This is a genomic window from Neobacillus sp. D3-1R, assembly GCF_052180215.1.
Taxonomy (GTDB): Bacteria; Bacillota; Bacilli; order Bacillales; family Cytobacillaceae; genus Pseudoneobacillus.
In genome coordinates this window covers 2,708,880-2,766,550 of sequence record NZ_CP197471.1, presented here as the reverse complement: position 1 = coordinate 2,766,550, position 57,671 = coordinate 2,708,880, and the positions used below count along the sequence as shown (strand labels likewise).

General features: G+C 32.5%; 59 protein-coding genes (2 of these 59 cut by a window edge). All 59 read left to right on the top strand.

From position 1 onward, the window contains the following. On the top strand, positions 1–665 hold the 3' portion of the coding sequence (gene tatC / locus ACSBPO_RS14155; RefSeq protein WP_442594331.1) for a twin-arginine translocase subunit TatC. Its footprint begins 88 nt before the window's first position; 665 of the gene's 753 nt are visible here — the last part of the coding sequence; the start codon falls outside the window, past its left edge; its stop codon occupies positions 663–665. Between the two features lie 709 nt (positions 666–1,374). Further along, entirely contained in the window at positions 1,375–2,262 is an 888-nt protein-coding gene (galU, locus tag ACSBPO_RS14150) for a UTP--glucose-1-phosphate uridylyltransferase GalU (protein WP_442594329.1), read from the top strand. Positions 2,263–2,305: 43 nt separating this feature from the next. Continuing rightward, entirely contained in the window at positions 2,306–3,460 is a 1,155-nt protein-coding gene (locus ACSBPO_RS14145; RefSeq protein WP_442594327.1) for a DegT/DnrJ/EryC1/StrS family aminotransferase, read from the top strand. Next, positions 3,421–4,065 carry a sugar transferase gene (locus tag ACSBPO_RS14140; protein WP_442594325.1) on the top strand — a complete coding sequence of 215 codons (645 nt, stop codon included), beginning with the start codon at positions 3,421–3,423 and terminating at the stop codon, positions 4,063–4,065. The genes ACSBPO_RS14145 and ACSBPO_RS14140 overlap by 40 nt, the downstream gene beginning before the upstream one ends. Continuing rightward, a complete protein-coding gene (locus ACSBPO_RS14135; protein ID WP_442594323.1) occupies positions 4,062–4,727 on the top strand; it encodes an acetyltransferase in 666 nt (221 codons plus the stop codon). The genes ACSBPO_RS14140 and ACSBPO_RS14135 overlap by 4 nt, the downstream gene beginning before the upstream one ends. Further along, complete coding sequence (locus ACSBPO_RS14130) at positions 4,684–5,799, top strand: glycosyltransferase family 4 protein (protein WP_442594321.1); 1,116 nt, start codon at positions 4,684–4,686, stop codon at positions 5,797–5,799. The genes ACSBPO_RS14135 and ACSBPO_RS14130 overlap by 44 nt, the downstream gene beginning before the upstream one ends. Then, on the top strand, positions 5,786–7,168 hold the full coding sequence (locus tag ACSBPO_RS14125) for a nucleotide sugar dehydrogenase (protein WP_442594319.1): 1,383 nt from the start codon (positions 5,786–5,788) through the stop codon (positions 7,166–7,168). Before ACSBPO_RS14130 ends, ACSBPO_RS14125 begins: the two co-directional genes overlap by 14 nt. A 1-nt stretch (position 7,169) precedes the next feature. Beyond that, the gene (locus tag ACSBPO_RS14120) at positions 7,170–8,159 is read left to right on the top strand and encodes an SDR family oxidoreductase (protein WP_442594317.1); all 990 of its coding nucleotides are present in this window, start codon (positions 7,170–7,172) and stop codon (positions 8,157–8,159) included. Next, on the top strand, positions 8,144–9,280 hold the full coding sequence (locus tag ACSBPO_RS14115) for a glycosyltransferase family 1 protein (protein WP_442594315.1): 1,137 nt from the start codon (positions 8,144–8,146) through the stop codon (positions 9,278–9,280). Before ACSBPO_RS14120 ends, ACSBPO_RS14115 begins: the two co-directional genes overlap by 16 nt. A gap of 33 nt (positions 9,281–9,313) precedes the next feature. Further along, positions 9,314–10,204: a glycosyltransferase family 2 protein gene (locus ACSBPO_RS14110; RefSeq protein WP_442594313.1), complete on the top strand. Its 891-nt coding sequence runs from the start codon at positions 9,314–9,316 to the stop codon at positions 10,202–10,204. Between the two features lie 17 nt (positions 10,205–10,221). Further along, on the top strand, positions 10,222–11,334 hold the full coding sequence (locus tag ACSBPO_RS14105; protein WP_442594311.1) for a glycosyltransferase: 1,113 nt from the start codon (positions 10,222–10,224) through the stop codon (positions 11,332–11,334). 4 nt (positions 11,335–11,338) lie between these two features. Further along, positions 11,339–12,607 carry a glycosyltransferase gene (locus ACSBPO_RS14100; RefSeq protein WP_442594309.1) on the top strand — a complete coding sequence of 423 codons (1,269 nt, stop codon included), beginning with the start codon at positions 11,339–11,341 and terminating at the stop codon, positions 12,605–12,607. Then, positions 12,600–14,393, top strand: coding sequence for an ABC transporter ATP-binding protein (locus tag ACSBPO_RS14095; RefSeq protein WP_442594307.1), 1,794 nt, complete (start codon positions 12,600–12,602; stop codon positions 14,391–14,393). Before ACSBPO_RS14100 ends, ACSBPO_RS14095 begins: the two co-directional genes overlap by 8 nt. A 58-nt stretch (positions 14,394–14,451) precedes the next feature. After that, a complete protein-coding gene (locus ACSBPO_RS14090) occupies positions 14,452–15,468 on the top strand; it encodes a glycosyltransferase family 2 protein (protein WP_442594306.1) in 1,017 nt (338 codons plus the stop codon). A gap of 22 nt (positions 15,469–15,490) precedes the next feature. Then, positions 15,491–16,666: a glycosyltransferase gene (locus tag ACSBPO_RS14085; RefSeq protein WP_442594305.1), complete on the top strand. Its 1,176-nt coding sequence runs from the start codon at positions 15,491–15,493 to the stop codon at positions 16,664–16,666. A gap of 71 nt (positions 16,667–16,737) precedes the next feature. Next, complete coding sequence (locus ACSBPO_RS14080; RefSeq protein WP_442594304.1) at positions 16,738–17,670, top strand: glucosamine inositolphosphorylceramide transferase family protein; 933 nt, start codon at positions 16,738–16,740, stop codon at positions 17,668–17,670. A gap of 36 nt (positions 17,671–17,706) precedes the next feature. Further along, positions 17,707–18,495 carry a 6-hydroxymethylpterin diphosphokinase MptE-like protein gene (locus ACSBPO_RS14075; protein WP_442594303.1) on the top strand — a complete coding sequence of 263 codons (789 nt, stop codon included), beginning with the start codon at positions 17,707–17,709 and terminating at the stop codon, positions 18,493–18,495. Positions 18,496–18,512: 17 nt separating this feature from the next. Continuing rightward, positions 18,513–19,253 carry a 3-deoxy-manno-octulosonate cytidylyltransferase gene (locus ACSBPO_RS14070; protein WP_442594302.1) on the top strand — a complete coding sequence of 247 codons (741 nt, stop codon included), beginning with the start codon at positions 18,513–18,515 and terminating at the stop codon, positions 19,251–19,253. Then, a complete protein-coding gene (locus ACSBPO_RS14065; protein WP_442594301.1) occupies positions 19,250–20,527 on the top strand; it encodes a phosphotransferase in 1,278 nt (425 codons plus the stop codon). Before ACSBPO_RS14070 ends, ACSBPO_RS14065 begins: the two co-directional genes overlap by 4 nt. Positions 20,528–20,572: 45 nt before the next feature. Next, positions 20,573–21,412 (top strand): 3-deoxy-8-phosphooctulonate synthase, encoded by an 840-nt coding sequence (gene kdsA, locus ACSBPO_RS14060; protein WP_442594299.1) that lies wholly within the window; start codon positions 20,573–20,575, stop codon positions 21,410–21,412. After that, positions 21,384–22,394 carry a KpsF/GutQ family sugar-phosphate isomerase gene (locus tag ACSBPO_RS14055; RefSeq protein WP_442594297.1) on the top strand — a complete coding sequence of 337 codons (1,011 nt, stop codon included), beginning with the start codon at positions 21,384–21,386 and terminating at the stop codon, positions 22,392–22,394. Before kdsA ends, ACSBPO_RS14055 begins: the two co-directional genes overlap by 29 nt. Beyond that, positions 22,391–22,909 carry a KdsC family phosphatase gene (locus tag ACSBPO_RS14050; RefSeq protein WP_442594295.1) on the top strand — a complete coding sequence of 173 codons (519 nt, stop codon included), beginning with the start codon at positions 22,391–22,393 and terminating at the stop codon, positions 22,907–22,909. The genes ACSBPO_RS14055 and ACSBPO_RS14050 overlap by 4 nt, the downstream gene beginning before the upstream one ends. Positions 22,910–22,925: 16 nt before the next feature. Beyond that, the gene (locus ACSBPO_RS14045) at positions 22,926–23,771 is read left to right on the top strand and encodes a 6-hydroxymethylpterin diphosphokinase MptE-like protein (RefSeq protein WP_442594293.1); all 846 of its coding nucleotides are present in this window, start codon (positions 22,926–22,928) and stop codon (positions 23,769–23,771) included. 76 nt (positions 23,772–23,847) lie between these two features. Further along, complete coding sequence (locus ACSBPO_RS14040) at positions 23,848–24,663, top strand: 6-hydroxymethylpterin diphosphokinase MptE-like protein (protein ID WP_442594291.1); 816 nt, start codon at positions 23,848–23,850, stop codon at positions 24,661–24,663. Positions 24,664–24,881: 218 nt separating this feature from the next. Continuing rightward, positions 24,882–25,889, top strand: a complete 1,008-nt coding sequence (locus ACSBPO_RS14035; protein ID WP_442594289.1) for an NAD-dependent 4,6-dehydratase LegB — start codon at positions 24,882–24,884, stop codon at positions 25,887–25,889. Continuing rightward, positions 25,886–27,073, top strand: a complete 1,188-nt coding sequence (locus tag ACSBPO_RS14030; protein WP_442594287.1) for a LegC family aminotransferase — start codon at positions 25,886–25,888, stop codon at positions 27,071–27,073. The genes ACSBPO_RS14035 and ACSBPO_RS14030 overlap by 4 nt, the downstream gene beginning before the upstream one ends. After that, positions 27,066–28,217, top strand: a complete 1,152-nt coding sequence (neuC, locus tag ACSBPO_RS14025; RefSeq protein ID WP_442594285.1) for a UDP-N-acetylglucosamine 2-epimerase — start codon at positions 27,066–27,068, stop codon at positions 28,215–28,217. The genes ACSBPO_RS14030 and neuC overlap by 8 nt, the downstream gene beginning before the upstream one ends. 1 nt (position 28,218) lies before the next feature. Then, entirely contained in the window at positions 28,219–29,295 is a 1,077-nt protein-coding gene (gene neuB / locus ACSBPO_RS14020) for an N-acetylneuraminate synthase (protein ID WP_442594283.1), read from the top strand. Beyond that, complete coding sequence (locus ACSBPO_RS14015) at positions 29,292–29,930, top strand: acetyltransferase (protein ID WP_442594281.1); 639 nt, start codon at positions 29,292–29,294, stop codon at positions 29,928–29,930. The genes neuB and ACSBPO_RS14015 overlap by 4 nt, the downstream gene beginning before the upstream one ends. Continuing rightward, complete coding sequence (locus ACSBPO_RS14010; protein ID WP_442594279.1) at positions 29,931–30,980, top strand: nucleotidyltransferase family protein; 1,050 nt, start codon at positions 29,931–29,933, stop codon at positions 30,978–30,980. It begins immediately after the preceding gene. Beyond that, a complete protein-coding gene (locus ACSBPO_RS14005; RefSeq protein ID WP_442594277.1) occupies positions 30,977–31,657 on the top strand; it encodes an acylneuraminate cytidylyltransferase family protein in 681 nt (226 codons plus the stop codon). Before ACSBPO_RS14010 ends, ACSBPO_RS14005 begins: the two co-directional genes overlap by 4 nt. A gap of 51 nt (positions 31,658–31,708) precedes the next feature. Further along, positions 31,709–32,806 (top strand): acyltransferase family protein, encoded by a 1,098-nt coding sequence (locus ACSBPO_RS14000; RefSeq protein ID WP_442594275.1) that lies wholly within the window; start codon positions 31,709–31,711, stop codon positions 32,804–32,806. A gap of 254 nt (positions 32,807–33,060) precedes the next feature. Further along, positions 33,061–34,227 carry a nucleotide sugar dehydrogenase gene (locus ACSBPO_RS13995; protein ID WP_442594273.1) on the top strand — a complete coding sequence of 389 codons (1,167 nt, stop codon included), beginning with the start codon at positions 33,061–33,063 and terminating at the stop codon, positions 34,225–34,227. Between the two features lie 169 nt (positions 34,228–34,396). Beyond that, positions 34,397–35,092 carry a YdcF family protein gene (locus ACSBPO_RS13990; RefSeq protein WP_442594271.1) on the top strand — a complete coding sequence of 232 codons (696 nt, stop codon included), beginning with the start codon at positions 34,397–34,399 and terminating at the stop codon, positions 35,090–35,092. 313 nt (positions 35,093–35,405) lie between these two features. Continuing rightward, positions 35,406–37,346, top strand: coding sequence for a lasso peptide isopeptide bond-forming cyclase (locus tag ACSBPO_RS13985; protein ID WP_442594269.1), 1,941 nt, complete (start codon positions 35,406–35,408; stop codon positions 37,344–37,346). 14 nt (positions 37,347–37,360) lie between these two features. Next, on the top strand, positions 37,361–37,513 hold the full coding sequence (locus ACSBPO_RS13980; RefSeq protein WP_442594267.1) for a paeninodin family lasso peptide: 153 nt from the start codon (positions 37,361–37,363) through the stop codon (positions 37,511–37,513). 171 nt (positions 37,514–37,684) lie between these two features. After that, complete coding sequence (locus tag ACSBPO_RS13975; protein ID WP_442594265.1) at positions 37,685–38,623, top strand: aldolase; 939 nt, start codon at positions 37,685–37,687, stop codon at positions 38,621–38,623. Then, on the top strand, positions 38,617–38,916 hold the full coding sequence (locus ACSBPO_RS13970; RefSeq protein ID WP_442600371.1) for a lasso peptide biosynthesis PqqD family chaperone: 300 nt from the start codon (positions 38,617–38,619) through the stop codon (positions 38,914–38,916). Before ACSBPO_RS13975 ends, ACSBPO_RS13970 begins: the two co-directional genes overlap by 7 nt. 45 nt (positions 38,917–38,961) lie before the next feature. Beyond that, positions 38,962–39,405 (top strand): lasso peptide biosynthesis B2 protein, encoded by a 444-nt coding sequence (locus ACSBPO_RS13965; RefSeq protein WP_442600370.1) that lies wholly within the window; start codon positions 38,962–38,964, stop codon positions 39,403–39,405. A gap of 23 nt (positions 39,406–39,428) precedes the next feature. Next, positions 39,429–40,610: a nucleotidyltransferase domain-containing protein gene (locus ACSBPO_RS13960; RefSeq protein ID WP_442600369.1), complete on the top strand. Its 1,182-nt coding sequence runs from the start codon at positions 39,429–39,431 to the stop codon at positions 40,608–40,610. Positions 40,611–40,627: 17 nt separating this feature from the next. Continuing rightward, the gene (locus ACSBPO_RS13955) at positions 40,628–42,430 is read left to right on the top strand and encodes an ABC transporter ATP-binding protein (protein WP_442594263.1); all 1,803 of its coding nucleotides are present in this window, start codon (positions 40,628–40,630) and stop codon (positions 42,428–42,430) included. Between the two features lie 197 nt (positions 42,431–42,627). Further along, positions 42,628–43,389: a YveK family protein gene (locus tag ACSBPO_RS13950; protein WP_442594261.1), complete on the top strand. Its 762-nt coding sequence runs from the start codon at positions 42,628–42,630 to the stop codon at positions 43,387–43,389. Further along, positions 43,343–44,014, top strand: a complete 672-nt coding sequence (locus ACSBPO_RS13945) for a CpsD/CapB family tyrosine-protein kinase (RefSeq protein WP_442594259.1) — start codon at positions 43,343–43,345, stop codon at positions 44,012–44,014. Before ACSBPO_RS13950 ends, ACSBPO_RS13945 begins: the two co-directional genes overlap by 47 nt. Before the next feature lie 453 nt (positions 44,015–44,467). After that, a complete protein-coding gene (gene istA / locus ACSBPO_RS13940; RefSeq protein WP_442594257.1) occupies positions 44,468–45,751 on the top strand; it encodes an IS21 family transposase in 1,284 nt (427 codons plus the stop codon). Then, positions 45,751–46,509: an IS21-like element helper ATPase IstB gene (istB, locus tag ACSBPO_RS13935; RefSeq protein WP_442594255.1), complete on the top strand. Its 759-nt coding sequence runs from the start codon at positions 45,751–45,753 to the stop codon at positions 46,507–46,509. Before istA ends, istB begins: the two co-directional genes overlap by 1 nt. A gap of 100 nt (positions 46,510–46,609) precedes the next feature. Next, complete coding sequence (locus ACSBPO_RS13930; protein ID WP_442594253.1) at positions 46,610–48,436, top strand: polysaccharide biosynthesis protein; 1,827 nt, start codon at positions 46,610–46,612, stop codon at positions 48,434–48,436. A gap of 315 nt (positions 48,437–48,751) precedes the next feature. Continuing rightward, on the top strand, positions 48,752–49,090 hold the full coding sequence (locus ACSBPO_RS13925; RefSeq protein ID WP_442594251.1) for a helix-turn-helix domain-containing protein: 339 nt from the start codon (positions 48,752–48,754) through the stop codon (positions 49,088–49,090). A 48-nt stretch (positions 49,091–49,138) separates the two neighbouring features. Then, positions 49,139–50,200 carry an EpsG family protein gene (locus tag ACSBPO_RS13920; protein ID WP_442594249.1) on the top strand — a complete coding sequence of 354 codons (1,062 nt, stop codon included), beginning with the start codon at positions 49,139–49,141 and terminating at the stop codon, positions 50,198–50,200. A 125-nt stretch (positions 50,201–50,325) separates the two neighbouring features. Continuing rightward, a complete protein-coding gene (locus ACSBPO_RS13915) occupies positions 50,326–50,817 on the top strand; it encodes a hypothetical protein (protein ID WP_442594246.1) in 492 nt (163 codons plus the stop codon). A 309-nt stretch (positions 50,818–51,126) separates the two neighbouring features. After that, positions 51,127–51,348: a hypothetical protein gene (locus ACSBPO_RS13910; protein ID WP_442594245.1), complete on the top strand. Its 222-nt coding sequence runs from the start codon at positions 51,127–51,129 to the stop codon at positions 51,346–51,348. Positions 51,349–51,414: 66 nt separating this feature from the next. After that, on the top strand, positions 51,415–52,197 hold the full coding sequence (locus ACSBPO_RS13905; protein WP_442594244.1) for a hypothetical protein: 783 nt from the start codon (positions 51,415–51,417) through the stop codon (positions 52,195–52,197). After that, the gene (locus ACSBPO_RS13900) at positions 52,197–52,463 is read left to right on the top strand and encodes a PqqD family protein (protein ID WP_442594242.1); all 267 of its coding nucleotides are present in this window, start codon (positions 52,197–52,199) and stop codon (positions 52,461–52,463) included. Before ACSBPO_RS13905 ends, ACSBPO_RS13900 begins: the two co-directional genes overlap by 1 nt. Continuing rightward, on the top strand, positions 52,453–52,908 hold the full coding sequence (locus ACSBPO_RS13895) for a S24/S26 family peptidase (protein ID WP_442594240.1): 456 nt from the start codon (positions 52,453–52,455) through the stop codon (positions 52,906–52,908). Before ACSBPO_RS13900 ends, ACSBPO_RS13895 begins: the two co-directional genes overlap by 11 nt. Positions 52,909–52,923: 15 nt before the next feature. Further along, the gene (locus ACSBPO_RS13890; protein WP_442594238.1) at positions 52,924–54,726 is read left to right on the top strand and encodes an ABC transporter ATP-binding protein; all 1,803 of its coding nucleotides are present in this window, start codon (positions 52,924–52,926) and stop codon (positions 54,724–54,726) included. Positions 54,727–54,754: 28 nt separating this feature from the next. Continuing rightward, positions 54,755–55,843: a nucleotidyltransferase family protein gene (locus ACSBPO_RS13885; RefSeq protein ID WP_442594237.1), complete on the top strand. Its 1,089-nt coding sequence runs from the start codon at positions 54,755–54,757 to the stop codon at positions 55,841–55,843. A gap of 18 nt (positions 55,844–55,861) precedes the next feature. Beyond that, a complete protein-coding gene (locus ACSBPO_RS13880; protein ID WP_442594235.1) occupies positions 55,862–56,035 on the top strand; it encodes a hypothetical protein in 174 nt (57 codons plus the stop codon). Between the two features lie 165 nt (positions 56,036–56,200). Further along, positions 56,201–56,452, top strand: coding sequence for a DUF2535 family protein (locus ACSBPO_RS13875; RefSeq protein WP_442594233.1), 252 nt, complete (start codon positions 56,201–56,203; stop codon positions 56,450–56,452). A 141-nt stretch (positions 56,453–56,593) separates the two neighbouring features. Further along, positions 56,594–57,436: a DegV family protein gene (locus ACSBPO_RS13870; RefSeq protein WP_442594231.1), complete on the top strand. Its 843-nt coding sequence runs from the start codon at positions 56,594–56,596 to the stop codon at positions 57,434–57,436. 150 nt (positions 57,437–57,586) lie between these two features. Then, positions 57,587–57,671 carry the beginning of an ATP-binding protein gene (locus tag ACSBPO_RS13865; RefSeq protein WP_442594229.1) on the top strand. It continues 1,541 nt past the right edge of the window, so the window shows 85 of its 1,626 coding nt (coding positions 1–85); the start codon lies at positions 57,587–57,589; its stop codon lies beyond the right edge, outside the window.

The window sequence follows — 57,671 nt, the reverse complement described above, 5'->3', positions numbered from 1 at the left end:
TTGTTTTCGGCTTTATTTATGTTAAAGACATTTATAACTGGTTTGTCCAAGACTTAGATGTTAAATTAATTGCATTAGGACCAAGTGATATTGTTTGGATTTATTTTATGCTGGCCACATTAGTGGCGATAGCAGGTACAATACCTGTACTCGCGCTTCAAATATGGTTGTTTGTCAAACCTGCTCTTAGATCAAATGAAAGAAAAGTAACATTATCCTATATTCCGGCATTATTTATTTTATTTATTGTAGGATTAGCTTTTGGTTACTTTATTATTATGCCAATGGTATTAAACTTTTTAATGAACCTAAGTGGAGATATGCTTGTCACCAACTTTACAGCTGATAAATACTTCCGTTTTGTGATGAATATGACTTTACCGTTTGGTGTACTTTTTGAGTTACCTGTAGTCGTCATGTTCCTTACATCATTAGGGATCATTAATCCTTACGTCTTATCGAAGATTCGTAAGTATGCTTATTTTGTTCTAATTGTTATTGCGGTTATCATAACCCCGCCAGATTTTATGTCAGACTTTTTAGTAACACTACCACTTTTACTTCTATATGAGATTAGTATAAACTTATCGAAGTTTGTGTACAGACGTAAATTGAAGAAAGAAAAAGAGTGGGAAGAGAATCAAGATCCAATTGAAATGGAATAGCACATTTGTACTAGACCTCTAGGGAAACCTAGGGGTTTTTCTAATTTTATTATAGTTCCAATTTCCTGGTAAAAAGAATTTTTTTATTTGGAAAATGGATTGACAGTATATAAAGATGATGATAATTTATAAGTATACATTTGTTCTTTATATGGAACAAACAACGAACGAATACTTTTAATCTGTATAAACGTAACATTCCTTTTGAAATTAAATCTTTGTCAACTTCAGTTGACTACTGCTCCAGTAAAGGTTTTGTAGATAAATTTTCAAAATGTTTCGTTCGTTATATAGAAATTACTAAACCTTATAAGGAACGTTAATTAATAAAAATAGAATAATCTTTAATAATGTCTATATTTTTTTGTGTGATTGTTCTTTTTATAGAACTGAAAGGTAAACGAAAATGAATCCAACTATTGAACTCCATCAGACAATATGAAGTCAGGTATTTATCTGACCGGCGATGTCTCCTAGTCGTTATCACTGGAGGCACTCGGCTATGCTGTGGGAATGTATTTAATAAAATCTTCCTTAGACGCTTGTTGTCAATAGTGTGGTGTGAGGGTGGGTTAGATGCCCAATTTTTAATTATACCTTTGTTTATAAATATCTAGTAAAAGAAATGGTTCGTAAAACCTATTTTTTTACTAGATATTTATTTTCGGATTTTAGTTTTCCGAATGGGAATTTTTGAGGAGGAAATAAATTGAAAAAAGTACGAAAAGCAATTATACCCGCAGCTGGGTTAGGAACTAGATTTTTACCAGCAACGAAAGCAATGCCAAAAGAAATGCTGCCGATCGTTGATAAACCAACGATCCAATACATTGTCGAAGAAGCAATCGCTTCGGGTATTGAAGATATTATTATTGTTACTGGAAAAGGAAAGAGAGCGATCGAGGATCATTTTGATTTTGCTCATGAACTTGAACAAAACCTACTTGATAAAGGAAAAACAGAGTTGCTAGATAAAGTTCGTTATTCCACTAATCTTGCAGATATCCATTATATAAGGCAAAAGGAGCCAAAAGGCTTAGGGCATGCTGTTTGGTGTGCAAGAAACTTTATTGGAAATGAGCCATTTGCAGTCCTGTTAGGTGATGACATAGTCCAGAGCGATACTCCATGTTTGAGGCAATTAATGAATATATATGAAGATACTCGGTCTTCGGTAATCGGCGTTCAAACCGTTCCTGATGGAGAAACTCACAGATACGGCATTATTGATCCTGCTGCACAAGATGGTCGAAGGTATCAAGTAAATTACTTTGTTGAAAAACCTAAGCAAGGAACTGCCCCTTCTAACTTAGCGATTATGGGTAGGTATATTCTTACTCCTGAAATCTTTATGTTTCTTGAAAAACAACAAACCGGCGCTGGAGGAGAGATTCAGCTTACTGATGCCATTCAGCAACTGAATCAAATTCAACGTGTGTTTGCTTATGATTTTGAAGGTAAACGGTTCGATGTTGGGGAGAAGTTGGGGTTTGTAAAGACAACGATTGAGTTTGCTTTGCAGAATGATGAGATAAATCACGAGTTGCTAGAGTATTTAACAGAGACTCTTAAAAATTATACATTGCAAAATTCTTAAGCAACTAAAAAATTTATTTTTAAAAGGAGGGAAGTGATAAGGAATGAGAGACCGAATTTTCCTCTCATCACCCCATTTAAGTGATGAAGGCTATGAGATGCATTATATAAAAGAAGCATTTGATACAAATTGGATTGCCCCACTTGGTAAAAATGTCAATGAGTTTGAAAATGAACTTGCAGAAAAAGTTGGTTCTAAAGCTGCTGCAGCCTTAAGTTCTGGCACTGCAGCCATACACATGGCCCTTAGAGCTGCAGGAGTAGGAGAAGGCGATATTGTATTTTGTCAATCGCTTACCTTCTCTGCAACAGCCAATCCAATCATTTATCAAAATGCCATTCCAGTATTTATAGACAGCGATAATGAAAGTTGGAATATGTGTCCTAATGCATTAGAAGAAGCCTTTCAAAAGTATCCGGAAGTAAAGGCGGTTATTGTAGTCCATTTATATGGTTTATCTTGCAATATGGACAAGATCGTTGAACTGTGTAATAGGTATAATACTGTGTTGATAGAAGATGCTGCTGAGTCTTTAGGTACTTATTACAAGGGGAAACATACAGGTACTTTTGGTGATTATGGCATTTTTTCTTTTAATGGAAATAAGATCATTACCACTTCTGGTGGAGGTATGTTGGTTTCCGATGATTCCGAAAGAATTACAAAGGTAAGATTTTGGGCAACACAAAGTAGAGACCAAGCAAGACACTATCAGCACAGTGAATTAGGATTTAATTATCGTATGAGTAATATAGTAGCTGGGATAGGCAGAGGGCAATTAAAGGTTCTAGAGAAAAGAGTAGAAAAAAAGAAAGCCATTTTTGAATTTTATAAGAAAGAGTTAAGCTCACTGGAAGGCATCAAATTTATGCCTACCAATGAATGGAATCAACCCAATTATTGGTTAAGTAGTTTGACTTTAACAGGTGGAGTAAGACCAATCGATATAATGGAAGCACTTGAAAAAGAAAATATCGAGTCAAGACCATTATGGAAGCCAATGCATTTGCAGCCATACTTTGAGAAATACGATTTTATAGGTACTGATGTTTCGGAGAAATTGTTTGAGAATGGTGTTTGTTTGCCATCAGATACAAAAATGACAGATGAAGATTTAAAGGAAGTTGTCGAAATAATTAAAAGTTTATGGAGAGAATCATGGAATCTTCAAAAGGAATTATCTATAGGAAGTATATAAAAAGACCGATGGATTTTATACTGTCACTGCTTGCCATAATGGTTCTTAGTTCCATTCTTCTTTTAATTGCAATTCTAGTAAGATTCAAGCTTGGTAGCCCGGTATTGTTTAAACAAGATAGACTGGGATTTAATGAAAAGATTTTTACGATGTATAAATTTAGAACGATGACAGATAAAAGAGATGCAAAAGGGGAATTACTTCCTGATAGTATTAGACTAACGAAATTTGGAAGATTTCTTCGTTCTACATCACTTGATGAGTTGCCGGAACTATTTAATATTTTAAAAGGTGATATGTCTATTATAGGTCCTAGACCATTATTAATAAGTTATTTGCCGCTGTATAATGACTATCAAAAACGACGACATGAAGTTAGACCCGGTTTATCAGGTCTTGCTCAAGTAAGTGGCAGAAATTTAATAAGTTGGGAAGATAAGCTAAATCTCGATATAAAATATGTTGATAATGTTAGTTTTACTGGAGATTGGAGCATCATATTTTCTACTCTGAAAAAGGTATTCATGAGAGAAGGGATTAATTCAGAGACTGCAGCAACCATGGAACCTTTTAAGGGAAACAAAAAGGAAAGAATGGAATTATGAAAAATAAACTTCTCATTATAGGTGCAAGTGGGCATGGAAAAGTTGTGGCTGATATTGCCAAAAAAATGAATAAGTGGCAGGACATTGCATTTCTAGATGACAATGAAAGTGTCAAAAAATCAATAGGGTTAGAAGTTGTAGGTAAATCGTATGATGCTTTTAACTTTATTGGAAATTCGGACATATTTGTCGGTATCGGAAATAATAGTATAAGAGAAAAGATTCAAACTCGTCTTAAAGAGGAAGGTGCAACTATCCCCGTATTAATTCACCCCCATTCAACTATTGGAGAACAAGTTTGGTTGGGAAATGGGACTGTCATAATGGCAGGTGTGGTGATTAATTCAAATACCAAAATTGGGGAAGGATGCATCATTAATACGGGTGCTACGATCGACCATGACAATATAATAGAAGATTTTGTTCACATCTCTCCAGGAGCGCATTTAGCAGGTACTGTGAACATCGGGCAAGGTTCTTGGCTAGGGATTGGAAGTGTCGTAAGTAATAATATCATGATTACAAACAGTTGCAGAATCGGCGCAGGTGCTGTTGTCGTAAAAGATATCACTGAACCTGGAACTTATGTAGGGGTACCGGTTAGGAGAGTAAAAAAGAATGAAGATTCTAGTGTTAGCAAATTTTGGGTTGGGCTTATATAACTTTAGAAAAGAACTTCTTAAAGAGTTGATGAATACTAATCATGAGGTTTTTATTTCCTTGCCCCATGATGAATATGTACCGAAATTAGAAAAGTTAGGCTGTAAGCATGTGGAAACTATGTTAAGTAGACGTGGAACGAATCCAATACAGGATTTTAGTCTGTTGCTTCAGTATATTAAGATCATAAATGAGATTAAACCAGATATTGTTTTAACTTATACCATTAAACCGAATGTCTATGGTGGTATGGCATGTAGAATGACAAGAACACCATATTTAACGAATGTAACTGGGTTAGGTACTTCTATTGAAAATAAAGGTCTTATTCAAAAAATAACGCTGATGCTATACAGGATTGCATTGAAAAATGCATCCTGTATTTTTTTTCAGAATGAAACGAATAGACAGTTTTTTATTACAAACTCCATTGTAAAAAACAATACCAAGCTAATCCCTGGCTCAGGTGTTAATTTAGAGAATCATAGTTTTGAAGAATATCCCTTGGACCTGAAAACAATAAAATTTCTCTTTATTGGACGAATCATGAAAGCAAAAGGAATTGATGAGTTACTTGAAGCAGCTATCAAGGTGAAAGAGAAAAACCCTCATATACACTTTGATTTAATTGGAGGTAGTGAAGAGGATTATGATCAGAAACTAGCTGAGTTAGAACGAGCAGGTATTATTAAATACCACGGTCAACAAGAGGATGTACATTCCTTTATTAAAAAATCTCATGCAACAATCCTGCCTTCTTATCATGAAGGTACAGCTAATGTGCTGCTTGAATCTGCTTCATCAGGGCGACCGGTTCTCGCTTCAAGAGTCCCTGGTTGTATGGAAACGTTTGATGAAGATGTTAGTGGTATTGGTTTTGAAGTGAAAAGTGTTGATAGTTTAGTAGAAGCTATTAGTAAATTTATGAACCTTTCTATTGAAGAGAGAAAAGCAATGGGTATCGCAGGACGTAGGAAAATGGAAAAAGAGTTTGATCGGAAAATTGTGATTCATTCATATCTTAATGAAATCAATAAGACAGTAGTTAGGGAGAACTCATATGAATTTATATGAAAAGATAATCAAAAGAGAGGAAAAGCTTTCTTTAATCGGACTTGGTTATGTTGGAATGCCAATTGCGGTAGCTTTTGCAAAGAAAATAAATGTTATAGGGTTTGATGTAAATAAGGAAAAGATTGAACTCTATAAAAATGGTATAGATCCTACAAAAGAAGTTGGCAATGAGGTAATTAGGGAAACCACAGTTGAATTTACTTCAAATGAAACGAAACTAAGAGAGGCTAAATTTCATATTGTTGCTGTTCCAACACCAGTGAAAGAAGATCGGACACCAGATTTAACTCCAGTCAAATCAGCAAGCCGAACACTAGGTAGAAACTTAACTAAGGGTTCGATTGTTGTTTTTGAATCTACGGTTTATCCAGGTGTCACTGAAGAAATATGTGTTCCCATTTTAGAAGTAGAATCTGGTCTTAAGTGTGGAAAAGATTTTAAGGTTGGTTATTCACCTGAAAGAATTAATCCAGGAGATCAAGAACATCGATTAGAAACGATTATAAAAGTTGTTTCAGGAATGGATAAAGAAACACTAGACATTATTGCTAAGGTGTATGAAATTGTTGTAAATGCGGGAGTCTACCGGGCAGAAAGTATAAAAGTAGCGGAGGCCGCAAAGGTCATTGAGAATGCACAGCGTGATATTAATATTGCCTTTATGAACGAGCTTTCTATTATCTTTAATAAAATGAACATCGATACAAAATCAGTCCTAGAAGCAGCAGGAACTAAATGGAATTTCCTTAAATTCTCCCCCGGACTTGTTGGTGGTCACTGTATAGGTGTGGACCCATATTATCTTACATATAAAGCAGAACAAATGGGCTACTACTCTCAAATCATCCTATCGGGCCGAAAGATAAATGATGATATGGGCAAGTATGTAGCAGAAAATACAGTTAAGAAAATGATAAAAGCAAATAAACAGATAAATGGAGCGAAAGTGGCCATCTTTGGTTTTACCTTTAAAGAGAATTGTCCGGATGTTAGAAATACAAAAGTAATCGATTTGGTAAAAGAATTAGAAGAATACGGAATGGAAGTAAAAGTTATTGACCCTGTAGCGGATAAAGAAGAGCTATGGCGAGAATACAGAATTAATCCTTGTGAAAAAGAGGATATAAAGGATATGGATGCAGTAATCTTTGCTGTTCCACATGAAGAGTTTAAATTAATTCAACTAGAAGATGTTAAGAAAATGTTTGCAACAAATTGGTACCTGGATTCAGACGCGATGAATGAGGTAGCCGCAACATTGGACTCTGAAATAGAGATGAATAGAAATCAATGTGTACTAATGGACATCAAAGGGATGTTTAATCGAATAGAAGCAGAAGATAAAGGATTTTTATATTGGAGGTTATAGAGTGGGCTACGAGAATATAAGGTTTCCAGAGGGAACAAAGTTCCTAGTTACAGGGTCTGCTGGTTTTATTGGAACAAACTTAGTTGAAGCAATATTGAAATTAGGCTACCAAGTTAGAGGACTAGATAATTTCTCAACCGGAAAAAGAGAAAATGTCCAAGAGTTTATCAATCATCCTAACTATGAATTTATGGAAGGCGATATTCGTGATTTTGAAACATGCCTAAAGGCTTGCGATGGAGTAGATCTTGTCCTCCATCAAGCTGCTTGGGGCAGTGTGCCAAGAAGCATTGAAATGCCAGTTTTATATGATGAGATAAATATAAGAGGCACACTAAATATGATGGAAGCTGCTAGGCAAAATGGTATCAAGAAATTTGTCTATGCTTCAAGCTCTGCTGTATATGGTGATGAACCAACGCTTCCGAAACAGGAAGGAAGGGAAGGAAATTTACTATCACCGTATGCGCTTACAAAAAAGGTTAATGAAGAATATGCTAGTCTCTATACAAAGTTTTATGGTTTAGATACATATGGTCTTCGTTACTTTAACGTATTTGGTAAAAGACAGGATCCTGAAGGAGCTTATGCTGCTGTTATTCCAAAATTTATTAAACAATTACTTGAAAATGAGAGTCCTACTATTAACGGTGACGGAAAACAAAGTAGAGATTTTACCTATATTGAAAATGTTATTGAAGCAAACTTAAAGGCATGTCTTGCACCGAGCGAGGTAGCTGGTCAGGCTTATAATGTTGCCTATGGTGGTAGGGAATATTTAATCGACATATACTTTGGTTTGGTGAAGGCTTTAAATAAGGATATTCAACCGATTTTTGGACCAGAGCGAAAAGGTGATATTAAGCATAGTAATGCTGATATCTCAAAGGCTAAGGAAATGTTGGGATATGAGCCGGATTGGAGCTTTGAAAGAGGGATTGAGGAAGCTATTGAGTGGTATAAGGAGTCCCTAAAATGTCTAGCCCAATAAGAGTATTGCGTGTTGTGGGACGATTAGATAGAGGTGGATTGGAAACCATTATTATGAATGCTTATAGAATTATAGATAGGGAAAAACTTCAGTTTGATTTTGTTGTTCATACAGAAGATGAGTGTATCTATAATGAGGAAATACGTTCTTTGGGTGGTAGAATTTATAGCGTACCTACTTATAACGGCAAGAACCACTTTCAGTATGTTAAGGCATGGAAAGAATTTTTTCAAACCCATCCAGAATATAAGGTTATACACGGTCATGTACGCTCTACTGCTAGTATCTATCTAAGGATAGCCAAGAATTTTGGTCTAACTACCATTGCACATAGTCATAACACTTCATCCGGTATGAATCTTCAAGCTATTGCAAAAAATGTGTTGCAGCTACCTATCCGTTATAGTGCAGATTATTTATTCGCTTGTTCCACACCAGCTGGAAAATGGCTATTTGGTGAAAATGTAGTGAATAAATCAAACTTTAAAGTAATACCAAATGGGATACAATCAAACAAGTACATTTTTAATAGTGATATAAGGGAAGAAGTTAAGAAGGAATTTAATATAACAAATGAAATTGTAGTCGGGCATATAGGTAGATTCCACCAACAGAAGAATCATAGTTTTCTAATATCTGTATTCAAAAAAATCCATGAACAAAATCCAAATACAATTCTAATGTTAGTAGGGGAAGGAAACTTACGGGAAAAGGTTACTAATCAAATTAAAGATTATGGATTAGAAGATAAAGTGATCATGACTGGATCTCGGAATGATGTTCATAGATTATTACAGGCTATGGACATTTTTGTGTTTCCATCCCATTTTGAGGGATTTGGTAATGTTATTATAGAGGCTCAAGCTTCTGGTTTACCGTGTGTCATATCAAATACAATCCCAAGCGAGGTTGAAGTCACTAATCTAGTAAAGTTTATTGACCTAGACAAATCCACAGATTATTGGGCCAAGGAAGTTCTTACTAAGATTAATGAAAGCTTATATAGAAGAGATACCTCGGAGGAAATCATCAAGGCAGGATTTGATGTATTCCCAATTGCAAAATGGTATGAGGAGTTTTATATAGAGAATACAGTGAAACATTTCGTTAATCATTATTAATAGATAATACGGGTTATTAAGAAGGGAAGAACAATGAAAACTCTTGGGATTATAACCACAACCTATAACAGAGGTTATTGTATCCATCAGGTCTATGAATCATTAAAAAAGCAAAAATCAAAGGATTTTATGTGGTTGGTAGTAGATGATGGATCCATAGATAATACAAAGGATATTATACAAAGTTTTATTAATGAAGATATTGTACAAATTGAGTATTTATATCAAGAAAATAAAGGAATGACAGGAGCAAGAAATACCGCCTACAAATATATTAAAACAGAAATAAACACCATTATTGATTCAGATGACTGGATGGCAGAAGATGCAGTAGATAAAATAATTAACTTTTGGAAGAAAAATAAAGCGGATGGGATTGCTGGTATTATAGCGCTAAACCAAAGTGTAAAGGGAGATATTATTGGAACAGAGCATCCGAATAACGTACATACTTGTACATACACGGAATTGTTCGATAAATATCATGGAAAAGGCGACAAAAAGTTAATTTATCGCAGTGACCTAACCCGACTATATCCGTATCCAGAATTCACTGGAGAAAAATTCTTTCCGGCATCTTATAAGTTTAGGTTAATTGATCTTAATTATAAAATGCTGCTCATGAATGAAGCTGTTTGTATTGTTGATTACAATGAAAACAGCATGTCCTTTGATAAAGTTAACCAATACCGGACTTGCGCAAAGGGCTTTTCGTTCTATAGAAATGAAATGATCCGAATTTCTACTGATAAGAAGTTCATCATTAAACAAACGTTACATTATATAGCAGAAAGTAAACTTGCCCGGAACAAATCCTATATTAGAGATTCAGCAAAGAAATCTTATACCATAGCATGTTGGCCATTAGGAATTTTACTCTATTTATTTATTAAAAATACAAAAATGAAAGTGATAAGAATTTAAAAATAGGAGGTGATTTTATGGAAGTTTTACATTGCTTTGGGCTTATGCATCGAGGTGGAGCAGAAACGATGTTAATGAACTTGTACAGAAATATTGATAAAAGCAAATATAAATTTAATTTTCTAGTTCATTCAAATGAAAAAGGAGATTATGATGATGAAATCAAAAAACTAGGGGGAGAAATTTTTTATACAAAAAGCCTGGGCGATGTGGGCTTAATAAAATATGTCCTTCAGTTTAGAGAAATTATTTCTAAGATGCCAAAGATTGATATTGTTCATATTCATATGGATTGGCAAAGTGGTTTTATTGCCTTGGCAGCCTACCTAGCGGGTATAAAAAATATTGTTGTCCATAGTCATACTCATGGATTAAATAAGCCCAGTAAAAAGAAACAGATTGCCGTGTTCTGTTCTAGAAAATTAATTTCTAGATATGCAAAGGAACGATTTGCTTGTTCCAAAGAAGCGGCAAACTATTTATATGAAAATGAACACTATCAAATTTTAAATAATGCCATCGATTTTTCTTGCTTTCAAGAGTGGAAAGAGAATAGTAGAGAAGAAACAAGAATTGAATTAGGACTATTAGACACTGATAAAGTTCTCTGTCATATCGGCAGACTATCAGATAATAAAAACCAGTTATTCTTATTAAAGTTACTTCAGGAATTACTAAAAGAAGATAAGAGCTATAAACTTATTTTAATTGGTCGAGGCGAGGAATATCATAGGAAAATCTCAAAATATGTAACAGAAAATAATTTAGCTAACCATGTTCAACTTTTAGGAGTAAAAGAGGACATACCGAAATTTTTACATGCTAGTAACCTGTTTCTATTCCCTTCCAAGCGTGAGGGATTTGGTATGGTGGCTGTTGAAGCACAGTTAGCTAGTCTCCCATGTATTATATCTGATAGTGTTCCCAAAAAAGTGGACCTGGGCTTAGAGTTGGTTCAGTTTTTGCCTTTAGATGAAAGTGACCAATGGATACTTGCTATAAAAAATGCTCAAAAGCAGTATATTGACAAGAGAGTTTTGGCATCTGCATTAGAGGCAAATCATTTTGATATTGCTACTCAGGTAAATATGTTAGAGGGTGCCTATAAAAATTTAATTATTAAGAGTTGATACAATGAATAATTCTGATAATCGAAAAAAATTACTTATTACAATGTATTCAATGAATATTGGTGGAGCAGAAAGAAGTTTAATTGGACTTCTAAATTCTTTTGATTATAAAAAATACTCTGTATCTCTTATGTTGTATCAACACCAGGGAGATTTTATGAAATACATACCTAAAGAAGTTAATTTACTGCCTTATGAACCAAGGTATGATGTTTTTGAAGTTCCGATTAGAAACCTGCTATTTAGCAAAAAATTCATTTATGGTCTTGCGAGAATACTATCTAGAATCGATTTAAATATTCGAAGTAAAGTATTCAATAAAAAGATAGGGGTTTGGAACAAATCACAATATGCACATAAGTATCTACTACCGTTATTGCCAAAAATTACAGGGGAATATGACTTAGCGTTGTCTTTTATCGGTATTCATAATATTGTCCTAAGCAAGGTCGATGCCAAAGTGAAAGCGGGTTGGATCCACACGGATTATAATCAATTAACTCCTGATCGGAAACTAGATATCGAAGTATATTCAAAATTAGATTATATCGTTAATGTATCCGCAGAATGTCATAACGTGTTCCTCAAACACTATCCACAATTTACAGATAAGGCTATTGTTGTGGAAAATATTCTCTCTTCTAAAGTGGTAAAGCAACAATCCTGTGAAACGGATGTTTCTAGTGAGATGCCAGACGAAAAAGAATATCTTAAATTGCTTTCCATTGGTCGGTTTGCATACGCCAAAAACTTTGATAATATTCCGGAAATATGCGCAGAGATCATTCAAAAGGGCTTTAAAGTAAAGTGGTACATTATTGGTTATGGAAGTGATGAACAGCTTATTCGTCAAAAAATCCATGAAATTGGTATGGAGAACCATGTTATTTTACTGGGAAAAAAGGAAAATCCATATCCATATATTCTATCATGTGATATATATATTCAGCCATCTCGGTATGAGGGGAAAGCTGTGACGGTAAGGGAAGCACAGATCCTCGGAAAACCAGTAATTATTACGGATTATGAAACTGCAAGAAGTCAGGTTCGAGATGGCATCGATGGGATGATTGTTCCAATGTCTAACGAGGGATGTGCGATAGATATTATGAAGGCAATAACAAAGGAAAATTTACTTCATAAAATAAGTAATTACTGCAAGACTAAGGATTTTGGAAATGATGGGGAAGTTCAGAAAATCTATACATTATTACAAAATGAAGGAACAGATGAAAAATTATTGTTCCAACCAGAATTAAAAAGGTGTGACTAAATTGAAGGATACAATAAAAAAGCTCTGGGTACTTTTCACCAAAAGGGATAAGAAGAAGTTCTTATTTCTTTTTTTTATGATGATCATTGCAGCCATTTTTGAAACAGTAGGAATCGGATTAATTGTTCCTTTTGTTGGGATTGTGACAAATCCTACTATAATACAAGAACAAGCTATTTTATCCAATGTATACAAATTGTTTAACTTTCAATCAACAAATGCTTTTATTTTATTTGGTGTTGTATTTTTACTTTCAATTTTTATTGTCAAAAATGCCTATCTATTATTATTTTACAATGTACAATATAGAGTTATTCTTTATCAAAAAAATACTCTAGCAAAAACTATGTTCAAAGCGTATTTAACAAAACCTTATACATTTTACTTGGGAAAGAATTCAGCAGAATTATTAAGAAATGTTAATGGGGAAGCGGGAAAAGTATTTGATGGTATTGTATTAGCGGGCTTTCAATTATTAACTGAATTGTTGGTCATGATTTTTATTCTTACTTTGCTTATATTTACAGCACCATTAGCTACACTTTCGTCCGTTATATTGTTGGGTGGAAGTGTTTTTGTGTTTTTTAAAATCTTCCGCAATAAAATTACTCATTTAGGTAAAGAAAATCAAAAATTAAGTCGTGAGGTCATTAAATGGTTAAATCAAGGATTTGGAGCAAGTAAGGAAATAAAAGTGTCCGGAAAAGAAGATTACTTTGTGAATTCGTATGCAAATAAAAGCAAAAATTTAGTGAAAAATATCGTTTATAAAAATACGCTAGATCAAGTACCAAAGCTTTTCATTGAAACATTATTAGTATCTGTTGTCCTTATTACAATGATTATTATTGTTTTTCAACGGACTGATACAGCTACATTAGTATCTACTATGTCATTATTTGCAATGGCGGCTTTTCGTCTTATGCCTTCTATTACAAGAATTGTTGCCATGCTAACATCCATTCGATATAGTCAGCCAGCATTGACGGTAGTTTATAATGATTTGATAAAAGATAATGGAGGAAAAAATCCAATACTTGATGATGTCACAATGGAATCCAAACCATTAAAGGTGAATAGTGAAGAAAAAACATTCCACCATTCCATTGAATTAGAAAATGTCTATTTCCGTTATCCCAATCAAGATAATTATTCCATCAAAAATATATCTTTAACGATTCCTATTGGAAGTTCCGTTGCTTTTGTGGGAACTTCAGGAGCTGGTAAAACAACAATTGTAGATATCATTCTAGGTCTATTCGGACCAGAAAAAGGTAGAATAATAGTCGATGGGAATGACCTAAAAGAATTCTTACCAGTGTGGCAAAATAAAATAGGTTATATTCCACAATCGATTTATTTATCGGATGATACAATTCGGAAAAATGTTGCATTTGGTATTACAGATAAAGATATTGACGAAGTTGCTGTTCAAAATGCAATTGAAGATGCATTGTTAAAGGAATTTATTGATTCTCTTCCTGAAGGATTAGATACAATTGTTGGAGAAAGAGGTGTTAGGCTTTCTGGTGGACAACGCCAACGTATTGGGATTGCTAGAGCATTGTATCACAATCCGGAAATTATCTTTTTGGATGAAGCGACATCAGCTTTAGATAACGATACAGAAAAAGAGATAATGAAAGCAATAGATGGGCTTAAAGGTGAAAAGACCATCATTATTATTGCTCATCGATTAAGTACAATTGAAAATTGCGACATTATTTTTAAAGTCGACCGAGGCAAACTCATATCCGTAGATCAAAAGCTTAGACAGACGATGTAATGAGGAAGAAACAGGAAATATCATAAGAAAACTAATTTTTAAAAGAAAGGAGGAAAAGATGCTGCCAAAAATAAGTGTGGTCGTACCCGTTTATAATGTTGAAAATTACCTGCGACGTTGTATTGATAGCATACTAAAACAGTCTTTTCAAGATTTTGAAATTATACTCATTAATGACGGTTCATTAGATAATTCTGGTAAAATCTGCGACGAATATTCACAAAAAGATACAAGGATAAAAGTAATACACAAGAAAAATGCTAGAGTTTCAGCTGCAAGAAATGATGGTATTAAACTTGCACGAGGTAAATACGTAAGTTTTATTGATTCTGATGATTGGATCGAGTCGGATATGTATAAGGAGATGATTAATAAAGCAGAAAAATTAGATCTAGACTTAATAATGTGTGATTTTAAAAAAAAGTCAACTGACTTTGAAGATAAACGCACTCAACCGATTCGTGCTGGTTATTATTCAAAGTCAGATATCAGGAATGAACTATTCAAATGTTTAATCATGTTTGAAGATATTCAACTTCCACCTACCATTTCAAATTGGGTTTGTTTATATAAGTTAGAATTACTTAAAACTCACCAGTTGTACTATGATGAAGAAATTCACTACTGCGAAGATTCATTATTTGGATCAAAGGTTATGTATCATGCAGGTAGTTTTTACTATTTAAAAAATCATCATTATTATAACTACTTTTATAACCCGAATTCTACAACCAATACTTATAATGAAAAAAAGTGGAATTCATACTTAAAAATTAATGAGAGGTTAATAAACTTCTTTGGAAAATCTACGGAATATGACTTCTCTAGACAGATAAAAATTAACATGTTGTTTTTTACATTAAATGCATTATCACAAATAAAATATTCTCATATCGATGCTGTAGAACGATTAAACATGACAAGAAAAATTATGTATCACCCAAAAGTTTCGGATTTATTTAAAGACTTTAAATTGCCAAATGTTTCTTGGAAGATGAAAGTTATTGTACTTCTAATTAAATTTAAATTGGTAAGAGTGTATAGTTTAATATTAAAAAATAATAAGTCTAACTGAAACATAATCGTGAGGTTTTATCTTGAAAAAGAAAATTTTATTTGTAAACGGTCATTTAAATGTAGGCGGGGTTGAGAAATCACTAATTGATGTACTTAAAAACTTTAATTATAACCTCTATGAAGTTGACCTTGTTTTATTTGAAGAGCTGGGAGATTATGCTAGTGAAGTTCCAAAAGAAGTAAATATTATCTTCTACGATCTTACAAAAACCTATGGACCAATTAAGCAATGTCTATTAAATAACTTAAAGACAAGAAATTGGTTCGCAATATTTCTCAAGTTAGTATTCCTACTTGAGAGTATCTTTGGAGTAAAATCATTATCTTTTGCTAAGCCACTCTTTAGGTTATATAAACATTATGACTGTGCCATAGCCTATCGTGTAGGCATTTGCACAGATTTTGTTGGATATATTATTAACAGCAAAAAGAAGATAACCTGGTGGCATCATGGATCATATGATTACCCAGAAAAGTTAACTAAACGTTGGCAGAATGTATACAAAAGGTTTGACAAAATTATTGCCGTATCAGATAGCACTAAAAGTATGTTATCAAGTCATATTCACGACATTCATCACAAAATTAATACCATTCCCAATATCATTAATGTTGAGGAAATCAAACAAAAAGCAAGGGAAGCAGCTATTTATAATATCAATCTTCATAAAGTGATTACTTTATTGAGTGTTGGTCGGTTATCACCAGAAAAAGGTATGATTAATTGTGTGTATGCTTGTAAGATGCTAGTTGACAATGGATATAACGTGAAATGGTATCTCATTGGTGATGGTGTACAGCGTTTAGAGATAGAAAACGCGATTAAAGAGAATAATTTAGAAAATAATATTATTCTTATGGGGGCCATTACCAATCCCTATCCTTATATCAAACATACCCAAATATACGTTCATCCGTCGCTTGTTGAGTCATTATCGATTACAGTCTTAGAAGCACTTGCCTTAAATACACCTGTTACGGTTGCGAAATCAATGGGACCTATGGAGTTTATCCGTCACAAAGAAAATGGTTTACTAGTGGAACCAACATCCGAAGGTCTATTTAAGGGAATCATATCTTTACTAAACGATGATAGATTATATGATCAATTGAAGAAAAATCAAAGTCAGGTATTAGAAAATTATAGTCAGGAGGGAATAATGAAAAAAATCTATGAAATAATTGAGGTCAGTTAGTATCTAAAGAAGTAATTTTTCGTGATGGGTACTAATGTACTTATCACGTTTTTTATTAGAAGGAGATTGTTATGTCGAAATTTTTCCAAAGGTTTTATAGTACTGATTTTATGATTGCCTATAGATTTATCAACCATGACAATGGGATTTTAAATAATAATAGAAAGAAATTTACTGCTTTTAAAAATAACTTTAAATATTGGTACGCAGACCCTATTCTATATAAATTTGACAATAATATCTTCATGTTTTATGAAGCATACAACAAAAGAACAAAGTGTGGAGAAATAGGGGTTGCTACAGTTATTAACAATAAGGTAGTGAATCAACAGATTATTCTAAATGAACCCTTTCACATGTCATATCCTTTTGTGTTTGATGTAAATAACAAAATATACATGATACCTGAAACTTCTTCTGTTAAAAAATTACTACTATATGAGGCGGTTAATTTTCCGTATGAATGGAAACTAAGTAAAGTGCTACTGGAAGATATCGAATTATCCGATGCAACGCTTTTAAAAATCAAAGATAAAAGGTATATATTTGCATCAAAATTATTTTCAACTAGTCCCTACAGCGACGAGTTAGTACTATACACATTTGATAATAATTTTAATTTAATTCCACATAAGAATAATCCTATTATTACTGATAACGAGTTTACTAGACCAGCTGGAAGGATATTGAAGTATAACAACAAATTGATAAGAGTATCTCAGGATTGTTCAAATGGTGGATATGGTAAAGCCCTTAAATTTAATGAAATAATTGAAATATCAGAGAGTTGCTATCAAGAAAAAAATATCTCTACAATTTTACCTGAAGATATTCCAATTAATTTTCATAAAAAATTGACTGGGACCCATTCATACGGTATATGTGATGACTTCGAGGTCATTGATGTAAGATATTCAGTTTTTGATATTAAAAAACTATTAACGTTCCTTTACAAACTACCTTACAAAATTATTAGAAAATCTATTAAAATGGCAATGAGTTGAATAGGGTGGCTGATATTTACATACCAGGAGTTTATTATGATTAAAAAATATAAAAATAAAATTAATTCAACCTTACACAGATTGAATAAACAAATCAAAATTATTAAGTTCTCTTCTTCACAAAATGCTATAAATTTAAAAATGTTTAAGAATAAACATTTAGGGAAGAGATGTTTTATTATTGGCAATGGCCCTAGTTTGACATCTGATGATCTTGACAAGCTACATAATGAAATTACCTTTGCCTTCAATCGAATTTACTATATGTTCGACAAAACAGATTGGCGACCTTCTTATTACTGTTCTGAAGATGATAAAACCATTTTTAAAAGTAAAGAAGAAATCAATAATTTAAAATTAGAAAACAAATTTTTTCCTGTTAACTTTCCATGGGATTATAAGATTCACTTTAATAATGCTAAGTATTATTTATTTAAGTTTGGTGATAGTACTATTGAACCAAAGTTTTCTAAAGATATTGTCAAGGGAATATACTGGGGAAATACCGTTGCATATACTGCTATTCAGATGGCGGTTTATATGGGGATTAAAGAGATTTATCTGTTAGGTGTTGACCATAATTTCAATAAAATGCAAAAAGATAATGGCGAAATTGTCATTGATGAAACTGCAAAGGACTATTTTAGTGAGGATTATAACAAAGACAAAGATGATTTGTACCTTCCCAATATTGAGATTTCTACAAGAGCATTTACGGCTGCTAAAAAATATGCAGAGGAACACAATATTAAAATATACAATGCGACTCGTGGAGGGAAATTAGAAGTCTTTGAAAGAGTAGATTTTGATAAAATACTATTTTAGAAAGTGTGGTAATAAGTATGAGGATAGTTGGAGTAATACCTGCAAGAGGCGGTTCAACTAGATTTTATAATAAACCTTTAGCGAAAATATTAGGTAAACCGATGGTATGGTGGGTGTACACCCATTCCAAGGAAGTAGAATGTTTTGAAGAGGTGTACATTGCAACAGACAGTGAAGAAATAAAATCAGTATGCGAAGACTTTGGAGCGAAAGTGATCATGACATCTAAGGAGCATGAAACAGCAACGGAACGTTTATATGAAGTATCAAAACACATTGATGCAGATCTTTTTGTCATGATAAATGGTGACGAGCCTGCTATTGAAGCTAAAGATATCGTAAAATGTATTCCAACAGATTTGAAGAAAGATGATTTCTATGTATCAAATCTAATGACTGATTTTTCCGATCCAGTTGAAGTGGTCGATACTTCTAACTTAAAAATCGTCACTAATAGAGATGGAATTTGCCTATTCATATCACGAAGCCCTATTCCATACCCTAAAGGTGGAATGAATTACACATACCAAAAATTTGTTGGGGTAGGAGCATTTACAAAAAAAGCTCTTCAATATTATCATCAAACACCACGAGGACCTATTGAAAAAATTGAAGAGAACGACTCTTTTCGATTTATTGAAAACAGGAAGGACATTTATTATATCAACGCACATTGTAAAACGATATCAGTTGACACACCTAAAGATATTGAAAAGGTTGAAGAGTATATGTTAGGTAAAGTTAAGGTATACAAATGAACATATTGAAAAGAGTAATAGCGAGTATATTTAAAGTTGGTTTAGTTATTACTATAAAAAAAGCAATTTTAATTAGAAAACAAAATAAATTTTCAAAATACTATTATGATAGAAATTACTTATTTAAAGCAATTAAACTAGGTGAAGAAATTATTAAAATGTTTCCAGAGGATTTTTATAATTATCAGAAGCTTGCCAGGGCTTATTGGAAAAACAAAAATCATGATAAAGCAGTAGATACATTAAGAAAAGGGATGAAAGTTAAATATAATATAAATTTAGAAGAAATAATAAATGAGTTAGAAAATACCATTCCAGGTTTTTTTATTTCAAGTAACTATATTTTTAAAGGTGGACACCAAAACTTTGGATTAATAGAGCATACATTAAAAGATAGAAAGCTGTTAACTAAGATCTTGACTATTAAGCAATCCTATGGAGAATGTTTTATTAAAGATTTTCAGGAGAAGAATATTATTTTTGAAAGTATTACTCCCAAAATTGTAAATATACTCAAGATTAAAGATTTATGTTTCATTACAATGGAAAAAATTGAGGGTGAAAATCCTAAAATATTTGAATCTAACTTTTTCGAGAAAGTTTATGAAATGAATAGCATCATAACTTCTGTAAAACATGGTGATCATATATTAACACTTTGTAATAATGAAATTAGAAAGCAGAAAATAATATTAAACAATGAACAATTAAATCTATATGAACTATTAAATGCTTTTTATTTTGTAAATGATATCGATGTTAATAAGGAGATATTTACTACGATCAATCAATATTTTAGAAAAAATAATTATTCTATAAAGTCATTAGACATAATCAATTTTCTTTACCATAATATTCTTGAAAATAGGTACTACGAAAATATAAATCCTGAAACACATTTTACATTATTACATGGGGATTTTTTTGTGGATAACATGCTAATTAATTCTCAATTAGGTGAATTAAAGGTTATTGATTGGGGAGGTATTAGGGTCGGCCCAAGATGGGTAGATTTAGCAGGTTTTTTGGCGAAAACAAAACAACCATTTAATGAAATTAAACAAAATTTTCTTGAACATGAGAGATGCAATTATGATCTTGTTGAAAAACTATTTTTCATCTACACATTAATTGTTATTTGGGCTGTTATTTTACATAAAGAAGAGTTTGAAGATAGTCAAGAATGTTTTTGTATACCTGCCATAAAATATGTTAAACAATTAATATTACAACTTGAAAATGAAGAAATTTACATTAGGGCAGCGAGCCACTAGTGTTTTTTTTATGCCTTAAACTTAAATTAAAGGAGATAGCACAATATGAAAACAATGAAGGTCGGTAATATTATAGTAGATAACTCCATTTTCACTCTGATCGCAGGTCCATGTGTCATCGAATCAGAAATGCAAGTATTAGATATTGCTTCAAAGATGAAGAACATTACAGATCGACTTGGTATTCCTTATATATTCAAAGCTTCCTTTGATAAAGCTAATCGAACTTCTATTTCATCTTTTAGAGGGCCTGGAATGGAAGAAGGGTTACGTATTCTAAAAAAAGTGAAAGATGAGTTAGGTTTACCTGTCGTAACCGATATTCATGAACCGTATCAAGCGAAAATAGTTGCTGAGGTTGTCGATATGCTTCAAATTCCAGCTTTCTTATGCAGACAAACTGATTTATTGGTAGCATCAGCTGAAACCGGACTGCCAGTTAACGTCAAGAAGGCGCAGTTTTTATCTGCGAAAGATATGAAAAATGTCATAACAAAGATTGAAGAATCAGGTAACGACAACATTCTTTTATGCGAAAGAGGCAACACATTCGGCTATAACAACTTAGTGGTTGATATGACCAACATCATTGAAATGAATAAGTTCGGATACCCTGTCGTTTTTGATGCCACACACAGTGTTCAAAAGCCAGGAGGAAATAATACGACAACCGGTGGTAATCGAGAATATGTGGAACATCTAGCTAAAGCAGCAATTGCAGTCGGTGCGGACTTATTATTTATGGAAGTCCATGAAGATCCAGACAATGCTAAGTCTGATGGCCCGAATATGGTTAAACTGGATGAAATCGAAGTAATGCTTAAAAAGCTAATGAAAACCTATAAGGCGGTGCGTGATGTTGAACAATACAGCCATTCTTTCTGAAGTTAAAAAGGTAACTCAAATAGATATTCTTTCAGAAGCAAAAAATGTTTTTGAGATGGAAGGAAAAGCACTTAACCTTGTAAAAGAAGCTCTAGATGAAAACTTTGTCAAAATTGTAGAGCTGATTTCAAGTTGCAAGGGTAAAGTGATTGTAACGGGAATGGGGAAATCAGGGCATGTTTCAAGAAAAATTGCCGCAACGATGTCTAGTCTTGGGACATCGTCCTTTTTCCTTCATCCGGCAGAAGCTCTACATGGAGACTTGGGGATGATTTCAGCTAACGATATTATCATCGCGATTAGCTATAGCGGGGAGAGTGAAGAGATTACTAGAATTCTACCAAATATCAAAATAATTGGAGCTACATTAATTGGTATCTCTGGAAATCCAAATTCATCCCTTATCAAATATAGTGATTACTCCTTTGTCTTTCCATTATTTAAGGAAGCTTGTGCGATGAATCTGGCACCTACATCAAGTACAACGGTTGCCATGGTTTGGGGAGATGCATTAGCTGTATGTTTATCGAAATCGTATGGCTTTCTTGAAAGTAATTACGCCTTGTTTCATCCAGCCGGTTCCCTAGGGAAAAAACTACTAATAAAAGTGAATGATATTATGCATTCCGGAGATAGAAACGCGGTAGTAATGGTAGGGACTACGTTAAAAGACGCTATTATTGAGATGAGTACGAAAGCGTTAGGGATTATTAATATTGTGAATGAACAAGATGAATTAATCGGAGTATTTACCGACGGTGATTTAAGAAGAACGTTATCACGAGAAGTGAATGTGTATGGTTTGTCGATTGATGATGTAATGGTCAGAACACCATTGTATATTGAATCAGAATTACTTGCAGTAGATGCACTAAAGATGATGAAGGAAAACAATATTTCTGCCCTGCCAATTATTAAAGAACATAACCTTATTGGGACAGTTAGAGTTAACGATATTCTTGGGGTAGGTATATTCGTATGATGAACGATAAAGATTTATCAAAAATAAAAATGCTCGTTATGGATGTAGATGGTACCTTAACTGATGGGAAAATTTATGTCGGTGATAATGGTGAAGTATTTAAAGCGTTTAATGTAAAAGATGGTTACCGTTTAATCAATATGAAAAAGTATCATATCATACCGGTTATCATAACTGGCAGAAAGTCAGAGATCCTAACTAAACGTGCTGCTGAGCTAAAAATAGAAGAAGTTCATCAAGGAGTAGACGATAAGCTTAAGGTATTGGACGGTATTCTTCATAAGTACCAATTAACATATGAAAATGTTGCGTATATTGGTGATGATGTTAACGATATTGATTGTATGAAGGTTTGCTATATTAACGCTTGTCCAGCAGATTCAGTAGATGAAGTTATAGAAGTAGTGGATTATGTATGTAAAGCTAACGGTGGGAATGGAGCTGTTAGAGAATTGATTGATTTGATCGTATTAAAACAATCTAATAGTGAAAAGACGGAAATGCAAGTTGTTTAGTATTAGGAGAATAAACATGATAAAAAAAATACCGTTTCTGAAAAAGAGTGTTAAGAAAGTCTATAATACTCTTGTTTTCATTTTATATATTATAGTTAATCTATTCTCGAAATGGAATATTCCCTTAACAAAAAACAACTCTAAAATACTAGCATTAAAGGACAAATATAAGGGAGAACGATGTTTTATTATCGGAAATGGACCGAGTTTGAAACCTGAAGATTTAGAAAGATTGAAAGGTGAATATACATTTGCTTCTAATAAAATCTATAAAATTTTTAATAAGACTAATTGGAGACCAACCTTTTATATGGTAGTGGATCCAATCGTATTAGAGGAAAATGTAAAAGATATAAATTTAGTTGAAGCAAAAATGAATTTCACTTTAAAATGCTATAAACATTTATTTCATGCAGATATCTACTTTAATAATAATCTATCTGAAAACAAACGCGGTACTTTTTCAACGACTATAATGGAATCTTTATATTCGTCCGGAACCGTATCCTATCATTTACTTCAAATCGCTCATTATATGGGTTTTTCAGAAGTCTATTTACTTGGACATGATTATAATTTCAAAGGGGCAATCTCCAGAACAAAAGATTTATCATTTCTTAAAAAAACAGATGATTCACCCATTTACTTTAGTGAGAATTACATTCGGTCAGATGAAAAGAAACCAGGTCAGGCCCCTGAAGAAATGTACAACGGAATGGAAAAAGCAAAATTAGTATATGAAAATTCAGGACGGAAGATATATAACGCAACACGGGTTACCTACTTGGATGTATTTGAATTAAGGAATTTTGATGAATTGTTTGGAGGTAAAAATGATTTACTTAATAAAAAAATCTACTAATAATTTGCTAAGTTTTTTTATCTGGAAATATAGATTAAAGTTAAAACCATTCTATATAAATATGAGGATAAGATTATTGTCCAGAAAAGTAAAAAAGCTTAAAGGCAGTCATCAGGGTGAAAGCTGCTTTATTATTGGAAACGGACCTAGCTTGACGGTTGAAGATTTAAATATGCTCAAAAATCAGGCGAATTTCTCATGTAATAGAATTAATTTACTTTTAGATAAAACGGATTGGATGCCTTATTATTATACTTTTACCGATTCATTAATGGCCAGTACATTTTTTGATGAAGTATATAAAATGGAAAAGAAGAAGATGTTCGTAGTAGTTTCAAATACAAGCTATAATTCCTTGAAAAAACAATTAGGTAAGGATTGTATTTTTTTAAGATCCTATTATGAAGTGGAGAATAATGGTTTACCAAAATTTAGTGATGATGTATCAAAAAAAATCTTCCAACATGGAACCGTGACGTTTGCAAATATTCAGCTTGCAGCTTATATGGGGTTTAAAAATATATATCTGTTAGGTGTTGATCATAATTTTGGAATTAGTAAGCAAAAAGACGGTAGTATAAATTACAATAAAGAGTTAATTGGTAGAGATCACTTTGATGAAAATTACTACAAATCTGTTGAACATAGTAAAGAAGCCGCAGTAAATGTATATGCTATGACAGAAGCATATTTGTCTGCAAAGGATTATTGCGATAAAAGAGGAGTGAAAATTTTTAATGCTACCAGGGGGGGGAAACTCGAGGTCTTTCAACGGGTAAATTTTGATGATTTATTCGATGATAATGGTGAATTAATACGTGAAGTAAAAACTCTAAATAGTATTGAATTTGAAAATGAAGGCCAACAAAGAAAATCAATCAATTTTTCCTAAACAAATCTTGCAATTATATTATTAATCGATATTTAAAGAGTTATTTAAACTAAAAAATTATAATAATTCAAGTTAAACACCTTCCTTATTGTAGGTGTTTTTTTTATGTTCATTAATGAAAATGGATCATGGGCTTTACCTTTTGTAGGTTTAACATCGAATCCATTATTCTAACTACAAATTAATTATGAATTGGAAAAATACGGGGGAACTTATTAATGAGATCTAAGAAAAAAATACTTATTACAGGGGCTGATGGTTTTATCGGCTCACATTTAACAGAAGAATTAATAAGAAGAGGATATGACGTTCGAGCTTTTGTAATGTATAACTCTTTTAATTCATGGGGATGGTTGGATCATTCTCCTAAAGAAATCAAGGATAACCTAGAAGTTTTTGCGGGTGATATTAGAGATCCTTATGGAGTCAAAATAGCTATGCAGGATTGTGATATCGTTCTTCATTTAGCTGCATTAATTGCCATCCCATATTCTTATCATTCTCCTGAAACATATGTTGATACGAATATTAAAGGAACACTTAACATTGTCCAAGCAGCTAGGGAATTAGGTATTCAAAAAGTAGTACACACTTCGACAAGTGAAGTTTACGGTACAGCTCGATTTGTTCCAATTACGGAAGAGCACCCTTTACAAGGTCAATCACCTTATTCTGCTTCTAAAATTGGTGCTGACCAAATCGCCATGTCTTTTTATGATTCTTTTGATACACCTGTAAGTATTATTAGACCTTTTAACACATATGGCCCAAGACAATCTGCTAGAGCAGTCATTCCAACAATTATTTCACAAATTGCTGGTGGTCAAAGAAAAATTAAACTGGGATCATTACATCCAACTCGAGATTTTAATTATGTAAAAGATACAGTAGAGGGATTTATCTCAGTTGCTGAATCAGATAAATCAGTTGGTGAGGTAATTAATATAGGAAGTAACTATGAAATATCAATTGGTGAAACAGTTGAACTAATTTCAGAAGTAATGAGTATTGATATTGAAATACAAACAGATGATATTCGTCTTCGACCTGAAAAAAGTGAGGTAGAGCGTTTATGGGCTGATAATCAAAAGGCCAAAAAATTGTTAGGCTGGGAACCTTCATTTGGTGGTCGAGATGGGTTAAAACGGGGACTTATCGAGACTGTAGAATGGTTTACAAATCCGATTAATTTAGCTGGGTACAAAGCGGAGAAATATAACATATGAGAAGGAATAGCTTAGATTTAACCGCCATTGTTGATGCTATAGAAGAAGTTTTACCCCGAGAACAAGAATTTATAGCTCTTCATGAACCATATTTAGTTGGTAATGAATGGACATATATAAAAGAATGTTTAGATACTGGTTGGGTTTCATCTGTTGGGAAGTTTGTGGATAAGTTTGAAAAAGATTTGGCAGAGTATACTGGGTCAAAACATGCTATTGCTGTTGTTAATGGAACTGCTGCTCTCCATATTTGTCTGAAATTAGTAGGCGTTGCAGAAAATGATGAAGTGTTAATTCCTTCATTAACATTTATTGCAACGGCTAATGCCGTTTCGTATTGTGGAGCTATTCCTCATTTTGTGGATTCTGCGATTAATACTTTAGGGCTTGATCCTAAAAAATTAGATTCCTATCTACAAGAAATCATTGTTATGAAAAATGGTTTTTCTTATAACAAAGAAACTGGAAATAGAATAAAAGCAGTTGTTCCAATGCATACATTTGGTCACCCAGTCGATCTGGACTTATTAGTAAATGTTTGTGAAAAATACAATATAGAATTAGTTGAAGATGCTGCTGAATCATTAGGTTCCTATTACAAGAATCAACATACAGGGACTTTTGGTAAGGTCTCTGCCTTAAGCTTTAATGGAAATAAGATCATTACCACTGGTGGTGGTGGTGCTATTTTAACGAATGATGAGAAGTTAGCGAAGCTTGCTAAACATTTGACTACAACTGCAAAAGTTCCTCATCGTTGGGAGTTTGTCCATGATCATATTGGCTACAATTACCGTTTACCGAATATAAATGCAGCTTTAGGATGTGCTCAGTTAGAGAAATTAGCTGATTATATAAATAAAAAAAGAGCTTTAGCAAAGCGTTATGATGAAATGTTAAAAGACATTGATGGGATAACATTTTTTAAAGAACCTGATTTTGCTAAAAGTAATTATTGGTTAAATGTTATTTTATTAGACGAAGCAAACTTAGAACTTCGAGACATGTTATTAAGGATACTAAATGATAAAGGAATCATGACAAGACCTGTATGGACATTGCTCCATAAGCTTCCAATGTTTAGGGAATGTCCAAAAATGGATTTGAGTACTTCTAAACTATTGGAAAAACAGATCATAAATATTCCTAGTAGTGTAGTGTTAGGAGATTCTTATAATGCGTAAGATTTGTGTGGTAACTGGTACTAGGGCTGAGTATGGATTGCTATATTGGCTAATGAAAGAGATTCAGATGGATAATGAGTTAGAACTGCAGATTATTGTAACGGGAATGCATCTATCTCCAGAATTTGGATTAACCTATCAATCTATTTTGCAAGATGGATTTCAAATAGATGAAAAAGTAGAAATGCTCCTATCAAGTGATTCAGCAGTAGGAATAACAAAATCTATTGGATTAGGAACTATTGGGTTTGCTGATGCTCTAGATAAACTAAAGCCTGACTTATTAGTCCTATTAGGCGACCGTTTTGAAATTTTAGCTGCTGCACAAGCGGCATTAGTTGCAAGAATCCCTATAGCCCATTTAGCTGGCGGTGATACAACAGAAGGTGCTATTGATGAATCAATCCGTCATAGTATCACAAAAATGTCGCATCTTCATTTTGTAACGAATGAAATTGCTGCTTATAGAGTTCGGCAAATGGGGGAAAACCCGAATCATGTTTATAATGTCGGAAGTCCAGGGATAGATCAAATTAAACGTCTAAGCTTACTCTCCAAAGAAGAATTTGAAAAATCAATTGAGTTTAACCTTAAGGAGAAGAATATATTAGTTACATTTCATCCAGTTACATTAGATTTTCAATCTGCCTCAGATCAGTTTAAAGAACTCCTATTTGCATTAGAAGATTTAGGTGAAGATACTGGAATTATTTTTACTAAACCCAATTCTGACACTGATGGTCGAGTTCTAATAGATATGATTGACCAATATGTAAGTAGTCACCCAAATGCAATTTCCCATACTTCGTTAGGTCAGTTGAGATACCTAAGTGCCATTAAACATGTTGATATGGTTGTCGGTAATTCTTCTAGTGGACTTTATGAGGTTCCCTCTTTTAAAAAACCAACCGTGAATATTGGTGATAGACAAAAAGGTCGCATTCAAGCCAGTTCGATTTTAAATTGTAACCCTATTAGTGAAGAAATTAAGCAAGCCATTTCTTTAGCTTACAAACTGGATTGTGATAATACTATTAACCCTTATGGAAATGGGGATAGCTCTTTAAAAATATTATCAACAATAAAAAGTATAAATAATTATAAAGCGCTACTAAAAAAACACTTTTTTAAGGTGGAAAATTAGAATGAAAAATCATACTTATATCATTGCCGAAGCCGGAGTTAATCATAATGGCTCATTAGAATTAGCAAAGAAGTTAATTGATGTAGCTTCGGATGCAGGAGTAGATGCTGTTAAGTTTCAAACATTTAAAGCTGAAAAATTAGTAAGTTATAAAGCGCCAAAAGCAGAATATCAGACTAAAACAACTGATAAAGAGGAAACTCAGTTTGAGATGATTAAAAAACTAGAGCTTGATGAAGCATCACATGAGCTTTTAGTTGAATATTGTAAGAAAAAAAATATTGAATTTCTTTCCACACCCTTTGACGAAGGTAGTGTGGATTTTTTAGTTAATAAATTAAACATTTCTAGAATTAAGGTTTCTTCTGGTGATCTTACAAATGCTCCTCTACTTCTAAAGATAGCTAGGACTAAACAATCTATCATTCTCTCAACCGGAATGAGTACATTAAGTGAGGTAGAACAGGCTCTTGGTGTACTTGCATTTGGATATTTGGATTTTGAGAAGCCATCCATTGAAAATTTCCAACAGGCATATTGTTCTTTAGAAGGGCAAGAAATGTTAAAGAAGAAGGTAACCTTATTACATTGCACCACTGAATATCCAACCCCTTTTAAAGATGTGAATCTTAGAGTAATAGATACTTTTAAACAAGCATTTGGACTATCTGTAGGATTTTCTGATCATACTAATGGGATTGCTATCCCTATAGCAGCAGTATCAAGAGGAGCAGTTTTAGTAGAAAAACATTTTACACTTGATAAGACTTTACCAGGTCCTGATCATCAAGCTTCCTTAGAACCTGAGGAATTAAAAATGATGGTTAGGTCTATTAGAGAGGTTGAAGAATCATTAGGTTCTCCTGTGAAAATGCCTGTTGAATCAGAACTTAAAAATCTAAATGTAGCAAGAAAAAGCATTCTTACATCAAAAGCAATAATGAAAGATGAGGAATTTACGGAAGAAAATATGGTGATTAAAAGACCGGGAACGGGCATTAGTCCAATTTACTATTGGGAACTTTTGGGTAGAAAATCAACTGGAAATTATGATTCTGAGGAACCGATAAAACTATGAAACTACCACTAATAATATTAGGTGATGGTGGTCACGCCCGTGTGTTAATAGAAACACTGGTGCAAAGGGATTTTAACATCATTGGGATAACCACTCCAGACAAAACTAATACAGAAAACATTTACGGAATTCCGATTGTTGGAAACGACGATATGGTTTTAAAATATTCAGCGAACGAAATAAGACTGGTAAATGGGATAGGATCTGTTAATACTCCAATTGCAAGGGCATCTTTATATCATTCTTTTAAAGAAAAAGGCTTTCAGTTTCAACAAGTGATACACCCAACTTCCATTATCTCTCCATCTGCATTAATAGCTGAAGGGGTACAAGTAATGGCAGGGGCCATTATTCAAACTGAAAGTCAAATAGGTGCAAACACAATCATTAATACTAAAGCATCAATAGACCATGATTGCAAGATTGGAATGAATGTACATGTAGCTCCAGGTGTTACTATTTCTGGTGGAGTTGAAATTGGCAATAATGTTCATATTGGGACTGGTGCAGTCATTATTCAGGGAATAAAGATTGGTGATAATTGCGTTATTGGAGCAGGATCTGTTGTGCTAAATAACGTTAACCGAGGTAACACAGTAATAGGAGTACCTGCAAAACCTAAAGGAGGAGTTTAATTGAAGGGCTGGGAAAAAGTTAAAGTATCTCCGCATGCTTCTATAAGGGAGACTCTTAAAGTTATTGATGATAGTTCCATTCAAATTGCTCTAGTTGTAAATCATAAAAATCAGTTATTAGGTACAGTTACTGATGGTGATATTAGAAGAGGTATGTTAAAAGGTATCCCACTTGATGATCTTGTCACTCAAGTAATGAATAGTAATCCTACTACTGCAGCTTATTTTGATAATAAAGAAAGTTTATTATTAAAATTAAAGTCTAAGAAGCTTCATCATTTACCTATTGTTAATGATCAAAATCAATTAGTAGGTTTACAAATGTTAGACGACTTAATTACTACTAGTCAAAAGGATAATATTGTCGTTTTAATGGCAGGTGGACTAGGCTCAAGACTTATGCCATTAACGAAAAATTGCCCTAAACCTTTATTAAAGGTTGGCAAAAAACCTATTTTAGAGACCATAATTGGAAATTTCATCGAAAGTGGATTCTCAAAGTTTTACATTTCAGTAAATTATAAATCTGAAATGATAAAAGATTATTTCGGAGATGGTTCGAATTTGGGTATAGATATTCAATATATTAATGAAGAAAAAAGAATGGGAACTGCTGGAGCATTAAGCCTTCTCCTAAATAGACCAGATAAGCCATTCTTCGTCATGAATGGGGACTTATTAACTAAAGTGAATTTTAGACTTTTATTAGACTTTCATAATGAAAACAAGTCCCACGCTACAATGTGTGTGAGAGAACATGATATTCAAATACCATATGGGGTTGTAAAGTTAGATAACCAAAGATTATTAGCTATTGATGAAAAACCCATTCATCGATCATTCGTAAGTGCAGGAATATATGTCTTAGATCCAGTAGCATTAGATTATATCCCAAAAGATAGTTTTTATGATATGCCAACTTTATTTGAAAGATTAATTGAAAATAATAAAAACTCATCTGTCTTCCCGATTAGGGAATATTGGTGCGACATTGGAAGAATAGATGATTACAATAAAGCTAATCAAGAATACGAAGAGGTTTTCAGATGATTAATGGCAAAAAAGTATTGGCAGTCATTCCTGCACGTGGTGGTTCTAAAGGTATCCCTAGAAAAAACATCATTACTATTGGAGGAAAGCCACTGATTGCATGGACAATTGAAGCTGCAAAAAATTCTAAATATATTGATAGAATCATACTTTCTTCTGAAGATGATGAAATAATAAAAGTTGCATCAGAGTGGGGCTGTGAAGTTCCATTCAAAAGACCCCTTGAACTTGCACTTGATGACACACCAGGTATTGCCCCAGTGCTTCATGCTGTAGAGAATATTCAAGGCTATGATTATTTGGTTCTACTTCAACCTACATCACCACTAAGGATAACAAAAGATATAGATGAATCCATAAAGTTATGTGTTGAAAGTAACTCTAATTCCACTGTCTCTTTAACTGAATCAGATAAAAGCCCATATTGGATGTATACGATGGATGAGAATTCTAATCTAAATAAAATATTAGAAGATGATAGGAGTGCTTATCAAAGACAAGTACTGCCCAAGACCTACAATTTAAATGGTGCAGTTTATGTAGCGAATATTCAGTGGGTATTAGAAAATAAAATATTGGTTAGCAGTAAGACAATTGGCTATGTAATGCCTAAAGAAAGGTCAATAGATATTGATACCTTGTTTGATTTACGTTTGGCTGAATTTTTAATTAATTAGATTTGAAATATCTGCATATGAAATTTAAATTAAATTATAGGGAGTATTTAATTGAATAACAGAGTTGAATCTTTGGATTATCTAAGAGGCTTAATGGCAGTATCTGTCATGATTTATCATTATACGATGTGGTTAGATATTAATTGGGTGTACCCGATTGGAAATTTATTTTTTAGATTAGGGATTTATGCTGTATCCTGCTTTTATGTTTTAAGTGGAATCAGTTTAGCTCTTGTATATTCGAACAAAGTTGTGAATATTGGATTTATTAAAGATTTTAGTATAAAAAGGCTTTGTAGAATTGCTCCTCTTTTTTATATAGTAACTACTCTAACAATTATAGTGAAATTTTTAATAAACTATATTGGAGGATGGGCACCATTACCTTCAATTAATGAAATACTTTTAAATTATTCGTTATTATTTTCGTGGTTTTCTCCAGGTAGTTATATCGCTGGAGGCGCTTGGTCTATAGGAAATGAGCTTGTTTATTATTCAATTTTTCCTATTATGATTCTTTTCCTTCATAAAGGTAAGAAATATTTAATTGCTTTTTGGGGTATTAGTATAGTTCTAACTATACTATTTTCTATTTTTAGTTTAGATAGAAATATTGATTTAGCAAACCAATGGGATTTTTACATTAATCCACTTAATCAACTTTATTTTTTTGTAGGTGGAGTAGTTATTGGTGCCTATTCAAAATTTCACAAGGGGTATAATAAGATATATCTTACATCTTATATCATGTCTTTCTTACTTATTTTTATTTTTTTACCAATTGGTGGTTCCAACCAAATTTTCATGGTTACGGGAATAGAAAAATTAGTATTATCAATATGCATTTTTGGTTTATGTTTATCAATAGCTTATTGGAGAAATACAAAAGGTAGAAAAGTTAATAAAGTCTTAAAATACTTTGGGGATATATCATATTCCTTGTACCTTTTACATCCAATTGTATATAATATCATTAAAATGATATTTAATAAAATACATTTAAATGATACAGTAGTCCTTTTGGGAACTTGGGTATTATTTACTTTAGTCTTATCAAGTATTGCATACTATTTAATTGAAAAACCATTTACTAAGTTGGCTAGAAACAAAGTTATTTCAAAAGAACAATATATATCTAAAGTAAGCTAAGCGCTCATGAAGGTGCTTAGCTTATTTTAGTTTAGAAAAGATACAAAAAATAATCATTAAAACGGAGTTTGTTAGTGATACATTTTGCGTTAAAGTGAGTAGATTAATAAGTTTTATTTTGATAGGAGTGAAATTTCAATAGAACACACACTACTCACCTTGATGTTGAGCACTTTGTATAATTGCCAAAAGATCTAATTCTTATTTCCAAATCATCGTAATTAGTTTTATAAGTAATGGAGGTGTATTGATTTATGAAAATAACCATAGCAGGAACAGGCTATGTAGGACTTTCAAATGCCATACTACTTGCCCAACATAATGAAGTAGTAGCTCTAGATATTATTCAAGAAAAGGTTGATATGATTAACAATAAAAGGTCTCCAATTATTGATAATGAGGTTGAAGAATTTTTAGCTACAAAAGAATTAAATTTAACTGCAACAACAGATAATTATAAGGCATTCAAAGATGCAGAATATGTCATAATATCAACACCAACAAATTATGATTCGGAAAAGAACTATTTTAATACAAGATCTGTAGAAGCTGTTATTGCAAACGTTCTATCTATTAATCCGGATGCGGTAATGGTAATTAAATCAACAGTACCAGTAGGTTACACAGAGAAAGTTAGGGAGAAGTTTGAAACGGATAATATTATTTTCTCACCAGAGTTTTTAAGAGAGGGAAAGGCTCTATATGATAACCTTTATCCTTCACGTATCATCGTCGGTGAACAGTCCGAGAGAGCCAAAAAGTTTGCTGAATTACTTGTTCAAGGTGCAATAAAAGAGAATATTCCTGTATTATTTACAAATTCAACGGAAGCAGAAGCAATTAAACTATTTGCTAACACATACTTAGCCATGAGAGTGGCTTTTTTTAATGAACTTGATTCTTATGCAGAAGTGAGAGAGCTAAATTCAAAACATATTATTGAAGGTGTGGGATTAGATCCGAGAATAGGTCAGCATTATAACAACCCTTCCTTTGGCTATGGAGGTTACTGTCTACCAAAAGATACAAAGCAGTTATTAGCGAATTATGTGGATGTTCCTAATAATATAATGACAGCCATTGTAGATGCAAATCGAACAAGAAAAGATCATATTGCTGAAATGATATTAAAAAGGAAGCCGAAAGTTGTAGGTATTTATAGACTAACAATGAAAGTTAATTCAGATAACTTTAGACAATCTGCCATTCAAGGAATTATGAAACGCATTAAGTCTAAAGGAATTGAGGTTGTTGTTTACGAACCAGCTCTTCAGGAGGGGAAATTCTTTAATTCAAGAGTAATTAATAACTTCGAAGAGTTTAAAAATCTTTCAGATATTATAGTAGCAAATCGATTGTCAGATGAGTTACAAGATGTAGAGGAAAAGGTGTATACAAGGGATTTATTCAGTCGTGATTAGATAAAGGGTTATTCAATCCATTGTTATTTGAAAATGTGAAAATTATAACGGATAAGGTTACTCTCAATAATAGTAGTAGGTATGTTGAACCAATTGAAGAAAGAAAAGTAATTTGGCTGCTTAGAGTGGGATAGGTTAGGTTAGGTTAGATCTGTCGGAGACCTGGGAGTTGGTAGAAAAACATGTGGTTAAAAATAATATGGGAAAGTTAGTAATGCTAAAGTATGCTTGGGTGTTATGCATTTTGTTTTTTTTGATTATTGCTTTTCAATTAGCTGGAAACTTTTTGATTATTGATCAAAAACCAAAGAAATCTGATGTGATTATTGTTTTAAGTGGTGGAAGAATTGACAGATTAGAAAGAGGTGTTGACCTATATAAGCGAGGATTTGCACCTTATATCATTATATCGAATGGGGATGAGGAAAGTTTATATGAAGCTGCATTGAAAATGGGTGTACCTTCAAAGAACATATTAATAGAAAATAAAGCCAGAAGCACTAAAGATAATGCAGTTTTTTCAATTGAATTGATGAGAATTTATAAACTAGAATCAGCCATTATTGTTTCATCGAATTATCATATGAGGAGAGTTAAAAATAATTTTGAATGTGAGAATAAAAACATTAAATTAGACTTCATTTATAGTTCAAGTCGAAATAATAGTTATAATCCTAATAGTTGGTGGTCAAGAAGAGATGATCTAGAAATTACCATAAATGAATATTTGAAAATCTTGGGTAATTATGTTGGTATTCATGGAGAAAAAGCAAAGAAAGCATTGAAAACTATATTATCAGTGATTATGTTACAACAAGATAATGATTCCAAACACTGTTCTCAAAGGGTTGAAAATTCCTTCTAATAGAGTATTAATATTTAATTGTTGAAGAATAATTTCTAATGAAAATTATATACTTAGTTATGTGAAAAATATTGACGCATGAGTTTATTGGTGTTATTGTAATGATAAGTTGTTCATTATAAAGAACAAAACGTCTGTTGTAATGAAGAAAGATTTAAACCTCTATTATGTAGTAAATATAATTTCTATTGCTGTTTAATAATGAAATTGTATAAAATTATTTTTTTTGCTCTACTTGTTCTTTAAAACGAATTTAAATGACAGTGGATTTATTAATAAACGATTTATAGGTGGACTGAGATCGGGAGGACTAATGAGCGCAATTGCAGGAATTTATCATTTAAATGGAGACCCTATTTCTCCAGAGCACAGTTTAGGTTTAATGAAAGTATTGGAGGTATTCCCTGCTAATGACATTCAAATATTGGAGAGGGATAATATCTTCTTTGGATGTCATGCACAATGGATCACGCCAGAATCAGTTGGAGAAATATTACCCTACTATGATGAAAATAGAAAACTAGCTATAACTGCTGATGCTATTATTGATAATCGCGAAGAGTTATTTGAGAAACTCCAAATAGAAAAATCAGAGCAAATCACAATTTCTGATAGTGAACTTATACTTCTTTCCTATTATAAATGGGGTGAGGAATCACCCAAGCATTTAGTAGGCGATTTTGCTTTTATGATTTGGGATGAAAAACACCAAAAATTATTTGGAGCAAGAGATCCTTCCGGATATAGAACTCTTTATTATTACAAAGATCAATATCGATTTGCTTTTTGTACAACTATAGAACCTTTATTGTCATTACCCTATATAAAAAGACAATTAAATGAACAATATCTTGCTGAATTCTTAGTGATTACTGGAATGATTGATACGGTTGATGCAAGGATGACTCCTTTTAAAACTGTTGATCAAGTTCCTCCTTTTCATAGTATCACAATTGCTAAAGATAAAGTAAAGCTAACAAAATATGGGACATTTATTCCAGAAAAACAATTAAAGTTAAAGTCGAATGATGAATACGTTGAAGCATTTCAGGAAATTTTTCAGGAGGCTGTTACCTCCAAGTTACGTACATACAAAAATGTAGGATCACAGCTAAGTGGTGGATTAGATTCTGGGGCAGTTGTTGGTTTTGCAGCACGAGCCCTTAAGAAAACGAATAAGAAGCTACACACTTTTAGTTATATTCCCCCAAGTGATTTTAAGGACTTTACACAAAAAAGGATCATGCCCAATGAAAGTCCGTTCATTAAGAAAACTGTTCAATATGTTGGTGGGATATTAGACAATTACTATGATTTTGAAGGAAAGAACTCCTACTCTGAAATTGATAGTCTTTTAGAAACGATGGAAATGCCTTATAAATTTATTGAGAATTCATTTTGGCTAAAAGGAATGTTTGAAAAGGCCAGTGAAAAGGACATCGGAGTATTACTTAATGGAGATAAAGGTAATTCAACCATATCATGGGGCTCAGCTTTGGATTTTTATGCGATCCTTTTAAAAAAGCTAAAATGGACTCGTTTATATCGTGAGTTAGACCAATACAGCAAAAATATGAGTGGTCCAAGATTGCGGTTGCTCCCAAATATTGCAAGAATTGCATTCCCTTTCATAAATTTATTTTCTCATAAAGAAGATCCATACAAACTCCCATTACTAATTAAATCAGAATTTGCAGAAAGAACAGCTGTTTTTTCAAAATTGAGGGACTATGGAATTGATAAATCAGGGTGGATAACAAATACAAATTTATATGATCAAAGAAGAATCATTTTTGAAGACATTTACGCCTGGAATTCCGGTAGTACCCTGAATACAAAGTTGTCCCTTCGTTATTCTTTATGGAAAAGAGATCCAACAAATGATATTAGAGTAGTTCGTTTTTGTTTTTCAGTACCAGAAGAACAGTGTGTTCAGAATGGTTTAGACCGTGCTCTTATTAGAAGAGCAACAGAAAATATATTACCTGATCAAATCAGGTTAAATCAACGTATATGGGGAATACAAGGTGCTGATTGGATACATCGATTAATTCCTTATTGGAATACACTAATTGAAGAGGCCAAACTTCTTAAATCAAATAGCAGAATAATGGAATTCATTGACGTGAACGTTATAAACTCTGCAATAACCAAACTTGAACAAGGGCCAAAACCTGAGCATATGTCTGACCCAGTCTATAGAAACATTATGCGAAGTTTAGTCGTATATAGGTTTATCAAACAATTCAATTGAAAGGGGGTGATTAAATGAAAAAGCAATGGCAACAACCAGTTTTAGAGGTTCTTGATGTAAAGATGACAATGCATAATGTCGATGGATCTAAGTATGATGCAGATTGGTCCAATAGCACACAAATTCCAACAAATTCTGATGGTCAGCACTTAGATTCAAAATGCTAAGAATTTAGCATTGATAGATCTCTTATAAATAAATATATTTATTTGAATCTACACTAGTATCTACATAGGATTCATGTAGATATATAGTATTAAGTACTAGATATAAAAGCCCTTATACATTTGAAATGATATAAGGGCTTTTAATATAACCAGATTATTGGAGTGAAATTCATGGTTCAAATTGCTGATAAAATAGTTTATGAGGCATTTGGTTTCACGATGATTAGTGAAATACATCTTCCTGAGTTAACTAGGTGTACTAATAATAGTAAGTTGAAAGATATTGAGATTAGAAGACAAGATTTGTCAAAAGAGTGGAAGGAGCTGCCAAAGTTACATAATAAATTTGTCATTACAGATGATGTAATTATGTTCCAAATTGAAAACCTTGCCATTTTCTCCATTCGAAACGGTAACAGTATAACAGTCTCTCCGTTAAATGAATACGATGAAGATTTAGTACGATTGTATATTCTAGGAAGTTGCATGGGTGTTATTTTGATTCAAAGGAAAATATTACCTTTACATGGTAGTACAGTAGCGATAGACGGGAAAGCTTATGCGATTGTCGGTGATTCTGGTGCGGGGAAGTCAACATTAGCTTCGGCATTTATAGAAAGAGGTTTTCAACTACTAACTGACGATGTGATAGCAGTAACTCTTAATAGTGATCAAGTACCGTTTGTCACACCTTCTTATCCACAACAAAAGCTTTGGCAGGAAAGTTTAGATCATTTTGGGATGGACAGTAATAATTATTGTCCTATTTCCAATCGGGAAACAAAGTACACTGTTCCTGTAATCGAAGGATATTCCAATGAACCACTCCAATTAGCAGGTATTTTTGAATTAGTAAAATCTGAGTCTGAAAACATTGAACTTCTAAAATTTAATAAGCTTGAAAGTTTAAATACTCTTTATAGACATACTTTTAGATACCCATTGATTGCCGATTTGAATTTATTTGGTTGGCATTTTGATTTCTCAACTAAAATAAGTGTCTATTCGAATATGTATCAATTAAGGAGACCCTATAAGGGCAAGGGCTTCACGGCACCTCAATTGGTAAATCTAATATTAGAAACTATCGAAAAGGAGCATAAATTATGATTAAAACTGAAAAATTATCTGAGGAAACTATTATTAAGCAATCCAAAGGGAACATAGTAAGTGATATGAATGGGGAAAAAGTAATGTTGAGTGTTGAAAAAGGAAAATACTATAATTTAGGCTCAGTTGGAGGAGATATATGGGCATTAGCAAAAAAATCTATATCAATCGATAAGTTAATTTTAGAATTAGTAGATGATTATGCAATTGCTTACAATGAATGTAGAAATCAAGTTCTTCCTTTTCTTGAACACTTATTAAAGGAAGGTTTGATTGAGATTAGTAAAGACTAGATTTGAAGAAACCTATTTACTAAATGGATATGGAAGGACTAGTGAATAGTGAATAAAATAAAATTGTTCTTTTTATTTGATAAAAAAACTAGAAATATATTTATTGAAGCTTTCTTATTACTAGCATGGGCTCGAATTTTGAAGAGCATACCTTTTAAGAAGATTCACACTACATTAGGTGTTCAAATGGAGGAAACTTCATTTGACATCACACCTGCCAACATAAGAATACTAAGTCAAGTTTCTCGAGCAATTAATATTATGAGTTCTTATACTATTTGGGAAAGTAAGTGTCTAGTACAGGCAATAGCTGCCATGAAGATGCTAGAAAGACGAAGTATAGAGAGTACTCTTTATTTGGGAACTTCACTAAATGAAAAAGGAAAACTGATTGCTCATGCATGGCTACGAAGTGGTCCTTACTATTTAACTGGTGATAAGGGTAAAGAAGATTTTGTTGTTGTCTATAAGTTTGCCAAAAAGATATAGGCACTAGAACTGATAAGGAGTAAATCATGAAAGATATCAGTCTTAATTTAGATAATCTATATAATGAATTAAAACTTATTCTTAGTATCATAGAAAATGATGATATAGAATACCTAAACCAACTAGTTAGGAAAAATATGAATAAGATTAGTTGGGACCTGTTCCTAGAGTTGGTTTTTCATCATAGAGTATATCCACTACTAGTTCACAAGTTAAATAAATTAGATCGAGAATTAGTTCCCCAGAACGTAATTCAATCTATCAATATAACATTTAAGAAAAACACATACAGAATGCTACAATTTAGCGGTAAAATGGAAAAAATATCCAAGTTGTTTTATGAAAATAATATAAAATTGATCTTTCTGAAGGGCCCTATACTTGGAAACGAACTCTATGGTGATATATCATTAAGAGCATGTAGTGATTTAGATATACTAATACCTATTGATGATTTACATAGTGCAAACATTCTTCTAGAAGGAATTGGTTTTATAAAAGATGATTATATAAAAACCATATTAAATGATTGGAAATGGCGTCACCATCACGTTACATATAAACACCCTCTAAAAAATATAAAGGTTGAAATACACTGGAGATTACATCCCGGACCAGGTACTGAACCAGATTTTAATGAAATTTGGGAAAGAAAAAGGGTTAGCAATCTAACAAATTACCCGGTTTATTATTTAGGGAAAGAAGACCTCTTTTTATTTCTAGTTAATCATGGTGCAAGACATGGGTGGTCTCGATTACGATGGTTGATGGATATTCAGCAAATGATAAATAAAGAGGTTAACTGGTTACAAGTAGAAAAACTCATGAAGAAACAAGGGAGTATTGATGCTATTGGTCAAAGTCTAATTTTAACATCACAGTTACTAAAAACGAAAATTACAAATGAAATGGCCACCTATATTAGTAGAAAAAAGTCAAAACTATTGGCTTACGATGCAATCTTCTATCTCGAGCAAATGGTGAATTTACATACTGACCCTGTACCTGAGGTAGTATCTAAATTCCATAGGCGTTATTTATTTTCATTAATGACCTTACAACAAAAGTTTTTATATTTTTTAAATTTTTTATACCCTTATCCAGCTGATGCTGAAACATTACCTTTGCCCAAAAAATTCCACTTTCTTTATTTTCCATTAAGACCATTTATATGGATTTTGAGAAAGGCTAGAAACTTTGCATAATCCTAGGAGGATTTTCAATGAAAGAATTAATGTATTTTGTGAAAAATATACATTCCTACTCTGGGAAAATACTTTATTTTAATCTTATAGCAATGATTTTAATTAGCCTTTTTGAGGGCGTGGGTATATTTTTATTATTGCCTTTAGTAAGCCTTACAGGTGTGTTCAATTTGAACATTAAAGAAGATTTTTTATTTTCAGGTTTCTTTGGTTTCTTTCAAGAGTTACCCCAGGCAATAAGCTTACCGATAATCCTTGTAACATATGTCCTGATTCTGGTATGCCATAGTTATTTTCAAAGAAATCAAAGGATATTAAATTCAAAGATCCAACAAAGTTATTCTAGATTTCTACGTGAGGAAACATACAAAGCAATATTATTAGCTAATTGGAGATTTTTTCTCACAAAAAGAAAATCTGATTTAATTAATGCACTAGTCAATGAAACCGCCCGGGTTAACGCTGGGACTAATCTATTTTTAAATTTAATTTCCACTTTAATTTTTACTTTTATTCAAATTGGAGTTGCTTGTTTATTATCTTTAAAAATGACATTGTGCGTGCTGTTCTTTGGAGCTATTCTCACACTTTTTTCTAAGAAATTCGTAAAAAGGTCGAATGTTCTAGGTAGTGAAAATGTTGAGTTAGCACATACTTATATGGCAGGTGTAACGGAACATTTTAATGGTATTAAAGACATAAAAAGCAATAACCTAGAAAAGCATCATATTGAGTGGTTTGAAAATTTGAATGAAAAAGTGGAATCCAATATTTTAGAAATGATGAAACTAAAAACAAATTCTCAATTCATTTATAAAGTAGTGTCGGCATTTTTAATTGTATTTTTTGTTTATACTTCAATCCAATTATTTGATGGTCAGTCTGCTCAACTATTGTTAATCCTCGTGATATTTACAAGATTATGGCCAAGAATTACAGGTATTCAATCCATTCTTGAACAAATGGGCTCAGTAATACCATCTTTTAAGTATATTATTAACATTCAGAACCAATGTAATTCTGAAAAGGAATCTAGTGAGTTTGGTCTTCAAAATGTAAAGCCTATTAATATTCAATATGGCCTAGAATGTCGAGGTGTTGATTTTAGATATTCTAGAGATACACAAACTTATGCATTGAAAAATATTAATATTAAAATCCCTTCAAATCGTATGACGGCTATTGTTGGGAGATCCGGTGCAGGGAAGAGTACTTTGATTGATATTTTAATGGGGTTAAATGAACCGGAAAAAGGTAATGTTTTAATAGACGGGAAAATCTTGAATAATGAAAATCTATTATCACTTAGATGTTCAACAAGTTATGTACCACAGGATCCATACCTATTTAATATGACTATCAAAGAGAATTTATTATTAACGAATCCACAAGCATCAAATGAGGAAATTTGGGAAGCACTTGAACTTGCATCTGCTGCCTCGTTTGTAATGAAATTATCCCATGGGATAGATACCTATATTGGAGATAGAGGGATAAGGTTGTCGGGTGGAGAAAGACAGAGAATTGTATTGGCAAGGGCAATATTAAGAAAACCTAAGATTCTTATCTTGGACGAAGCAACAAGTGCTTTAGATACTGAAAATGAAAGCCTAATACAGGGATCACTAGAAAAGCTAAAAGGAAAAATGACCATAATTTGTATTGCTCACCGACTTTCAACGATTAAGAATGCTGACCAGGTGATTGTCTTAGATCATGGCACAGTTATTCAAGTTGGTGGATATAATCAAGTAGCTAATGAAAAAGGTGGAGTTTTTAACTTACTATTAGAAAAACAACTTAAGGTAGCTTCTAGGTAACAATAAATAGAGAACATACTGTTGACATGTTCTTTATATAGAACTAGAATATAAGTAAAACTATCCTGTGTTCTAAACAAACATATAAAAATATTAACTTTTAATTGTATGGTTAAAACATTTTATTAATTTTGTTGTTCTTTTTTTAGAACGATAGGAGATGCAAAGAATAAAGACTTTCGAAATAAGGTGATTTAATGAGCGACCAAACAAATTCTAGCTTTTCGGAATTTAATTACTCAAAAGAAATAAATTTAAAGGATCATTTTAGATTAATCAAAAAGTATCTGTGGATTATAATCCTTATTACATTTATCACCACTTCAATTGGAATAATCAAAAATACTTTCTTTACAAGTGCACCACTCTATCAATCTTCAACAAGGATGATTATTGGAGCAGACCCAAAATCAATGCCAACTCTTCTAGTTCTTTTAAGGGATTCAACTATTTTGCAAAAAGTATCGAATGAACTTGGTGGAAAAAAATCCCCAGAAGGTTTGGCACAACAAATTAGTGCAAGAAGTATTGATGGGTCGCAGGTTGTTAGTTTAAATGTGATAGATTCAGATCCGGCCATGGCCGCAAAAATTGCTAATATTACAGCAAAAGTATTTAAAAATGAAATACCCAATATTGTGGGTTTTAATGACATTAAGCTTCTAACAGAGGCGAAAATAAACACTTATCCAATAAACCCCCCTCAAAACAGTAATATTGTAATTGCTTTTATAATCGGTGTTGTTTTAGGAGTTGGAATTATTTATTTCATCGATACATTAGATGATTCTGTTAGATCAAAGGATGAAATAGAAAAAACATTAGGTATTACGGTATTAGGTACAGTAGCCAAAATGAATAAAAAGAATATGAAAAAGAAGAATGAAAAGCAAAATACTATGGAATTAAGAGGTGATACAGTTGGGTTTAAGACTAAAATCGAATCAAAAGATTGTTGATAGAAAAAAGAGTTTAATAGCCTATTTTACTCCTGATTCAGTTGTATCAGAACAATACCGTTCAGTTAAAGCAAATATTTACTTTACTTGCCGTAATCAAAATATCCGAACTATATTGATAACCTCTCCGAGTGGAGGAGAAGGAAAATCAACAACAGCTGCTAATCTAGCCGTTTCTATGGCACAACAAAGTGAGAGAGTTTTATTAATTGATGCTAATTTAAGAAATCCTTCCGCACATTTAACCTTTAAGATTCAAAATACCATAGGATTAACGTCAATATTAAACGGAGTAGCATCTATAGCTGATGCTATACATAAATCAGAGATTGGTCGACTAGATGTTTTGCCAAGTGGTCCTGTGCCTATTTTTCCTTCAGAACTATTGGCATCGAAAGGTTTTATCGAGTTACAAGCAAAATTACTTGGAACATATGATTATGTTCTTATTGATTCACCTTCATTATTAGAAGTAGCAGATACAAAAATTCTGGCTAGTCACAGTGAAGGAGTAATTCTCGTTCTTAATCCAGCTAAATCTAAACTTGATAGAGTTAGAGAAGCAAGGAGAGTCCTAGAAATTGTTAATGCTCATATTGTTGGTGTTATTTTAAATGAAAAGTAGAATTTTTTATTTTTTTGTTCGTTATAATGAATTATTGTGAATTGAATTAAGAATTTTTCTGTAAAGGTGATGTCTCCTAACCGTTATCAATGGAGGCACTCGATCATACTGTGGGTAAAAATTACCTTAGACGCGAGTCGTCAGAAGTAGGATGTGAGGAGGAGTTAGATGCTCCAAATTTTAATTAAAGGTTTTAATTATGTGTTTTTTAGAGAACCCATAATTAAAGCCTTTACTATTTATTAGGGATTGGATTCTCTATGGAAGTAATAGACCTCATTCCTTTCCTTAAAATTATATTTAATATGTTCCCTTAAATGGTATACGTAATTGATCAAGGGTATTTGACAGTGATACAAGGGTAGAAATGCTAATTTAAATATGTACATTCTTGCTTGAATAAAAATGTACAAAATCGATTGCTCATTTCATACTAATCTTGGGGGGATTAGTATGTATATAACGCTAAATGTTGAAACTAATTTTGAGATTAAGAGTCTTTCAGACTTGCCAAAATTTAAACAACTAATGGAGCATTTAAAAATGAAAATTAATAAAAGTAAATTAGCAGAAGAATTAGGTGTGGATCGAAGAACGATTGATAAGTATCTGGGGGGATTTGTCCCGAAACGCAAACGAGAAAAGCCTTCTAAAATTGATGAATACTATGAAGTTATTGCAGCCCTTCTTAGCGAAGATTCAAAGCAGGTTTTTTATTATCGGCGAGTGCTTTGGCAATATCTTAAGGATAACCACGGTTTAAATTGTTCTGATTCTGCATTCCGTGCCTATATTGCACGAACACCAGAATTTAAAGCCTATTTTGAGGATGAGAAGCGTATTTCTTCCCCTACGGGGACGGTTCGTTTTGAAACACCTCCAGGCAAACAAGCTCAACTAGATTGGAAGGAAAGTATTCAGTTTGAAACAAAAGATGGGGAAAAAGTAGAAGTCAATGTTGCGGTGTTACTTCTATCGTATTCTAGATTCCGTGCTTTCTATTTAAGTATCTCTAAGTCTCAAAGTGTACTGCTCTCTTTTTTAACGGAGGCATTTGAAGCATTTGGAGGCGTACCCACTGAAATTGTAACGGATAATATGAAAACCGTAATGGACGAGGCAAGAACAGAATTTTCTGGCGGGAAAGTAAATTCAAAGTTTGAGCAGTTTGCGAAGGATTTTGGTTTTAAAGTAAAACCTTGTATTGCAGGCCGCCCAAGGACCAAAGGAAAAGTAGAATCAACGATGAAGTTATTAGATGAAATTCATGCTTACCAAGGGCAATTAACTTTAGAAGAGCTACATCAGTTTATACAAGATTTATGTAATCGAATTAATCACGAGTTGCATCAAGGAACAGGTAAAATACCGGTTTTTGAATTTAAAAAAGAAAGGAATCACTTACTCCAGCTACCAACTGAAAAAGTAAGAGATTCCTATCGCATCAAACATACACAAGTAAAAGTCAATGCGTCTAACATGATTTCCTACAAATCCAATCAATATTCGGTACCAGCCGAATACCGAGGAAAAAAAGTAGGCTTACAAGTGTACGATGAACAACTATGGATTTATTATAACACGAAACTCATCGCTCAACACTCAATCAGTAACGCAAAACTCAATTATCAGGAAGAACATTATAGAGAAAGTCTACTTGTTTCAGCCCCGTATTATCCTGAGATTGATGAATTAGCCAAACAAAATCTAGCAGCGATTGGAAAGGTGTATAAATAATGAATCCCGGTACAAATTATCAACATTTACTAAATAATTTAGAGTATTTAAAACTCAAACAAATGATGGTGCATCTAAATCAAGTTATAGATTTCAGCGTACAAAACCAATTATCATTTGTGGACACCCTTATTAAATTAACAAATTACGAAATTGATGTGCGTGAACAAAATATGATTCATTCTATGGTGAAGGTTGGAGCTTTTCCACATTTAAAAGAAGTGAAGGATTTTGACTTTGATTTTCAACCGTCCATCAATCAACAGCAAATTTTCGATTTTTTAACGTTACGATTTATTGAGAAAAATGAAAATATCGTCTTTTTAGGACCGAGTGGTGTTGGTAAAACCCACTTGGCCACATCAATTGGGATTCACGCAGCTAAGAAGAGAACAAGTACGTATTTTATCAAGTGCCATGATTTGATACAGAATCTGAAAAGAGCGAGGTTGGAAAATCACTTAGAAAATCGATTGAAACACTATGCAAAATATAAGCTTTTGATTATTGACGAAATTGGATATTTACCGATTGATCAAGAGGATGCGAAAATGTTTTTTCAACTTATTGATATGCGTTATGAAAAGCGCAGTACGATATTTACAACGAATATAAACTTTAAAGCATGGGATGAAGTCTTCCAGGAGCCAAAGCTAGCTAATGCGATATTAGATCGAATTTTACACCATGCGACTGTGGTGACAATGGTAGGCAATTCATATCGTTTAAAAGATCATTTAGCTAAAGAAAACGAGTAATTTTGTACATCCTTATACAAGCGAAATTGTACATATTTGTGTTGACATTTATACAAGGGTAGTATTTTAGTTCTAACTTTGGTATAAGAGGAGGAAAAGCATGACTTATCGACAGAGGTTATCCTTATTTTTTATTATTGATTCATTAATTGTTTTGACTGCTATTTTTTATAGCCGTTTTTTAGTTAATGCTACTTTCGATGTTTTAACACTTCAAATTGTTATTTCCGCCCTTACCATTCTATTAGGTCATCATTTATTTGCAGTAAAGTTAAAGTTTTATAGAAAATTATGGGAATATGCAAGTATTGGAGAACTAATTACTATTTTTAAAATTGTTACTTTTTCAATCTTATTAACTGCAATCGTTCAATTAGTATTATTTAATGAGATATCTTTTAGACTTTTGTCGGTAACTTGGTTAATGCATATCTTATTGATAGGTGGTTCCCGCTTTTGTTGGAGAATGTTAAGAGATACCTATTTCTATAAAGATATAAATAAAAAAAGAACCCTCATTATTGGAGCTGGCTCTGCAGGAACGATGGTTGCTCGACAATTATTAAAAAATAATGAAGCTGACTTAGTCCCTGTTGGATTTATTGATGATGATTATCGAAAGCATAAGCTTGAAATTCTCGGAATACCTGTTATAAGTGGAGTTAGAGAAATTGAAAAAGTGGTTCATGAATTAAATGTTGAAAATATAGTAATTGCTATTCCATCTTTAAGTAAAAGAGATTTAAATATTATTTTCAAAGAATGTGCAAAAACCAAAGCCAAAACTCAAATTTTACCTCTGCTTGAAGATTTGGTTACAGGTAAGGTATTGGTTAACCAATTTCGTGACATACAGATGGAGGATTTATTAGGTAGAGAAGAAGTAGTTTTAGATATTGATATTATTTCAGAAAAGCTTACAAATAAAGTGGTACTTGTAACAGGTGCTGGAGGATCAATTGGATCGGAAATATGCCGTCAAGTTTCTTTGTTCCATCCAAAGAGATTAATCCTACTCGGCCATGGTGAAAATAGTATTTATTCAATTGAAATGGAATTAAGAGAAAAATTTCAGAATACAAAAATTGAATTTATTCCTGAGATTGCTGACATACAAGATGAGAAGAAGATGATGAACGTTATGGGAGCTTACCAACCGGATGTTGTTTATCATGCAGCTGCCCATAAACATGTTCCATTAATGGAAAGAAATCCGGAAGAAGCTGTGAAAAACAATATTGTTGGTACAACAAATGTTGCCAAGGCAGCTAGTTGGCACGGAGTGAATACCTTTGTCATGATTTCATCAGACAAGGCTGTTAATCCGACTAGTGTAATGGGTTCTACGAAGCGATTGGCTGAAATGATGATTCAGAAATTAAACAGAGAAAGTAAAACTAAATTCGTAGCAGTTAGATTCGGAAATGTTCTAGGTAGTAGGGGAAGTGTAATTCCGTTATTTAAAAAGCAAATTGAAAAAGGTGGCCCTGTTAAGGTAACTCATCCTGATATGGTTCGTTATTTTATGACCATTCCAGAAGCCTCAAGATTAGTTATTCAAGCGGGTGTTTTAGCAAAGGGTGGGGAAATTTTCGTACTTGATATGGGAGAACCAGTAAAAATAGTAGACCTTGCTAAAAATCTTATTAAATTATCAGGTTATTCAATAGATGAGATTGGTGTTGAGTTTACAGGAATGAGACCTGGAGAAAAATTATTTGAAGAATTACTAAAAGATGACGAGGTTCATGAAGAACAGATTTATCCAAAAATATATGTTGGAAAAACATCCGAATTACTTATTGAAGAAATTGAAGAAATTTTATCAAACTTTGAGGGATTAGAAAAGGAAGAATTAAAACAGCGTTTATTAAATCTAGCAAATAATAGAATAACTAAACAAACTTTATTGTCTGTTTCTATTTAAATTATAGGTTATTAGATTTTTTGTTAGCTAGGAAATTATGTATTATAATATAAAATTTGATCCATCCCCGTTAAAGCTACGGGGATTTTTACTTACAGAGAGGGAAATTAAAGATGTTAAAAACTAATATCTTATTACAATCAAAATTAAAAGAAATACTAAAAGATATTTACATAATAGGGCAGGAATCTGAAACGATTAAAACAAGCGACTTTATAAAATTAATCGAAAATGAACTACTTTCTTTAATAATGATGGAGAAAGGGAATTCAATTTTAAAAAGATGAAACTAAAAATGTAAAAGAGGTATAACTAATGATAGGTACAAACATATTTAAGTTAAGAAAAAAAAGGGGTTTGTCATTATCAGAGTTATCTGAAAGGGCAAAAATCTCAAAATCTTATTTAAGTAATATTGAGAGAAATCTAAATAAAAATCCTTCCATCCATATACTAGAAAAAGTTGCTAAGGGCCTGAATGTAGAAATAAAAGAAATTATTAAAATTGATGAAAGGCATAGCATAAATACACAATTAGATCCAGAATGGATTGATTTTATCCAAGAATTAATGAATTCTGGCATTCATAAGGAACAAATACACGAGTACAGAACTTTAATTGAATTTATCAACTGGCAAAAGAAAAAATATTGATAATAATTTTCAGACCAAATATTAAAAAAATAGAAAGGGAAACGAAAAATGACTGTACTATATATTAATCTTGCTATTGTTTCTTTTCTATCTTTTTTTTCAAGATATTACTCAAAGTTTGACCAGTTTACCTCTCATACTGTTAAACCAAATAAACTTCTTGCTTTATTAGTTACCGCATGTTTAGTGATCGTTTCGGGTCTTCGCTCTAATATAGGAGATACATTTTTTTATAAATACACCTATGTCAATAATAATTTTTATTGGTCCGATGTTAGTTTAAAGGAAGACTATGGATTTACTATTTTACAAATTTTATTAAAGAAGATAACGAATGATCCACAATTATTAATCTTTATTACAGCTTTATTAACAAATGTATTAATTGTAATTGTTTTATATAAATACGCAAGGATATTTGAATTAGCTATCTTTTTATATATTACTACAGGTGCATATATGGTTTCGATGAATGGTATAAGACAATATTTAGCTGCCTCTATTCTTTTTATTGGCACCATTTTTATCGTAAAAGGTGATTGGAAAAAATATATCGGAATTGTCATTCTTGCTTCATCCTTTCACCAAACTGCTCTTATACTTATACCACTCTATTTTATTGTTAGAAAAAAGGCATGGACATCCTCAACTACGATCGTTATGACTATTGGAATTGTTTTTACCGCATTTTTTGGTCAAATTTCCACTGTACTATTCACTATGATAGAAGATACCCAGTATGGATTATATAGTAATTTTGATGAGGGTGGAGCAAATTTTATAAGGGTAATTATTAATGGATTGCCTCTTGTTTTGGCATATTTAAAAAAAGAAGAGCTTAGAAGACTTTGGCCACATATAGATATTGTAGTTAACATGTCCATAATTGGTTTTGTTTTTATGGTTATTTCTACTCAGAATTGGATTTTCGCACGATTCAGTATTTATTTTGGTTTATATAACATTATATTAATAACATGGATTGTTAAATTATTTGAAAAAAGAAGTCAAAGGTTATTTTACTTATCATTAATTATTCTTTACCTATTACTACATCTCTATGAGTACGCATCAAAAATTCATTATGAAAGCAACTATTTGATTTTATAGTTGTAATAATCAATGTCCAACACAAAGTTAGTCAAAAGTTAATCATACTTTAGGATTAAATTACATAAATTTAATGAAAATGGGTATTTTTGCATTAGAAAAGAATAAGGAAGGGAGGCGAAGTAATGAAAAAGTATAGAAAGATTGTGTTTACATCTATTCTGGCAACAACTTTAATTATGCCTACAACTTCTTATGCATCCAATATTGAATTTCCTAATGATTCTAAAAATACTCTAAGTGTTATCAACCTAATATTTTCATTCTTTGGGAATGATCAGACTTTGGTTACAGGTTCAGATGATGCTATAAATAATATTGATAATGAATATTTATCTACCCAGACTAATTTAAATATTGGAGATAGTAAAATCTCATCAAAAGAAATGAAAAAATATAATAATTATAATGGAGATAAACAAGAGCGAGATGATGACCATGATTATGATCGTGAGCATGATCATGACCGTGATGGTAGTCGTGATCACCCTCGTGACCTGGATAGAGAATGTGACGAAGAAAGGGAACGAGAGCATCCAAAGGAATCGAAAGATATATGGAGAGAGTGGTATTGTAATGGTGATTGGGATTGGTTTTGGAAATATTGGGGAAAGTAGACTTATTTTCTAATTATATAAAATTAAATGGATTTAAAATATTATTTAGTACTAAAGTAATTGGAGAGGGATAACCCTCTTTTTTTGGGGGAAAAATAGGTGATTTTAAATAAATTGAGAAATTGTCAATATAGGTAGTGTTAAATTGTTAAACAACTATATTTTTTGTCGAATTTATGTTCTTTAAAAAGAACGTAATAACATTTATAATAAATTTAATAGTTTAATTATCATTCATTTATTAAAAAGAAATGATTTTAATGTTCATTATATAGAAACTTATTTTTAATTATGATTGGAGAATGAAAAATGAAAGATAAATATGTACACCCTAAAGTTTTAAGCCATCAACCTATTAAGTTCGAAACTGCTCAAAGCTGGAATAAAGGAAAAGGGAATTTAAATCACCCTGGTACAGGAAATGATGGTGTTAATTATCCAAATGATCCCTATACTGGTGATCGTTCACCAGGTAATACAAATAGTAATGGTGGAGTAGGAAATGGTAATGGAAAGGGAAATAATCATTGATAACTTAGATTAGGAGATTAGGTTTATGTTTATCGATCCAAACAAGAATAATCCAGGAGAAAGATAATGAACGATAATTATATTTGTATAGGCGACCATACATTAGAAATTTCAAGCAAATCAGCAATAGTGAATAAATTTTTAAGTGAGAACTTTGAGCCAATATTTGAAAGTATTGATTATTCAAATATTAAAATTGAAATAATAGAAACCTATGGAACACCCTTTATCGATTACAACGTCTACATCACAAAAGAAAACGGAAAAACCATCTTCCGACGATCAGACTATCTGATTGAAGCGGAAACCGATTATAGCTCAGCTACAATTTTTATAAACAATGAACTAGCTCTAAAACATGCCCTCATGAATTTATACAGTTCATACATCGTTTACCACAATTGGGGTTTGCTCATTCACTCATCCTGTGTAATAGAAAACGAAAAAGCTCATATTTTTGCAGGCCATTCAGGTGCAGGTAAATCTACCGCTGCAAGATTATCCCATCCACGTGAGCTTCTTTCAGATGAAGCGACACTTGTAAAAATAACATCTGATGAAATCTTGGTTTATAATTCACCGTTCCGAAGTGATATTACTTCAAACGAATATATGGATCCAACACCTTTGGCAAGTATCCAAATTCTACACCAGTCACTTCAAAATAAACGGGTAAACATGAAGAAATCAGATGCTTATATTCACTTAATGGATAAGGTGTTTTATTGGGCACATGATCCAAATGAAACGAAAAATATAATGGAATTATTAAGAACATTAGTTGATAGGGTTCCGAATTTTGAACTTTACTTTAAAAAAGATGATACATTTTGGGAGTTGATTTCTTAGTGCAGCAGTACACTCGAAAAAGTAATTATGACACCACACATTTTGATGATGAGTGGATTGTTTTAAATACAGATAATTATACTTTAACTAAATTAAACGAAACTGGTGGTTTTTGCTGGTCATTATTAAGTGAAGTTCAAACCATAAATTCTTTAAGCCAATCCATTGTCAATAAGTATGGAGAAGAATTGGAGTATGTTAAATCAGATGTTGAGTTTTTTCTAAAAGATTTACTTAAGTGTGGATTGATCGTTAATGTTGTTTGACCAAAAAACGATTACGTTTTTTAAAAATAAGATTGAAAAGGAAAGATTTTTGGAATTACCAGCTGATGGGAGCAGTATGTTTCCTCTTATTCAAAAAGGAAACATATGCCGTTTTGTATCAGTAATTCCCGCAAAATTAGTAAAGGGTGATATCGTTCTATTTCATTCTACATCAGGTCAACTAGTAGCCCATCGGTTCTATTATAGAAAAGTAAATGGATGCAACCAGTTGTATTACTTTAAGGGAGATACGAACCTCGGTTTTGATCAGCCTATTACAGAGGAGAGAATTATTGGTAAATTAACATCAATCAAAAAAGCAGACACAAGAATAGATATAAAGCACTTCCCATCATTTCTTTGGGGTAGAGCAATTATCTCTATACCAGCACTTTCCGGATGGTTACGAAGATATTTAAATAGGAAACACCAATTACAAATTTAATCGTGGAGTGTCTTTATGCTGGACCAGCAGAAACAACAATTAATCAAACACTATTTTAATCTAAATGATTTCAAAAAGACCTATACATTGCTAAAGCCATTTATTTTAGCTCAATGGAAGGCATATGTAGTCCTTCTCATTTTGTTGGTTGTCGATATATTTTTTACCATTGCATATGCATGGTTTTTTGGAAATCTAACAGATGCTGCTGTTCATGGTAATATGGATCGACTAAAAGAACTAGTCCCGATTGGTGTTTTCCTAACCTTATTGAGTATCATTTCGAGTTATTGCGGTATTTATTTTGAGACAGTCGCTTCAAATGGCCTTAAAAACAACTTAAAGGAGTACCTTTTTGAACATATCCTTCGCTTGCCAGCAGGAGAAACCTCAAAGATACGGTCTGGAGATATAATTTCATATTTTAATAACGATATACATAGTGTAGATGGGGTAACAGGAAGTACTTTAATTAGTCTAATTAGGATCCCATTAATATTTTTGGCTGTCTTTATTTACTTATTTCAAATTAATTGGGTTTTATGTTTATCGAGTGTATTAATCGCACCTATCGCCATAGCTGGCGGTGTTTTTTTTGGATTGTTACTCAAGAAAAATGGACGAAAAATTCATCAATTAGTTGCAGAGATTAATAGTACACTGAGTGAAACTTTTCAAGGATTACAGGTTATCAGATCATTCACCTTAGAAAAGGCTGCTTTTATAACTTTTAAAAGTAAAAATAAGAAATATTATAAGTTGGAATTGGAAAATGCGAAGCTTCAAGGTTGGTATTATTCTGGTGGATATTTAGTTAATTCGATTGCCTTTCTGTTTAATCTTTGTTTAGGAGCCTTTTTTGTTTCTAAAGGAGAAATGTCAGTCGGTTCTTTACTCACATTTATTAATTTAGTCGGCCATCTTGTTTACCCGATGACGGGTCTTGCCGGTCAATGGGCAGGATTCCAACGTTCCATTACAGCAATTGAAAGACTAATTGATTTACTAGAAAGACCAACAGTCTCTAAGGAATTATCAACCTATGTTCCAACGATCAAGGAAGTAAGCTCCATTCAATTTCAAGATGTAAGCTTTAGCTATGATGATACTAAGATTGTGTTTAAGGAGTTTAATTTAGATATTCCTGCTGGTAAAATGATTGCTTTTGTAGGGCCAAGTGGTGCTGGAAAAACAACTCTATTCAATCTATTACAAGGTTTTTATCAACCACAACTAGGAAAAATCTTAATCAATGGGAAACCAATAGAGCTACTATCCGTTTCTGAATTAAGAAGCAGTATTGCCCATGTTCCCCAAGAGACATTTTTATTCGCAGGGACTATAAAAGAAAATCTAGTGCTTGCACGTCCTAATATTACCAAAAACGAAATGATTCATGCGGCAAAGAGTGCGAATATTCATGATTTTATCATTTCCTTATCTGATGGCTATGAGACAGAAATAGGTGAAAGAGGAATTAAACTATCCGGTGGTCAAAAGCAGCGGATCGCTATAGCACGTGCCATCTTGAAAAATGCTCCAATTCTACTATTAGACGAAGCAACATCAGCTCTCGACGGTGAAACGGAGTACCATGTTAAGGAAGAACTTGAGCAATTAATGAAGGATAAAACGACACTTGTGATTGCTCACAGACTTTCTACCATCCAAAATGCGGATTTAATTGTGGTTATCAGTAATGGGAAAATTGAACAGATGGGAAATCATGAGCAGCTTCTAAACCAAGATGGATTATATCAAAAGCTCTACAATTCAAGCTTTAAAGATAACGCAGCTAAACCAGTATCCTATGCATAGGACATCTAAACATGAAAGGAGAACGATAGTGAGTTTTCACTTTTTACAAGCCTTATATAATCCAGAAATACCTTTACCTAAAGATCAAAATAGTTATCATGAACTCCTATCCAATGAGGATTTTATTTCTATTGCACCTCAAGTCCATCAATTACTAAATCAGCAGAATAGACTTAACCAAACACCTTTATTTTTTCAAAAAGTGATGAAAGAAAAATTCAATGAAACATTCTATCAAAATCTGTTTATCAAAAATCAAACCTTGCAGATTTTGCTTAAATTAGAGGAAGAAAAAGTAGAGGTTATTCCGCTTAAAGGGGTATTTTTCTCTGAAAGATATTTTGGCCATTTAGGTGCACGATCGACCTCTGATATTGATTTATTAATTAAACCGTCTGATTTAGAAAGAGTAAAAACTCTGGTTAAATCCTTAGGTTATATAGATGGAGAGGAGTATATTCCAGACCATTTCCACTACAGTTTTAGTAAAAAACTACCGGGATCACCCATACCTTTAACAGTTGAACTGCACTGGGATTTAGTGAAAGAAAACACGGCAGAATTAAATGTCACAGAATTTTGGGATCAAGCAACATTTATTAACTCCTCTCATTACATAAAAGAGCTTTCACACTATCATACTTTTTATTTGATGTGTCTTCATGCATGGAGACATAACCTAGATTCTCCAAGACATTATTTAGATATTGTTCAATTGATTGAAGTTCTTCATAAAGAGATAGATTACAAAAAGCTAATCAGTGATTCACGGTCACACTTAACCTATAAGAGGATTATTCGAACACTATCTTTTGTTTATGAAAGGTTTCCACATCTAAATAGGGTGAAACCATTCTCTTATAAAAATCAAAAGTACTATTTAAGAGAAAAGGAACATAATAATAATAGAAGTAAATACGCTGATTATATAGACTATCAGTTTTTAAGTTATGATTCGCTGAAACATAGTTTGGTTGAAGTGAAAAACTGGTTACTACCATCGGGTTATGAAATTACAACTCAAATAGGTAAACAGGAAAAAGAAAAAGTGTATATATCTCAACTCATCTCTCTGTACAAAAAAAGATTTTCAAAGGTTCCTAAACTATTCAATTAAAAAGAAGAAGGTGTACCCATGTACAAAAAAGTCTGTAATTGCTGCAACCAACCATCCTTCAGCAGCTGTGAAACTGGCACATGGATTTGTCCAGTATGTCAAAAGGATATTACAAACATTCCTGCTGAATTACCTCCTTCGCAAGAAAAAATTAAAAAGCTTTATGATGAGTTAGTCAAGAAATTGGGCTAACATTTTTTTTTTTGAGTTTTTTCCTCTCCTTACATAATCTCCTTTACTAGCACCTTTACCTTAAAAAGTTCACAAATATTTTTTAATCAATTGCATATTCAGACACATTTCGAGTCAATAATAGAGTATAATATATTCAAACGGGTGAAAAAGAGGATTGATATTTTGTTGTTCAAAAGCCTAGAGTTCAAAAATGTTGTTGGACAGAAGGTAAAAGTCATGGATATTCCTGTATTGGAGGAAGATAGTCGGTATTATTTTATGATCCAAGTCCGTTTGCAAACTTTTATTACCTCGCTTTACAAAGAAACAAAAGCGAAGAGATGCTACTCCTTTAGAGATTATTTAAAGCGAGTTTTAAAATGGCCAGACTATGAAGAATTATTTAAAACTGGCGAATTAAAGAATAATGCATAATTTGACTCGAGAATCGGTGTCCCGGTTCTCTTTTTATTTGTAAAAGTACCTTAAATAAAAATTTCATTATAATACGAAAATATGTATAATGGATGGGTGATGCTATCTAATAAGTTTAGGTATACATAAGGACGTGTAAAGATGACTAAAATTAAAATTGTGACAGATTCTACCGCTGATTTAACTGAAGAGCAAATGAAGAAATATGACATAGAAGTGGTTCCGTTAACGATAACGATAGATGGACAAGCTTTTACCGATAGAGTAGATATAACGCCCATTGAATTTTTAGAAAAAATGGAAAAGGCTGTTGATCTCCCGAAAACCTCGCAGCCTTCCACCGGTGCTTTTTTAGAGGTTTATGACCGTCTTTTTGAGGAAGGTTATGAAATCCTTTCGATTCATATGACGGGTGGGATGAGTGGTACGGTGCGATCTGCTGAGAGTGCAGCACAAATGGCAAAAGGGAATGTGACGGTTGTAGACTCTAGATACATTTCAAAAGCACTTTCTTTTCAGGTACTAGAAGCTGCAGAATTAGTAGTCAAAGGTGCAAGTGTACAAGAAATTGTCGACCACCTTCAGCAAGTTCAAAAACAATCTCGCCTTTATATTATGGTGGATACACTTGAAAATCTTGTTAAGGGTGGCAGAATTGGTAAGGGTAAAGCTCTAATAGGTTCCTTACTAAATATTAAACCTATTGCTTCACTAGAAGGTGGAGAATACAGCCCTGTTGGAAAAGTGAGAAGCCATACACAAGTGGTCAAGTATTTAATTAAACAATTTGCAGAAGATGTAAAAGGAAAGACTGTGAAACGAGTAGGAATTGCTCATGCAGAGGCACAGGATTTAGCTGCAAAAATAAAAACGGAAATAGAGCATTTAACCGGATTTAACCAAGTGGAAATAGATTACACTACCCCTGTTATAAGTACCCATACCGGAAAAGGGGCCATTGCCTTAATGTATTATTTTGATTAATCACAACCTAGGTGCTAGAAATAGTACCTAGGTTTTTTTGTTTTGCCTCTAAATTTCCCCTAAAAGTTTACTAAACCGCTTCAGCAAAAAAGGATAAATAATGAATCATGTCGAATTTCCTATTTATAGCCAAATGAAAGGAAATTTCACATGAGTGTAAAGAGTTCCTATCGAAATTTATCTTTATATAAAAAAATTCTGCTGTTCTCCTTTTTGATTACCTTTTTAGTGGTTC

Coding starts and splice junctions, on each gene's coding strand:
- ACSBPO_RS14145 (WP_442594327.1), top strand. CDS start 2,306: ATGAGAGACCGAATTTTCCTCTCATCACCCCATTTAAGTGATGAAGGC.
- ACSBPO_RS14140 (WP_442594325.1), top strand. CDS start 3,421: ATGGAATCTTCAAAAGGAATTATCTATAGGAAGTATATAAAAAGACCG.
- ACSBPO_RS14135 (WP_442594323.1), top strand. CDS start 4,062: ATGAAAAATAAACTTCTCATTATAGGTGCAAGTGGGCATGGAAAAGTT.
- ACSBPO_RS14130 (WP_442594321.1), top strand. CDS start 4,684: ATGAAGATTCTAGTGTTAGCAAATTTTGGGTTGGGCTTATATAACTTT.
- ACSBPO_RS14125 (WP_442594319.1), top strand. CDS start 5,786: ATGAATTTATATGAAAAGATAATCAAAAGAGAGGAAAAGCTTTCTTTA.
- ACSBPO_RS14115 (WP_442594315.1), top strand. CDS start 8,144: ATGTCTAGCCCAATAAGAGTATTGCGTGTTGTGGGACGATTAGATAGA.
- ACSBPO_RS14110 (WP_442594313.1), top strand. CDS start 9,314: ATGAAAACTCTTGGGATTATAACCACAACCTATAACAGAGGTTATTGT.
- ACSBPO_RS14105 (WP_442594311.1), top strand. CDS start 10,222: ATGGAAGTTTTACATTGCTTTGGGCTTATGCATCGAGGTGGAGCAGAA.
- ACSBPO_RS14100 (WP_442594309.1), top strand. CDS start 11,339: ATGAATAATTCTGATAATCGAAAAAAATTACTTATTACAATGTATTCA.
- ACSBPO_RS14090 (WP_442594306.1), top strand. CDS start 14,452: ATGCTGCCAAAAATAAGTGTGGTCGTACCCGTTTATAATGTTGAAAAT.
- ACSBPO_RS14080 (WP_442594304.1), top strand. CDS start 16,738: ATGTCGAAATTTTTCCAAAGGTTTTATAGTACTGATTTTATGATTGCC.
- ACSBPO_RS14075 (WP_442594303.1), top strand. CDS start 17,707: ATGATTAAAAAATATAAAAATAAAATTAATTCAACCTTACACAGATTG.
- ACSBPO_RS14070 (WP_442594302.1), top strand. CDS start 18,513: ATGAGGATAGTTGGAGTAATACCTGCAAGAGGCGGTTCAACTAGATTT.
- ACSBPO_RS14065 (WP_442594301.1), top strand. CDS start 19,250: ATGAACATATTGAAAAGAGTAATAGCGAGTATATTTAAAGTTGGTTTA.
- kdsA (WP_442594299.1), top strand. CDS start 20,573: ATGAAAACAATGAAGGTCGGTAATATTATAGTAGATAACTCCATTTTC.
- ACSBPO_RS14055 (WP_442594297.1), top strand. CDS start 21,384: ATGTTGAACAATACAGCCATTCTTTCTGAAGTTAAAAAGGTAACTCAA.
- ACSBPO_RS14050 (WP_442594295.1), top strand. CDS start 22,391: ATGATGAACGATAAAGATTTATCAAAAATAAAAATGCTCGTTATGGAT.
- ACSBPO_RS14045 (WP_442594293.1), top strand. CDS start 22,926: ATGATAAAAAAAATACCGTTTCTGAAAAAGAGTGTTAAGAAAGTCTAT.
- ACSBPO_RS14035 (WP_442594289.1), top strand. CDS start 24,882: ATGAGATCTAAGAAAAAAATACTTATTACAGGGGCTGATGGTTTTATC.
- ACSBPO_RS14030 (WP_442594287.1), top strand. CDS start 25,886: ATGAGAAGGAATAGCTTAGATTTAACCGCCATTGTTGATGCTATAGAA.
- neuC (WP_442594285.1), top strand. CDS start 27,066: ATGCGTAAGATTTGTGTGGTAACTGGTACTAGGGCTGAGTATGGATTG.
- neuB (WP_442594283.1), top strand. CDS start 28,219: ATGAAAAATCATACTTATATCATTGCCGAAGCCGGAGTTAATCATAAT.
- ACSBPO_RS14015 (WP_442594281.1), top strand. CDS start 29,292: ATGAAACTACCACTAATAATATTAGGTGATGGTGGTCACGCCCGTGTG.
- ACSBPO_RS14005 (WP_442594277.1), top strand. CDS start 30,977: ATGATTAATGGCAAAAAAGTATTGGCAGTCATTCCTGCACGTGGTGGT.
- ACSBPO_RS13995 (WP_442594273.1), top strand. CDS start 33,061: ATGAAAATAACCATAGCAGGAACAGGCTATGTAGGACTTTCAAATGCC.
- ACSBPO_RS13985 (WP_442594269.1), top strand. CDS start 35,406: ATGAGCGCAATTGCAGGAATTTATCATTTAAATGGAGACCCTATTTCT.
- ACSBPO_RS13980 (WP_442594267.1), top strand. CDS start 37,361: ATGAAAAAGCAATGGCAACAACCAGTTTTAGAGGTTCTTGATGTAAAG.
- ACSBPO_RS13975 (WP_442594265.1), top strand. CDS start 37,685: ATGGTTCAAATTGCTGATAAAATAGTTTATGAGGCATTTGGTTTCACG.
- ACSBPO_RS13955 (WP_442594263.1), top strand. CDS start 40,628: ATGAAAGAATTAATGTATTTTGTGAAAAATATACATTCCTACTCTGGG.
- ACSBPO_RS13950 (WP_442594261.1), top strand. CDS start 42,628: ATGAGCGACCAAACAAATTCTAGCTTTTCGGAATTTAATTACTCAAAA.
- istA (WP_442594257.1), top strand. CDS start 44,468: ATGTATATAACGCTAAATGTTGAAACTAATTTTGAGATTAAGAGTCTT.
- istB (WP_442594255.1), top strand. CDS start 45,751: ATGAATCCCGGTACAAATTATCAACATTTACTAAATAATTTAGAGTAT.
- ACSBPO_RS13930 (WP_442594253.1), top strand. CDS start 46,610: ATGACTTATCGACAGAGGTTATCCTTATTTTTTATTATTGATTCATTA.
- ACSBPO_RS13925 (WP_442594251.1), top strand. CDS start 48,752: ATGATAGGTACAAACATATTTAAGTTAAGAAAAAAAAGGGGTTTGTCA.
- ACSBPO_RS13920 (WP_442594249.1), top strand. CDS start 49,139: ATGACTGTACTATATATTAATCTTGCTATTGTTTCTTTTCTATCTTTT.
- ACSBPO_RS13915 (WP_442594246.1), top strand. CDS start 50,326: ATGAAAAAGTATAGAAAGATTGTGTTTACATCTATTCTGGCAACAACT.
- ACSBPO_RS13910 (WP_442594245.1), top strand. CDS start 51,127: ATGAAAGATAAATATGTACACCCTAAAGTTTTAAGCCATCAACCTATT.
- ACSBPO_RS13905 (WP_442594244.1), top strand. CDS start 51,415: ATGAACGATAATTATATTTGTATAGGCGACCATACATTAGAAATTTCA.
- ACSBPO_RS13895 (WP_442594240.1), top strand. CDS start 52,453: ATGTTGTTTGACCAAAAAACGATTACGTTTTTTAAAAATAAGATTGAA.
- ACSBPO_RS13890 (WP_442594238.1), top strand. CDS start 52,924: ATGCTGGACCAGCAGAAACAACAATTAATCAAACACTATTTTAATCTA.
- ACSBPO_RS13880 (WP_442594235.1), top strand. CDS start 55,862: ATGTACAAAAAAGTCTGTAATTGCTGCAACCAACCATCCTTCAGCAGC.
- ACSBPO_RS13870 (WP_442594231.1), top strand. CDS start 56,594: ATGACTAAAATTAAAATTGTGACAGATTCTACCGCTGATTTAACTGAA.